We start from the raw sequence: 57671 nt of genomic DNA, 5'->3' as shown, positions 1-57671 counted from the left end.
CAGCAGAAATAAGTAATCAATATTCAGTAACAGTAAACAGTGCTTACTCAAGTGGAAATGATTAAAAAACAAACAATTTAACAACAAACAGTATTTACGCAATATTAGACATAGAAACCACAGGTGGCAAGTATAATGAAGAAGGCATAACAGAAATTGCAATTTATAAATTTGATGGTTTCGAGGTTATAGACCAATTTATAAGTTTAGTTAATCCGGAAAGAGACATTCAACCTTTTGTGGTCAATCTTACAGGTATTAACAGTAACATGTTAAAAAACGCACCCAAATTCTACGAGGTTGCAAAACGTATTGTAGAAATTACGGAAGGCTGCGTAGTTGTAGCACATAATGCGCAGTTCGATAATAGGATACTAACTACAGAATTTGAGCGTTTAGGCTTTGAATTTGATCGCGAAACACTCTGTACTGTAGAACTCGCAAAAACGCTTATTCCAGATTTACCGTCTTACAGTCTAGGTAAATTAGTCCGCTCTTTGGGCATACCTGTTACAGACAGACATCGTGCTTCTGGAGATGCATTAGCTACGGTAAAACTTTTTAAATTATTACTGAGTAAAGATGTTGAAAAAACAATTATTAAAGCGTTTTTACGGAAACATCCAAAACTGCAATTAGAACCAAAACTAACTGAGATTATTGCCCGAATGCCTTCGGAAACAGGAGTGTATTACATCCACAATAAAGAAGGGAACATTATCTATATTGGTAAAAGTAAAAATATAAAAAAACGAATAAACCAACATTTTACAGGTACTGATAGAAAGTCTAAAAAAATTCAACTTAAAGTTGCTACTGTGACTTATGATGTGACGGGAAGTGAACTCATTGCTTTACTAAAAGAGAGTCACGAAATAAAACAAAACAAACCTCTTTTTAATCGTGCGTTAAGAAAAACGTTGTTTTCGCATGCGTTATACAATACTACAGACGCTAATGGTTATATCAATTTCACGATTGACATTGCAGATGGTCGTAAAAAATCTATTACAACTTTTAGTAATAGACAAAGTGCGAAAGATTTTTTACATCGTGCTGTAGAAACCTACTCTTTATGTTTAAAACTTTCTGGGTTAGAAAAAACGCGTACTAGCTGTTTTAAATATGAATTAAAAGAATGTGAAGGTGCTTGTATAAGCAAAGAAGATACAGCACTTTACAACGAAAGAGTTCATCAGTTTATTGAAAAATATAGCTATAAAGATCAAAACATGATTATTATAGATAGAGGTCGAGTTATTGATGAACGTAGTGCTATTTTAATAGAAAACGGTGTCTTTAAAGGTTATGGATTTTACGAGTTAAACCACCAACTAAACAATATAGACATTCTAAAATCTATTATTATTCCAATGGAAAATAATAGACATACCCAGCATATAATACAAAGTTACTTGCGTAAAAATAAACGTCTCAAAAAATTAAAATTTTAAATGAAAAAAATCACATTGTTACTTTCCTTATTACTTTTTACCGTTATTAGTTTTGCGCAATCAAAATTTAATGCTTCTGGATATAATGTTACTGATAATGATTTAACAATAAACACTTATAGTAAAGACTCTACAGCAAATGCTTTGGTAATCTATGAATATGGGAATTCGTATTTTGACCAAGATGATTTTAGATTAAAAACCGAAATAAAGCGAAAAATTAAAATTCTTAATAGAGATGGTTTTGACAAAGCAAATGTTTCCATTTTATTATATAAAAATAGTGATAGTAAAGAAAAAATATCTAGAATAAGAGGAACAACTACTAATACAAATGCTAATGGCACTTTAGACATCCAGAAACTGGATAAAAGTCAAGTCTTTACCGAAAACTATAACGCTAATTATATTTTAGTAAAATTTACAATGCCTGATATAAAAGAAGGTTCTGTAATTAAATATAGCTACACACTAGACACTCCTTTTACTTTTAATTATAGGTCTTGGTATTTTCAAACTGATATTCCAACACTATACAGTGAGTATCACGCAAGTATTCCTGCTAATTACGAGTATAATATTAAGTTAGTTGGAGAGATTCCTTTGTCTGTAAACACTTCTGATATTGAAAGTGATTGTTTAAAAACATATTCTGGAGCTAAATCAGATTGTTTTAAATCTGTCTATGTAATGAAAAATATTCCAGCTTTTATTGATGAAAAATACATGACTACTAGAGAAAACTATATTGCAAAAGTAGAATACGAATTAAAAGTATATAAAAGTTTTGAAGGCGGAAAAGACAACATCACCAAATCTTGGAAAACGGTAGATAAAGAGTTTAAAACAGAAAAAAGTATTGGCAGACAATTAAATAAGGGCTCTGTTGTTAAAGATTTGCTTTCTAAAGAAATAACCAAAGAAAAAGACCAACTTAAAAAAGCTCAAGCCATCGTAGAATATGTACAAAGCAACTATAAATGGAATAATAAATTTAATATTTTTGGCACTGTTTCTTTAAAAGACTTGATAAAAAATAAAGTTGGAAGAGCTTCAGAAATCAACTTATTGTTATTCAATTTATTAAAAGAAAATGATATTGAAGTATTACCAATATTAATGTCTACAAGAGCTAATGGTTTACCAACGCGAATATTTCCTGTAATTTCAGAATTTAATTACATTATTATTCAAGCTAAAATTGCGGGTGAAACTTATTTCTTGGATGCTACAAGTCCATTCCTTTCATTTGGCCAATTACCATTTAGATGTTTAAACCAATATGGGAGACTACTTGATTTAGAAGATGGAAGCTATTGGGTGGATATTAAGTCAAAAGGTAATTTCTCAGTTAGCTACAAGGTTACTTCTAAAATTATTGAATCAGGAGCTATTAATGGCTCAATAAAATATCAAGCTACAGGTTATAATTCTACTGATCTAAAAGCTTCATATTTTAAAAACAAATCTGGCTACCTTACAAATTATCAAAACGAAAACACAAACATAACGGTTACAAATCATGACGTTAAGACTACGGCTAAGAATAGTGATACATTTATTGAAGTTATAGATTTTGAAATCCCTTCAGAAGTCATTGGGAATTCTATTTACATCAATCCTTTTATTACAACATTTTTCGACGAAAATCCTTTCAAATTACAAGAACGAACGTATCCTATTGATTTTGGATACAAGGATTCTTTCACGTACATCTATAAATTAGATTACGATGCTACTGTGTATGATGTTATTGAAATTCCTGCAATTAAAAAACACCAATTGCCTAATGGAACAGGATCATTGCTTTTAAATGTAACCAAAAGTGACTCCGAAATAATAATCTATTTTAAATTCAACTTTAAAGAAGCTATTTACAACCAAAATTATTATCCCTATTTAAAAGAGTATTTTAGTACTATTGTAGATTTGCAAAAAAACTCACTAATTGTTTTAAAGAAAAAATAGCTAATTAATATTTAGTATTTTTGATGTATGAGTAGCACAAAAAAATATAATTGGAAAGGTAAACTCCATGAGGTTATCTACGAAGCAGATACTCCTGCTGGGAAAATTTTTGATGTTATATTACTTGTCTTTATTCTTGCTAGTATTGTTTTGGTTATGTTAGAAAGCATAAATGATATTGATGCCAAATACCACAATGCGCTTTACATAGGAGAATGGATTGTTACCATTTTATTCTCTTTAGAATATGTTGCTCGTATAATTACAGTAAAAAAACCTAAGAAATATATTTTTAGCTTTTTTGGTATTATAGATTTTCTGTCTACTATACCCATGTATTTATCCTTCTTTATTATTGGTGGTCAAGCTCTAGTTGCATTACGAGCATTACGTTTACTACGAATTTTTAGGATTTTAAAATTAGCTAGATATCTTGGTGCTTCGAACCAATTGGCTGGAGCTATTAAATCAAGTCGCGCAAAAATATCTGTGTTTTTATTTGCAGTTATTATCGCATCCATAATTTTTGGAACTTTAATGTATTTAGTTGAAGGCGAAGAAAATGGATTTACAAACATTCCTAAAAGTGTTTATTGGTGTATTGTAACATTAACGACTGTTGGCTTTGGAGACATTGCGCCACAAACACCTTTAGGCCAGTTTATTGCTACAATTATTATGATCATGGGTTACGGTATTATAGCTGTACCAACAGGAATTGTTTCGGCAGAATATACCAGGAGCGCAAATAAAAAAGACGAAGAAAACAATGGAGAGCTAGAAAAAACACATCTTAACTCCCAAACTTGCCAAAATTGTTTATCAACCAATCATAAAGATGAAGCAGAATATTGCTATACTTGCGGCCATAACCTTCATCTAGATTAATTCAGCACATTGAATTCTAAAAACAAATATCTAATTTCCATTGTTGGACCAACAGCTATTGGAAAAACAAGTTTAAGTATTAAACTTGCGCAACACTTTAATACCGAAATACTCTCAGCAGATTCTAGGCAGTTTTACAAAGAAATGCAAATTGGTACTGCTGCTCCAACGGTTGAAGAGTTATTGGAAGCAAAGCATCATTTTATTCATCATAAATCTATAGAAGACCCTTATAATGTTGGTACTTTTGAAAAAGAAGCGATAGCTACATTAGACACTTTATTTAAAGCACATGATATTGTTATTATGGTTGGTGGTTCTGGGCTTTATGTAGATGCTGTTTCAAAAGGACTTGATTATTTTCCTGAAGTAGACAAAAGTATCAGGGCACGTTTGAATCTAGAATTAGTCGAAAATGGTCTAGAAACACTTCAGTTACAGCTAAAAACATTAGATATTGAAGCTTATAGCACTATAGCTATAGAAAATCCACAACGTGTTATTCGTGCCTTAGAGATTTGTATTGGAAGCGGAAAGCCTTATTCTTCATTTTTAAATAAAGATAAAAACAAGCGTAACTTTAAAACGATAACTATTGGTTTAACAGCGGAAAGAGACATTATATACAATCGTATTAACAAACGTGTAGATATTATGCTTACTGAAGGACAGCTAGAAGAAGCACAATCTCTAGTAGATAAGCAACATCTAAACGCTTTAAATACTGTTGGCTACAAAGAACTCTTTAATTATTTTAAAGGTGAATGGACGCTTGGTTTTGCAATGGAAGAAATGAAAAAAAATTCACGCCGCTTTGCAAAACGACAATTAACGTGGTTTAAACGTAATAAAGAAACCTATTGGTTTGATTATTTAGCAGATATAAATAGTATTATTGAAACTATAGAAAAACAAAAAAGCTTGTAATTTAATTACAAGCTTTTTTAATATCGTACAGTATTATACTTTTAATCTGGTGTAACGACTAGTCTAAAGCCTTCACCATGAATATTTAGTATTTCTACTTTATCGTCTACTTTTAAATACTTACGTAGTTTTGCAATATATACGTCCATACTTCGAGAAGTAAAATAATTATCGTCTCTCCATATTTTTGTTAATGCTAATTCTCTAGGCATTAAATCGTTTTCATGTAAAGCTAATAAGCGTAATAATTCATTTTCTTTTGGAGACAGTTTTGTAGCATCACCACCTTTATAAGTAAGAAATCTCAATTTAGAATTAAGGTCGAAATTTCCAATTTTAAACTCAAATTGTTTACTATCTGCAACAGTATCTGTTGCCTTTCTTGCTATAATAGCTTTAATTTTCATTAAAAGCACTTCGCTATCAAAAGGTTTATTAAGATAATCGTCTGCCCCTACTTTATAACCTTTAAGCACATCTTCTTTCATTGCTTTTGCAGTAAGGAAGATAATTGGCACATCGGCATTTTTCTCTCTAATTTCTTTAGCCAGTGTAAATCCGTCTTTATAAGGCATCATAACATCTAAGATACAAAGGTCGTAATCGTCCTTTTTAAACTTTTCGAAGCCTTCCATACCATTTTTTGCATGGACTACTGCATAGTCATTCATCATTAAATAATCTTTTAATACGGTTCCAAAATTTGGATCGTCCTCTACTAATAATATTTTCTTTTCTTGTTCGTCCATAATGTTATGATATTAACGGAAGTTTTATAGTAAAAGTACTTCCTTTTTCTTTTTCACTCGTTACTGATATGTGACCACTGTGGTCTTCTATAATTCTCTTTACATAAGCTAAACCTAAACCATGGCCTTTTACGTTATGTATATTTCCTGTATGTTCTCTATAAAATTTTTCAAACACACGTTTTACTGCGGCTTTACTCATTCCGCTACCTTCGTCTTTTATATTAACCAGAATATTATTTCCAACATTTACTGTTTCTATAGTAATTTCTGGAGCCTCTGGTGAATATTTAACAGCATTGTCTAAAATATTTACCAATACATTAATAAAATGCGTTTCATTCGCTAGTACAGAAGATTTGGTTGCTTTAAGGTCCGTTTCTATATGTCCTTGTCTATCTTCTACAATTAATTCTATATGAGAGATAGCGTCTTGTATTAAGTCGTGTAAATCGATACCTTCCTTACTAATGTTTAATTCGTTTTTTTCAAGTTTAGATATTCTTAATACATTTTCTACTTGCGCATGCATACGTTTATTTTCTTCACGTATCATTTGTAAATAGCGTTTCACCTTCTCTTTATCGTCTATTACTTTAGGATTTTTAATAGAATCTAAAGCTAAATTTATAGTTGCAATTGGTGTTTTAAACTCATGCGTCATGTTATTTATAAAATCAGTTTTGATTTCTGCAATCTGACGTTGCTTAATAATTTGTGATAAAGCTGTTACAAAAGCAATAAATATTATTGATGTAAACAAAATAGATAAGCCCAACATACCAATTACAGAAGACCAAATAAATTTATCGCGTTCTGGAAAATTAACTAACAAACGGTAATTATTTGTTCCATTGTCATCAGAAAAAATAGGCACTTCCATTGTGACTTGATTTTCCAACTCAAAATTATCTGTTTGCACTTTTGTTGCCAAATCGTTACTGTAAATAGCAAACTCATAATCAATGCCAATATCAAACTGTAATAATTTAAGATTAAGCAATCTGTCGATTTTTTCTTTTGAAGTTCGCTTATGTAATGGTCTTCTATGGGCAAAGTTTTTATAATGTGTTTCAAACATTATTTTTTCGGTTTTACCATATTCGCTAAAGACATCATTGTTATTAACATTACCATCGATCTCACTAGTCTTGTAGACTTTGGTCTCGCTTTCACTAATAACTTTTTTTATACTTGTAGTATCTAAACCTATGTCAAAGAGCGCAGAAGATAATTTATAATTTTCTTCTAATATTCCGTTTCTATAAACGAGTGTTTCGTTTTTAGCTTGATTATCTTGTTTAATATAAAGATTAATAATGGCTGTTGTATCCTTATCTACCTCAACACCTTGATCTATTAATCGTCTTACTTTATAAATATGATCTCTTAGTTCTTCGTTTTCAATATTTTTTGTAACCTGTATTAATGCTTGTTTAACATTAAAATTGAAATTATCTTCTTTGTTACTTATTGAATTAGAAATGTAATAGCCTTGTACAAATATGATCCCTATAAGAGACAAGCTCATTAGGATTGCTAGTACAAAAAACACTTTCTTACTCATCCATTCAAAATTAATATTTTAACATTTAGTAAGCCTAGCATTTAACCTTACATTAACAGAAATGTTAAAATTTAAGATTTTATGATATTATTTAAGAGTTTTTGATGTGTTTTTAACACCTCTTGTTGTGTAGATTCAAGATTGGTATTTACAATTACAAAGTCCGAAAGGCTAGCTTTAAGCTCATCTTTCCATTGGTTAGCAATAATTGCCTTCACCTTTTCTAGGCTGGCATTATCACGCTTTATTACACGTGCAATACGTGTTTTTTCTGGAGCAGTAACCGTAATTATATAATCGTAATTTTTATAGCTTCCGTTTTCAAAAAGAATAGCTGCTTCTTTTATAACGTAGGTTGCTTCTTGTTTGTTTTTCCATTTTATAAAATGCTTCCCAACTTTTGGGTGTACAATGGCATTCATTTTTTCTAATAAACCTTTATCATTAAAAATAGCTTTTGCTAAGTAAGGTCTATTTAATTTATTGTCTTTGTAAGCAACTTCTCCAAAAAGAGCTATAAGTTTTCGTTTAAGAACTTTTGATGTATTCATTAGCCTTTTAGCTTCATCATCCGCAATGTATATAGGTATTCCTAATGCTTCGAATGCTCTAGCAACTGTGGTTTTACCACTACCTATTCCTCCTGTAAGTCCTACGGTTATCATTCTGAAATTATATATTCAATTTTTTGTTCGTGCAAGCGAGAGGTTTTAATCGCTTTTGAAGATTTTACCAATTTTGGTGTTAAATAAGACAATTTATTAGTGTGCTCGTTAAAATCGCAAACCACTTCAAAATCATTAATAGTGATAGTGTTATAACTCTCTAAACTTGTGTAATAGGATAAATTAATAGTTTTTGGAAAATAATTAACCTCAATATTATTTGGAACATTAATTATATTTACTGGTAAACTAAGGGTTCCTTCGGTAAATTTCTCTGCATTTATATTGATACCAACTGTTTTTGTTTTTACATTTATTTGAGAATCTATAGCCTCTAATTTTAAAGCTAGCTGTGCACTAAAAGGTTTATTAACGTCGTTTTTGATTAGCATTTCTGTTTCAATAACTTCTAATTTAGAGAGCAGAGATTCTGGCCCAATGACTTTTACAGAATCTGGTACAGCAACAATAGCATTTAAAACATTGTATCCTGGACTATAATTAATCTCCAGGTTTGGTTTAACAGGTATCATTTTTACAGCATTAATATCTACTTTAAATAAAAGCGTGTCTGGGTTAATAGTTTTTACAACAATAGCTTTGTTAAACTGCTCATTAATTCCAGCAAAACCTCTAGATAATGACCAGACGTAAAGTGAATTGGATTTTTTTACGTCATTTTTAAAATCGATTGCTACAGATGGTGTGTTAATATAGTATTTCACCCACTCGAAACCATCGGTAGTCATGGTAAGTTTTAATGTGTTGGACGCGTCGTTAAGCACTATCATTTCATCTGGAATATTTTTTAACGCGACATTAAACTTAACAGTGTTTGTATAACTTGCCGAAAGTCTTGATAATATCAGAATAAAAAATGCAAGAATAAAGAAGATTAAAAACACATTAAGCTTTCTACTCCTTACAACGTTTTTAAATTTACTTGTAACCTCGGACATTATTTAGATTTAAAAAATAATTTTGGAAATTGAATTTCTGGATTTCGATTTAAAAGACCTATAAAAAAAGTAGCTTTTAAAAAGCCTATACCGTAACCAAAAAACTGTATTGTTATTGCTATTACAGATTGAAATGCGACTACACTATTTTTTGTTTGAAACAGTGCAACACTAAATACCAATACATAATACCCTAATATAAGATATAATGGTAGCATAATATTAATAAAAGCGACTAAAATTGAAAGTATTAAACCCAGCACAAATACAGTAGGAAACCAATAGGTTACTTTTTTTGTCGCCGGATGCCATTGGTTAAGAATTGGCCTTACCATTCCAAACTTATTGACTTGCGTATAAAACTTAGTCCAAGAAATTCTACGTTTATGATACACATAAGCCGTTTCAAAAAAAGCGGTATCAAAACCCAAATTCCATAAACGTATAGATAGATCTGGATCTTCTCCTGGATGAATGCGACCAAAACCTTGTGTGGTTTCAAATGCTTTTTTAGATAAACCCATATTAAAACTTCTAGGCTGAAATTTATCGACGCTATTTTTATTACCTCTTATACCTCCCGTTGTAATAAAAGAAGTCATACTAAAATTAATGGCCTTTTGAAGGTTTGAAAAGGAAGTATGAGCAGCATCTGGTCCTCCAAAACAGTCTACATATTTAGTGTTTAAATTTTTTTCTACTGCGTTTAAATACTGTTTAGGCAGAATACAATCACTATCAAGAATTATAAAATAATTACCATGTGCCTTTTGCATACCATAGTTTCTAGAATCTCCAGGCCCTGAATTTTCTTTAAAGTGATATGAAATATTTAATTGCGATTTATAGTTGTTTACAATAGACTCTGAAGATAAAGTAGAACCATCCTCAACAATAACAATTTCATAATCTATTGTAGATTCTAGTTTAGCAAAGCTTTGTAAAAGCTCTTCTATCTCGTTAGGACGATTGTAAACAGGAATAATAAATGAAAACGATAATTGCATAACACAAATGTACAGTAATACCTATTGAACTTCAAAATAACGGAATGCAATTGTACGTATCAAAATTGAAATTTTTAAAAGTGCTTCGTTTTTTTTAACAACTATTCGGTTTTTACTAAAGTAAAAAATATACGGTTCTTTAACTAAAGAAAGGAACACCTATATAAAACTTTAAAACTTGTATAAGTTTTTAGCTAGGTTAGAATTTACTCCATAAAAAAAGCCACTCTTTTCAGAGTGGCTTTTAAACTATTTATGTAATACTAAATTTTAGCAAAACATTGTATAAGTAATTATTAGTTTTTAATAACTCTTACTGTTTCTACTGCTGTTCCAACTGTTACTTGTACAAAGTAAGGACCAGATTGTAAGTTAGACATATCAACAGCGTTAGATACTGCATTTGGAGCAGTTCTAATAACTTCTTGACCTAACATGTTAAATACAGCTACATTAGTTATCGCTTGTTGCGCATTTAATGTTAATGTATTTTTTACTGGGTTTGGATAGTAAGAAAAAGCTAAACCATTACTAAAATCTGAAGTAGATAAAGTCGTAGTATCTTCTACTTTTAAAGTACTAGATCCTGGTGCTTTAGTTACTGTTCCATCGTCTGTAACAGAGATATAATAAGTAGCTCCACCTGTAAGACCTATGTTAGTAGACATATTACAGCTCACCTCATCTGCTGTAGTACAGCCAGAGAATAATGCATATTGAATACCAGCTGGAACTGTAATAGTTATTTCACCAGTTCCTCCAGCTCCTGTAGTAGGTACTACGAAAGAATACCATAAATCTGAAACTGTACCAGAATAACAAGATACTTGTCCAGAATCTGAAGCTCCTGTGTTATCGAAAGCTGTATCTGTTCCAAGAACTAGAGCTGTAGCTGCGCCACAATCATCGTTTGCTGGTGGTGCAGGAGTAACAGTTAATGCAATAGAATAATTACCTGAACCTGTATTATGTCCATCTACATAAAAATAATAGTCTACTGGTGTTGCACCTGTTGCTGTACTAGTAAAGCAAATAAAACCATCTGATCCAGGTGAAGAATCGTCATCACCACCAACACATACTAAACTACCACAAACACCTGAGAAAACTTGTATTTCTGAATCATAATCAGAATTTACTAAATCAACAGTTATTTGTTCTGCAGCAGCAGAGGTATAAGTGTACCATACACCGGCACCAAAATTAATGGTACCTGTTCCACCACCACAGTCACCTCCACCAGAACATGGTGTTAATGCTTCCACATTAGTGGCATAAGTAGAGTCTCCCATTAAAACATCGCCATCGTTAATTGTAATTGCATCTGCACAAGCATCATTTGCAGGAGGAACTCCTGTTGTTGTAAAAGAAATTGGTCCTTGAAGTGTTGTTCCTGTACCACCACAAGATCCCATTACATAAATATCATAACCTGTCAAAGGATCTAAACCTGTAACAGCCTGTGGAGATGTAGCAGCAGCATTAGTGTAAACTGGACTATTCATTCCAACAGCACTCTCTCCTGTTAAATACACTTCTACTAAAACACTATCGTTTCCTGTTCCAGCAGTGTATACAACATCTACCGTAGCAGCTGTAATATTATCTGCACTAACTCCAGAAACATCTGTACAACTTGCTGTTGTAGTAAATGATATAGGTCCAACTAAACCACTATTTGGAGTTGCACCACTACATGATGTTGTAATATAAGCATCGTATGCAATAGTTCCTGATAATCCAGTAGCTGTTAACGTAGTACCAGTTACAGCAGCATCACTAAACACAGCACTATTCATATTTGCAGCACTTTCTCCTGCTAAATATACTTCTACATAATAAGTTAATGCTTGTGTACCTATTTCTGTCCAAGATAAATCTGCACTTACATCTAAAATGTTTGCTACTGCAAAATTTGTAGCATCTGGACACGTAGGAGGCGCGAAAGCACACATGTTAAAATCTCCAGGTCCATTATCGTTACTACTATCCCAAGCTCTAATATATAAAGTCTCTCCAGGAGTTCTTCCTGTAAGTGCCATTTCGAAACCAGAAGGATCGTTTCCATTTGTAGCAGAACATTGAACACTTGTTAATGCTGTACAATCTGAACCTTCGTATACCTCATACCATAAATATGAACAACAATCTGGTGATGCATCTCCAGAAATAGTTACATTTCCTGAAGCAGGAACAACTAAACTAAACCAAATATCTCCACCATTAAAACTAGTACAAGTTGCAGCAGGAGTTGATGGGTCTAAATCTGAATTTGTAGATGCTGTACTATTACCAACTGCCATTGCTGCACAAACTCCGTTTGTACCTACTGTAATTGGTATAGCTCCTGAACAAATATCTTCTACTGGAGGAGCAGTAGCTGTAAAGCTAAAAGGTCCAGCCCAAGTACTTAACCCAACAGCATCGCAATTAGATTGTACATAAAAATCGTAACTACTACCAGCTGTTAAAGCTGTAGCTGTATCTGTTATCACTCCTACTGCTGTAGTTCCACTAGAAACAGGTGTATTAGTAATAACTGCTGGATCTTCACCACTTGTCATTACTGCCCAATTATAACCAACAGTAGCACTTGCTTCAACATTCCAAGCTACAGTTGCTGTTACATCTCCAGAAAGAGTTGTAGCGACTAAACCAGTAGCTTCTTGACACAAAGGTGCTGGTGTAAAGGTTAAAGACCAATCAAAAGAATTTCCAGCTGTCCATCTGTCATCCCACTCAATGTAGTAAGTAGTAGCACCTGTTACAGCAACACCTGTAAGTTCTGCTGCATAATTGTTCCCTGTTCCATCTGTAGCAAAAGCACAATTATCATCGGTACTTGCTATAGATGGACCTGCACAATCAGTGTGAACGAACAATCTTGTATCTGCTCCACCTAAGCAAGAAGAAATATCAATAGTTCCATCTCCTGCAGGAGTGTAAGAAAACCAAGCTGCATTGTAAACACCAGCTCCACCTCCTATACCACTAGAAGTAGCAACAGTAATTGCAGTAGCAGTAAATGCACCGGGTGTTATAACTGTTGCCGTAGCACAGTCGTCTTGAGCATAACTCTGCAATGAAAATGCGAGCATGGCAAATAAAATAAATGTAATTTTTTTCATTTTAAATTGTTTTAGTTATAAGTTAATAATATGCTAAATATAATAATATATTGTGTAACTTATTGTAAAGTATTAAAAATAAATAGAAGTTTATTGAGAGTATTGAAGTTCTTGGACATTAACTTCTGGGTCGAAGCCACTATAAACTATGAAGTCCAAGGTTTTTATAACTGAATAAATTTAATTGCGCAGCATCTTATTTACTTACCTCAAGAATAAGATTACTACTATTATTATCTAATTTTCGATGATGTTACAGGTATTTGATGTAATAAGCAAACATTCATTTTACCTTTTCATCATTAATATTACCTCTACTCAAACATCCAAATACTTTTGCACAAAAATACTTACACCAATACTTTTACGCAAAACGGTAAACTCTTTTTGAATCTTTTTTGATGTTCTTACTTTTAAGTCTTTAATGATTGTGCTTTTAAATCTTGTAGTTAGCGATACTCAATAGGCATCAATAAATGTGTTTTTGTTAAACAACTCCTTTTAAGATAATAATAATAATAATAATAATCACAAATCTCAATTAAAAGTGTTCTGTATCGTTTTTGAATATCTTCTTTTAGAACTGAATTGCGTTATTTGGTACTCCAATCTATATAAACTGTTATTCTTGAAACGGTATGACTCTTTACGCTTTGAATTGTCAAACTAAAAAGACAGGCGTTTTAAGAAGCGAAATGAACTAAAGTGCATGGTTATAACTACTTTTTAGGCTAATAAAAAGAAACAAAGCCTAACAAAATGCATAAGGAATAAGGAATAAGAGTTTTGTGATAAAAAAAAGTTAAGCGTAATAAACCTAGTCTACCACATTTAAAATTTAATCTTTTATTTCAAAAAATTGAACACGCTCTCTATTATTACTAACCATAAGGTGTTTCTTACCTTTTATTATTATAGTTTTAATATCTCGAGCATCTTTGTCATTAAACAGGCCAGATTGTTTTAGATTAATTGTTTTTAAAGCACTGTTAAAAACAGCACCTGTATGCGCATCATAACGACCCGTTTCTACTTCTACTGGATAGTGATTTCCTACGGTTATAATTTCGTCTAATCCATCGTTATTTATATCGTAAACTAAAATGCTATTTGTAGGCGCTACTTGTGTTTTATTAGGTAATGATTTGTATTCGAAACGCGTTCCTGTATTTTTTAAGTAGGCACTTTTAAAATATGTAGCTTGATGTTTTATAGCGTTACTAGTGTTGAAATTATTATAAATCTCTTCAAAAGTTTGTCTTCCAAATTCTGAGTATGAATTTACATTATATTTAATACTTGGTATTTGTTCGGCAGAACATTGTAATCCTCTTACAGGATACAGCTCATTATTATTATAATATCCTAATGCAATATCGTTTGTCCCATTCCCATCGAAATCTTTTGCCATGACAACAAACGGTTGCTCCTTGGTAGCCTTATGCTTAGTGTTTGTTCCTAAATTACCCACTAATAAATCTATTTTTCCATCTTTATCAATATCTGATGCAGTAATAGTATTCCACCATCCTACATTTTCTTTCGTTCCATACGCTTCACTTTTATTTGAGAATATGCCATTTTTGTTTAAATACACTTCAATAGCCATCCAATGGCCAACTACTATTAAATCTTTTTGGTCATCATTATTTATATCAACAAAAATAGCATCTTTAACCATACCTATGTTAATTAAGCCTTCTGCTCTACCTATAATTTCATTTTTATAAACGCCGTTATTATTTATTAAGAGTTGACTGTCTCCTGCTTTAGGATATTGGCCTGGCACTTGAAAGCCACCAATAAAAAGATCAAGATCGCCATCGTTATCGATATCATTCGCGATAACACAACTCCCACTTGCATTAACGGTAGGAATAACGCCTTTAGTTTTAGAAAACTGTCCGTTACCATTATTTACGTAGAGTCTATCATGCAATAAAGGGTTTTTTAATTCATACTCATTACTACCGCTAACTACGTATAGATCTTGGTCTCCATCGTTATCATAATCGAAAAACAAAACACCAATATCTTCACTCATTTTGTCTTTTTCAAAAGTGCCTTGTTTTGATTTTTTAAATTTACCTTTAGTATTTTGAATATATAAAACACCTGCGAAGCCAACTCCATTTCCTTGGTAATAATCATCTAATCCATCACCATTTACATCGGCAACAGCAATAAACGGTCCTTCTTGCGACAATTTATGAGGTAATAAAATTTCGTTTATATAATCGTCAAAATCTTCTTCTTTGTGTTTTTCTGAAACACCAATATTATTAGTAATATTAGTAAACAATGTCGTGTTAGCTTCTTTTTTGTTATTGTAGTTAACACCACCTTTGGCGGTTAGCTTATGGATTGTATTAATTTCTAAAGCCGTATATAGTTTTGTGCCATCTGAAGGCCAATGTATTACAATAGAATCTACTTTTTTAGCATTTCCAATACCAAAATGCACTCTTGAATCTGAATGCGATTGAAACCCACTTGTATTACCTAATTCCCAAAACTGTTCTTTACCATTGTCTAAAATGGATATTTTTGCTCCATAATAATTTTGAGACTTATTTTTAAGGTCTAAGGTAATATAGTTATTCTCTTCGCTGTTGTTTTTATATAAAACGGCTTTCTCTTCTAGATTATTTAATATTAAATCAAGATCGCCATCATTGTCTAAATCGGCATACGCTGCTCCATTTGTATTTAAAACAGCATCTTTTAGTCCCCATTCTAATGTATTATCTTTAAAAGTAAGATCACCATTATTACTAAAAATATAATTATACGTTTTAGAAACTGGTATTTCGTTTTGAAACACACCAAATATTTTAGCATGTTCTACGCCATTTTTTTCAACTTTTGAAATAAAATCTTTGTTCATTACATCTCTTTTGTTACCGTTTGAAACAAAAAGATCTTTATAGCCATCATTATCAAAATCTGCAAAGAGCGCACTCCAAGACCAATCTGTTTCTGCAACATTTGCCATCCAAGCTATTTCACTAAAAGTTCCATTTCCATTATTAAGTTGTAAACTATTGTGCATATCTTGATAATGTAATTTAGCCTCTACATACCCATGATAAAGTTTAGGGTTCATACCTGCCATATTTACTTTTTTAGAGTAATTATCATTACCTAGCATTTCAGAATTAAAAATATCTACGAGTCCATCATTATTAATGTCTGCAATATCAAGTCCCATACTAAATTTAGACATATGTTTTACGGCACTTAATAATTCATTTTTAAACGTACCGTTTTTTTGATTTATTAAGATATGATCTGGTTTTGAATAATCATTTGCTATATACAAATCTTGCCAACCATCATTATTAAGGTCTGCAGACATTACTCCTAAACTATGAGACACATTTTGAAGCCCTAAAGATTTTGTAATATCTATAAATTTACCTTTTCTGTTTTCATAGAGTTTGTCACTATCACTATATGTAGCACCTTTGTCGACGTATGATAATTTTCCAGTAGAAACAGATTGTTTAAAAGAGGCATGTTTTAAAGGATGGTTTATAAAATAAACGTCTAAATCTCCATCATTATCTTTGTCAAAAAAACAAGCCTGTGTTGATCTAGATTGGTCTGTAAAACCATACTCCTTAGCGCTTTCTGTAAATGTTAAGTCTCCATTATTAATAAACAATAGATTTGTGAGTTTACTTTTTTCGGTACCTTTAAACCATCCAGATCGTGAAATAAATATATCTTGAAAGCCATCATTATTTATATCAATAACATTGACTCCTGTACACCAGTCTTGCGTGTTAGAGTTTATACCTGCTGTAGTAGTAATATCTTCAAATTTAAAATTCCCTTTGTTTAAATAAAGCGTATTAAGCGCCATATTTGCTGTAAAAACAATATCTAAAAGTCCATCGTTATTAAAATCGGCTGTAGCAACACCTCCTCCATTGTAGAAATACTCGTAATTGTAATAGTTAAAATCCTTGTTTTCTTTATTATAATTAATAAAATTAATTCCTGATTCTGTAGCGACTACCTGACTAAATAGAGGTTTTTTTAATGCTGCGGTTTTTACTAAACGCTTTGTAGTGCTATTGTCGTTATTAGTTTCTTCTTTTTGTTTACACGAAATGGTACAAAAAAAAGTTAAAATAATAACTACAAAAGAGATACGAGTTAAAGATATATTGAGTTTCATTTAGTATACAATAAGTGTTAGATTATTTGTAACGCTCTTAATTAATTTAATTAATGTTGAAATATATCAAAATTGTTTTAAACATGTTTACTATATATTATAAATATTTAAGGAATGGTTTTTCCCAAATGATATTTTACCCATAAAAAAAGCCACTCTAAAATAGAGTGGCTTTTAATGTCAATTATTTTTATAATGTTTTATTTTTCTTCTCCTGCGACAAAAGCCTCCATAACCGCCTCGCTTACTCCCATGTTACTAAAACCACCATCGTTATATAGGTTTTGTAGGGTTACACGTTTGGTTAAATCGCTAAACATTGATACTGTGTAGTTTGCGCAGTCTAGTGCTGTTGCGTTTCCTAAAGGTGACATTTTTTCTGCGTACGCTAAAAAACCATCAAAACCTTTAACGCCACTTCCTGCGGTGGTTGGTGTTGGAGATTGCGAAATGGTATTAACTCTTACTTTTTTATCTCTCCCAAAGAAATAGCCAAAACTACGTGCAACACTTTCGAGATAAGCTTTATTATCTGCCATATCATTATAATCTGGAAATACGCGTTGTGCTGCCATATAGGTTAAGGCCACTATGCTTCCCCATTCGTTCATGGCATCTTGCTTATACAAGGTTTGCATTACTTTATGAAAAGATACGGCAGAAATATCTGTTCCTTTTTGGGTCCATGCATAATTTTGGTCTGTGTATACGTTTCCTTTTCTTACGTTAATAGACATACCAATAGAATGCAAAACGAAATCTATTTTACCACCTAAAATTTCCATAGATTGGGTTACTAGATTTTCTATGTCTTCCTCACTTGTGGCATCGGCTGGAATAATTTGCGAGCCTGTTTTTTTTGCTAATTCGCTAATTTGTCCCATGCGCATAGCAACTGGTGCATTTGTTAATACAAAAGTGCCGCCCTCTTCATGCACACGTTCGGCAGTTTTCCAGGCGATAGAGTTTGAGTCTAAGGCTCCAAATATGATTCCTTTTTTTCCTTTTAATAAATTGTATGACATGTTGTTAGTTGTTTGGCTGGTTGTTGTTTAGTTGTCTGGGTTCTGTGATTCAAAGATAATATAAATAAAAAGAGGTTTCGACTGCGCTCAACCAAACAGGAAGTTTAATTTAATAATTCTTTAGCGTGCGCTAATGCAGAGTTTGAAACTTCTACTCCACCAAGCATTTGTGCTATTTCTACAATACGCTCGTCATGATTAAGTTTTACAAGGTTTGTAGTAGTTACCTCATTTACATCCTCTTTGTAGACTTTAAAATGCGTATGCCCTTTGGCTGCTATTTGTGGCAAATGCGTGATACTAAACACCTGCATTGTTGTGCTCATTCCTGCCATAATATCTGCCATTTTATTAGAAATTTCTCCTGAAACTCCAGTATCTATTTCATCGAACATAATAGTTGGCAACTTTATATATTGCGTTAAAATTGATTTTATCGCTAACATTATCCGAGATAATTCTCCTCCGGAAGCTGCTTTTTTTAAGGCTTTAAAATCGCCTCCTTTATTAGCAGAAAACAGAAAGCTTAAGACTTCTTTTCCGTTTGAATAGTACGTGTCGCTTAACTGCAACTCTATATTAAACTGCGCATTTGGCATTCCTAATTGTACCAAAATGCTTTCTAATTTAACTTTTAATCCTGGAATTGCTTTTTTCCTTTTATTATAAATCACTAAAGCTATAGCATCAAGATCTTGCTTTACTTTTGTTATTTCTACTTTCTTTTTCTCTATATCTGCATCTACGCTTTCTGTAGCTAGCACTTTGTCTGCCAGTTGATTTTCAATAGAAATCAAAGCGCTTATTGAAGTCACCACATGTTTTTGAAACAAGTTATTAATAAGTGCTAGCCTTCCGTTTACCTCTGCTAATCTATTAGGATCTGCTTCTAAGTCTTCTTGAAAGTGTTCCAGAGCACTAAACACATCGTCCAACTCGATTAAGCTACTACTAGCACGATTGTAAAGGTCTTGGTATGTAATCGAAATTTCGGCTAATTGTTTAAGTGTGTTTTTTAAAGCCGTTAAGTTTGCTAAAACACCTACTTGCTCATCACTAAATAATTGATTTGAAGCTGTTAGTTTTTCTTCAATAGCATCGATATTACTTAATGTTACAAGTTCGGCTTCTAAAGCTTGAAGTTCTTCTTTTTTTAGATTGGCATCGGTTAATTCATTTAACAGAAACGAATTGTAATCGTGTACTTTTTTAGCTTCGGTTTGAAAAGCAATTAACTGTTCGAGCTCTTTATTGAGCACTCTATAATCTATACGTTTATGTGCGTATTTCTCTATATGTAAATGTGTATGTGCTAAAGCGTCTATTACCTGAAACTGAAAGGCATCGTCCACCAACTGCAGCGTTTCGTTTTGAGAGTGTATGTCTACTAATTTCTCACCTAATAGCTGTAAACTAGAAAGTTTTACTGGCGAATCGTTTACAAAGGCTCTCGATTTTCCACTTGGCAAAATCTCACGACGAATTATAGTATGAGGTTCAAAATCTAAATCTTCAACCTTAAAAAGGTTTTCTAGCTTATAATTGGTGATATCAAAATTAGCTTCTATAATGCATTTGGTTTCAGTATTACGAATACTGCTTAAATCTGCACGTTTTCCTAATATTAAAGACAATCCGCCTAATAGAATAGATTTCCCTGCACCAGTTTCACCTGTTATTATTGTGAATCCATTATTAAAATCGACTTGTAGATGGTCGATTAATGCATAGTTTTTAATGGATAACGAAGTTAGCATATTGGTTTTTATAAATTAGTCTAAAAATGGATTCCTACCGACTCAGGAATAACAGAAATTAAAACTTAATATTTCTCCATTTACTAGCATGCGTTGGTGCCACTCTATTTAATAAATCTATTAAATTGGTGACATCTACATTAGGACCTGAAGAAAAAACTTGCTCAATTTCTTCTGCTTTAGCATCAAAAAAAACACGCGACAAGTATGAGTTTGGTCTACTTGAATTCATTTTCTTAAAGGAAGCCAGAGACAGAGCTATTTGATTTTTACCTTCCTTCTTGTTTTCGCTCATAGTATCCATACCTTTTCTATGGTAATTGTACATTACGTTTCTAAAATCGCTAAAGGTTGGTGATAGAATATTATCTATAAGTGCAAACCTGCTTTGCAATCCATCTTCTAATTTCCAGCCTTTAAAATTCTCTTGTTGAGAGTAGTTTGAAATACGTTGTGCTTGCTTAAAATAGACATCACCTCCTTTATTTTCAAAAGAATCTGCATCCAACCCAAATATAATATTAATATGAAAAGCTAGTACAGAAATTAAGTTAGACTCGTACTGGTTTTCGTTATAAACCAAGTTTTGAAATTCTAAATATTTAAAGGAAAAATCCTTATCGTTTATATTGTAGATAGGTGATGTATATGTAGATCCAAAAACGGGTCTTGAAGATTGTACTTGAATAGAAGCATTAAAGTTTTCACCGGACTGCTCTGTTACATTAATAACAATATTACAGCTTATACGTTCTTGTGGTTTAAATTTTCTTTTAGTCCATCTTGTTGTATTAACAAACTCTTTTAGTTGTACTTCTAAGGTTTTAAAAACCTGAATATTATCGTTACCTGTTAATTGTGCGCTTACAACCACGTTGCAATTAAGCTCTTGAGAAAACCCGAAACTTGTTACAAAAAGGACTAAAAGTATAAGTAGATTACGCATTTAATTTTTGTTTTATGACGTTTAATATATCTATAGCTACTTCTGCTTTAGACTTTAACTCGTAAGCGTTAACGTTATTTTTATTATCGATAATAGTAACTTTATTGGTATCTGTTTTAAAACCTGCTCCTTTATCTTTTAACGAATTTAAAACAATTAAGTCTAAATTCTTCTTTTTTAGTTTGCCTTTTGCATATTCCAGTTCATTATCTGTTTCTAATGCAAAACCTACTAAAAGTTGTTTTGTTTTTATAGCTCCTAAAGACGCTAAAATATCTTTAGTTTTTTCTAACTCTAATGTTAACGTAGTATCTTTCTTTTTTATTTTACTTTGAGAAATTTCTTTTGGTCTATAATCTGCAACTGCTGCCGAAAGGATGGCAACATCTACAGTATTAAAATACTGGTGCGCTGCATCGTACATGTCTTGTGCACTAACAACAGGAATAACATGTATTAAATTATGGGATACTTTTTGATGTGTTGGTCCAGAAATTAAAATAACCTCAGCTCCTAAATTAGCTGATGCTTTAGCAATTTCGAAACCCATTTTACCACTAGAATGATTGCCAATAAATCGCACAGGATCTAAAGCTTCATAAGTTGGACCTGCAGTAATAAGTACTTTTTGGCCTTTTAAAGGTAAGGTTTTTAAAATATCGGCTTCCATAAAAGCTACAATATCTACTGGTTCTGCTAGACGACCTTGGCCTACTAATCCACTCGCTAACTCGCCAGAAGCAGCAGGAATTATTACATTTCCAAAACTCTTAAGTGTCTTAAATGTGTTTTTTGTTGAGGGATGCTTGTACATATCTAAATCCATTGCAGGCGCAAAATACACAGGACATTTTGCCGACAAATATGTTGCTAACAACAAATTATCGCAAGTTCCATTTGCCATTTTAGACAAGGTGTTTGCTGTTGCTGGAGCGACCAAAAAATAGTCTGCCCAAAGCCCTAATTCAACATGATTGTTCCATTCTGCATTTTTATCATCTTCATTATAAAAGGAAGAATGCACAGGATTTTTAGATAGTGTAGACAGCGTAAGTGGTGTTACAAAGTCTTTAGAAGCAGGTGTCATTACAACTTTCACGTTGGCACCTGCTTTTATAAGAGTTCTTACTAATGTAGCTGTTTTATAAGCAGCAATACCAGCACTAATGCCTAAAAGTATATTTTTGCCACTTAATATAGACATAGTAGTTAGTCTTGGTTTTCTTCTTCTTCTTCTGTGTTTCTGTGGTACACTTTACCGTCTAACCATTCTTTAACTGCTAAAGCATGTGGCTTAGGTAATTTTTCGTAAAATTTAGAGACTTCAATTTGTTCTTTGTTTTCAAAGATTTCCTCTAAAGAATCGTTATAAGTTGCAAATTCTTCCAACTTTTCAATTAATTCTTTTTTAATTTCAGAATTAATTTGCTCTGCTCTTTTTGCAATTATTGAAATTGCTTCGTAAATGTTTTCTGTTGGTGCATCAACTTCATTTCTATTGTAAGTTGTTGTACTTAAAGGAGCATCGATTTTTTTTAAATCCATAGTTGTTATATTAACTTTTTGTATTGTACTTTTTTAATTGTTCTAAAGTATTTTCGTACTTGGTAGTTGCATCTTCTAAAAATTCAGAATTGGGATTTACTTTTTTAAAAGCGTTATAGAATTTTACTGCAGCCTCTAAACGTGCTTTCTTTTTATATTCTACACTTCTAGAAGCTAATTGATATTCTGAATCGAATTTTATATACAAAGCTTCCTCACGAAACGCTGTACCAGGAAAATCGATAATAAAGTGATCTATAGAAGAAATAGAAGCCTTAAAATCTGAAATTCTATTATACTGTTTTGCTATTTCAAATGCCTTTTTCTCTAATTTAACGCTTAACTCTTTAACTAAAGCATTTGCTTCTGTTGCGTTTTTAGATTCTGGATAGACATTAATATATTCCTGCAATTTTTCTAAAGCAGTATTTGTATCTCCTTGATCTTTTGAATACACGGGAGACAATTGATAATAACTTTTTGCCGCTTTAAAAAGCGCTTCTTCTTTTTTAGTACTTTTTGGATAAGCAGAAACGAAACGCTCGAAATGATAACCAGAAACAAAATAATTCTCCATTTGGTACGAAGCATCTGCATTTAAGAACATTAATCTTTCGGCTTGAGGTTTCCCTCTATACTGAGGTATAGCTTGCTCGAATAAGCGATTTGCTTTAGAGAATTTCCCAGCATTATAAAGGTCTTCTCCTACTCTATATTTTGTTGCAATATTTTCAGATTTTAAGGCCTTTTGATATTCGCTACAAGAGCTAAACGCGAGTACTAATATTAGTATGTAAAAGCTGTTTTTCATCAGTTATTTTTATAGTTTTTTTGTTTATAAAATGAAATTTGCTATTATTCATCTCAAAGATTTTTAAACAAGATGCAAAAATACGCTATTTATATGGATTTTAAAAATATAATTTCACTGCTAAAATAAGAGTTGAAATTAAGCTATCACGTGCTTTAAGTAATATTTAACTATTAAACTGAGCTAAATATTTATTAATTTTTTGTTTTAAATCATCTGATGCCACAACAAGTGGCAAACGCACAGTATCATTACATAAGTCTAAAGCCTGTAAAACGGCTTTAATTCCTGCAGGATTATTTTCAGAAAAGATAAGACTTGTAATCTCCATGAATTCAAAATGAAGTTTATACGCTTGCTTTGCTTCTCCTGCCAGACCTAGTGCAATCATTTTTGAAAATGTTTTTGGTAATGCTTGACCAATTACAGAAATTACACCATCTCCTCCCGCTAATGCCACCGTAAGGGCTAAATCATCGTCTCCAGAAATGACACCAAAACCGTCTGGTTTATCTTTTAGTAAGTTTAAATATTGTGCTACATTATTCCCTGCTTCTTTTACTGCTACAATATTTTCAAAGTCCTTTGCTAACCTTAACGTTGTTTCTGGCGACATATTAGATGCCGTTCTACCCGGTACATTATACAATATAATAGCCACTGGACAGCTTTGAGAAACAGCTTTAAAATGTTGATAAATCCCTTCTTGTGTTGGTTTACTATAATATGGAGATACAGATAAAATTCCAGCAAATTTAGATAAATCTGTCGTTTGAATCTCATGTAGTACCTCAGCGGTATTATTACCACCTATTCCCAAAACTAATGGTAATCTTTCATTATTAGCTTTAATTATGGTTGCTATAATGTCTTGCTTTTCTTGTTTTGTAATCGTTACGCTCTCTCCTGTTGTTCCAGAAATTACAATATAATCTATACCATTATTTATATTGAATTCTACGATGCTAGTTAAGGCTTTATGATCTACATTTCCTTCAATAGTAAATGGTGTTACAATAGCGATTCCTGTTCCTAAAAAAGGGTTTTTCATTATTTAAATTTTATTTAGAATATTTAGATATTTTTTTAATTCTGAAGTAAAGGTTATAAAATCATCTATTCTGGTCTTAATTATTAAATCGTTAAGACGTTCATCTGCTTCCAAAACTCCTACTTTAAATTTTGCTTTTGATGTAACCGTTAACACCTTCAAAGGCGTAAAATCTTGCTTATAATAACTAATTAGAACATCGAATTCAGTATTTAAAAACTGTTGTAATACCTTATCTTTAATTGCGCCTTTTCGTCCTAAATGCTTTAAACTAAATGTAGGATTAAAAACGTGTTCTTCGTCTTTCACTTTAGTTTTAAACGCTATAATTTTAATATTATCTTCAATTATATTTAAAACTTCTGCTAAAACTTTAAAGTCTAGCTTATTTATTATTTCATCGGCATTAAAAATAACTCCTATATACTTTACTTTAGTATTGGAATTTGGAACTATTCTTTTTTTTAACTGAGAATTAATATACTTTTTATTAGAATTTTCTATAAATCCTTTTAAAATCATTTATATTTAGGCTTTCTACAAAAGTAGCAAAACCTAACTTAATCTTGACTTAAATTTCTAAGTATTACTTATGAAAAAACACCGCTTAATAATTACAATTTGCCTCCTTATTTTCATTTGTGCTTGCAAACAAAAACCAATGGTACTTTCTAAAATTGAAGGTAAACAGATTGGCATAAAAGACAGCCTTAAAATAGATCAAGATTTCGATTCCATAATTGCACCTTATAGAACACGTTTAGAAGAAGACATGAATACTGTCCTTTCTTATGCTCCTGAAACTTACAGTAAAAGAGATGGCCATTTAAACACGGCAATTGGTAATTTAATGGCAGAAATCGTGTTTAAAGAAGGTAATTATATATTTAACAAAAGAACAAATAAAAATATTGATGCTGTATTGTTAAACCATGGTGGCATTCGTTCGATAATTTCCAAAGGAAATATTACTACAGAAACTGCTTTTCAAGTGATGCCTTTTGAAAACAGTATTGTTGTTGTGGCTTTAAAAGGTCAACAAATGGACAGTATGATGACGTATTTAAGTTATGCGAAACGAGCACACCCAATAGAAGGCATTACTCTTACTTTAGATAAAAATTATAAAATATCTGAAGCTTTAATTCAAGGAAAACCTATAATAAAAGATAAAACGTATTATTTAGCTACTAACGATTATCTCTATAATGGTGGAGACAGAATGCGCTTTTTTAAACCTAACGATTCTGTTTACTATTTAGATTATAAAATTAGAAATGCTATGATTGACTACTTTAAAAAAGTAGACACCATAAACCCTAAGATTGATAACCGATTTACCCAAACCAAATAAGAGTACCGCTTTGCTGAAATAAATTCGGCATAAATCGTGAAAAAATAAATATGAAAAGAAAAACATTTATACAACAATCGACAGCTGGAATAGCATTGGTAACTCTTGGCGGATTTGGATTTCAATCGTGTAATGCAAATGTGAAAACTAAAAAAATAACCATTCTACATACAAACGATGTGCATAGTCATATCGATGCTTTTGGACCAGACGATGCTAGAAACGCTAATCAAGGTGGTGTTGCAAGACGGGCCACTTTAGTTGAAGCTATTAGAAACGAAAACCCAAATACTTTACTACTAGATGCAGGTGATATTTTTCAAGGTACACCATACTTTAATTATTATGGTGGAGAACTAGAATTTAAACTCATGTCTAAAATGAAATACGATGCTGCTACCATTGGTAATCATGATTTTGATAATGGTATCGATGGTTTATATGCACAGTTACCTCATGCAAGTTTTAAGTTCCTATCTGCTAATTACGATTTTAAAAACACAGTAATGGATACTCAAGTAAAACCTTATCATGTGTTTATAAAGGAAGGTTTGAAAATTGGTGTTTTTGGCCTTGGCATTAAATTAGAAGGCCTAGTAGGCAAAAAAATGTACAAAGAAACAGACTATCTCGATCCTATAGAGATTGCCACAGATATGTCCAGAATTCTTAAAGAAGATGAACAATGTGACCTTATCATATGCTTATCGCATTTAGGTTATCATTATTCAAAAAACCCAGACAGAGTATCCGATCTTGTATTAGCAAAATCTACTAAAAATATCGATTTAATAATTGGAGGACACACACATACTTTTTTACCAAAACCAACTGTTGCCCAAAATAACGAAGGCAAAAATGTATTAGTAAACCAAGTGGGTTGTTATGGTATTAATTTAGGTAAAATTGATTTCTATTTTGATTCAGAAAATAACAAAACTGCAGATGGCACTTCTATTATAGTATAATAACCAACTGAGTATTTCTTGCTTTTCAACTCTACTACACAGAAGATATTAGTGTTTACGAATACGTTTTAACACGCAATCGTTAAACACTAGGTTTTCGGAGAAATAGGACTAACAATATGCTCTGTCTTAACTTTATCAACTATAAATGTGTGAAATAACAACATAATAATTCCACAAATAAATAAGAAGCTAGACGCATAACTTATTCTAATATCTTCTACAATATAATAGTAACCTATTAACATTAATTCTGAAAACGTAATTAAGACACAAGACACAAATAGTAAAAAGTATTTTTTAACTGCATTTTGAACAAAGTTCAAAAAAGATAAAGACAAGACTATTATTATAATTAAATTATAAACCAACTCTATTAACTGCATAGACACAAGTTGATTAGACTCAAAATCAAGAGGTTTTATCATACTTATTAAGACATAAACCATATAAAGGTCAATTAAAATTAATACAACAAAATCTAATAGGAAATTTTTAAAAACTAATTTAAAACTCAAACTCTTAATAATATACAACATTAAAAAGAAGTACGCACCAATATAAAGCGTGTTGCACACAAAATAAGCCCAATCTGAAATGGCATTAAAATCTAAAATATTAATAATATCTGTTATCGAATAAAGAATAAAGAAGATTGAAAGACATTTACTTCTGTTTTTAACTAAAAGCAAGTATAACACAGTAACAACCGGCACTAATGCTAATTCTAAAGTTGAGGATATCAAGTCAAACTCAAAAACATCTAGTGTTATCACTAATAAAAATAGAGTGATAGCTGTAAAAACAAACCAAGTTGGTCTAGGCATTAAAAAACAGTAACGGTTGATCAAATAAACAACTTCAAAAATGAACTCGCAAATAAATTAGTTAAACGGTAACAATTTTAACTACAATTACTGCAACATTTCTAAAAACTGAACCTCAGAAATCAATGGTATCTTAAGTTTTTCTGCTTTTTCTTTTTTACTTGGTCCCATTTTATCTCCAGCAACTACAAAATCTGTTTTAGAAGATATTGAACTCACATTCTTTCCGCCATTATCTTCAATCATTTTTTTGAGTTCTGTTCTGGAAACTTTTGTAAATACGCCGGAAACCACAAAAGATTGACCTTCTAGTTTGTTGGTCTGATTTGCTAATTTTTCGGCTGAAATCTCAAGTTGCACACCATACTCTTTTAAACGCTGAATTGCACTTACATTGGCTTCCGAAGCAAAAAAAGCAACAACACTTTCAGCTATTCTAATTCCTATTTCATCTACTTTTTCTAAATCTTTTATTGAAGCACTTCCCAAAGCATCTATACTTTTATAATGCTTCGCTAGTTTTTTAGCTACTGTTTCTCCAACAAAACGAATACCTATTCCAAACAATACCCGTTCAAACGTAATCTGCTTTGAAGCTTCAATACCATTTACCAAATTCTCAGCACTTTTTTCTGCCATACGCTCTAAAGGCATGACTTGTTCTTTGGTGAGCGCATATAAATCTGAATAATTAGTAATTAAGCCTTCGGTTACCAAAAGCGCTACTGTTTCCCCTCCCAAACCTTCAATATCCATAGCTTTACGAGAGATATAATGCTGAATCCTCCCAACAATCTGTGGATGACATCCATTATAATTCGGACAAAAATGTTTTGCTTCACCTTCCAAACGTTCTAAAGTTGTTTGGCATTCTGGGCATGTTGTTATGTATTGTGTTGCCTGAGAATCTAAAGGTCTTTTAGATAAATCGACAGCTATAATTTTAGGGATTATCTCTCCTCCTTTTTCGACAAAAACTTCATCGTTTATTCTTATATCAAGTTTTTCAATTTGATCTGCATTATGCAAAGACGCTCGCTTTACAATAGTTCCTGCTAATTCTACAGGTTCTAAATTAGCGACCGGAGTAATTGCTCCTGTTCTACCAACTTGATAGGTAATCTCTTTTAATTGTGTAGAAACCTGCTCTGCTTTAAACTTATAAGCCATTGCCCAACGTGGTGCTTTAGATGTATAACCTAACTCTTCTTGCTGGTACAAATTGTTAACCTTTACCACAACACCATCAGTTTCGTAGGGTAAATTGTGTCTTGCTTTATCCCAATGGCTTATAAACTGAAAGACTTCATCAATAGTGCTGCAAAGTTGCGCTTCTTTTGGTACTTTAAAACCCATTTGTCTTGCTTTCTCTAGGCTCTCAAACTGATTTAGAACACCTAAATTTACACCTGTTAAATTATACAGCAAACATTCTAAAGGTCGTTTAGCAACCTCTGCACTGTCTTGTAATTTTAAACTTCCTGATGCTGTATTTCTTGGGTTTTTATAAGGCTCTTCATCGCTAGCAACGCGCTCTTCGTTCATTTTTATAAACCCATCGAAAGGCAATACAATTTCTCCTCGAATATCGAATTTTACAGGATAATCTCCTTTTAATTGTAAAGGCACTGACTTGATGGTTTTAATATTCGCAGTGACTTCGTCTCCTTGAAAACCATCGCCTCGCGTTACTGCCCGCTGCAAATTTCCGTTTTCGTAAGTAAGACTTATTGATGCGCCATCGTATTTTAACTCACAAGTATAGCTAATTTCTCCATCCACCATTTTTTTAACTCTCGTCTCCCAATCTTGTAAATCTTCAAGAGAATAAGAATTATCTAAAGAATACATTCTAAAATCGTGAACAACGGTATTAAAATTCTTTGTCACTTCTCCTCCAACACGCAAGGTTGGTGAATGTGCATCGTAAAATTCCGGATGCGCTTGTTCTAATACTTGAAGTTCATTTAATTTTACATCAAAATCGTAATCGCTAATGGTTGGATTATCGAGAACATAATAATTATAGTTGTGTTCTCTTAATTCGATACGAAGTGCTTCAATTTTATTTTTAGTATTATCCACTACTCTATTCTTTTAATTTTATTTTTAAATACTGAGGCTTCTTCACAGCACTACCATTCCAAATATTTTGATTCGCAATTTCTATTGCAAACGCAGTATTCGAAATCCATTTTACTTCATTTTTATACGTTTTCAACCAATGCACAAAGTAAAAAGCATTTTCTAAAACAATGGTCTTATCTTCATTTATTTTATAAATTTCAATAAAAAATTGTTCTTCATACACATCGAAAACAAAAGAAATAATTTTCTTTTTATCCGGTGAAATATAAGGATAATCAGCAAACATATATGTTTCCTTTCCTGTTGTTCTGTCTACAAAACTGTAGAATGCATCTTCAGCCTTTGGATACATATGATGCATTAAATACTGGCTTAAAAAAGCAACATCTCCATAATAACTATGCGACGAATTACTATAGCCTACTTTACTATTATACACTATTAAACTGTCTTTTACTGGAAGTGTAATATTTTGAGTCTTATCTGCATTATCTTTAACTATAACGGCCGGGTTAGGTTTAAGAAAATCATTTTTGATAGTTGTTAGTGCATTGAAATCTGTTTCAGAAATCAATTCAAAACCCAAGTACTTCGTTAAGCATTCTATATCTGCTTCATTTACATTGTATCTCGCTGCTTTATCAAGCTTAGAACCATCACAAATCTGGTCCTCATAAATAATAACATCTTCTAAAGCTCCTAAAAACCCTTCAAAAACAAAACGTTTTAATGTTGTTCCTCCAGCTCTCCATTGTACAATTGCCCAACGCCCTTTTACTATGTTCCCTTCGTCTTCGACTTCAATTAGATTGTCTGTATACCCAATAATATTAACTAAATCACCATTATTATATTTTCCATCTACAGTTCCATTTTCTTGCCTAATGTTTAATCCATTTCTTGAAATCACATATTTATGCGCAATTGGTTTCTCGAAACGCACAGTACTATAATAATCTCTAATTAAGCCATAATAAGCGGCATCTGTATATACATGAGAATAGATTGAGAAGTAATCGTTAAAAACTAAAAATGCAGAATAATGAATTGGATCTCGGCTAACCCTGGGTTTAGGACCCAATCTATCGACATAAGTAGTATCATGAGATTCTATAATACCAATAATACGTTTGCTAGTTGTCGTTATTTTATAAGTGGATTTTAAAGAATCTATTACTTTAGAAGTATACATTCCAAAGTCTGAATCTACTTCATAAATCCCTTCTTCATCTTTTAATATCTCAAATTCTTTCTCTGACGGTTTTGTGAAAATAATATACTTACCAGTAACAAACAAAGTATCCTTTGGTATAGACGAAAAATCGTAGGTTTTTAAAGGAATTGTATACTCAATTTTAGTTTTTACAGGAGTTTCAATATGAGGAAACTGCTTTTCTTTCTGTTTTTTACAACTTAAAAAGAGGAAGACTAAGACAAGAACAAAACCAAATCTTTTCATAACCTATAGTTTTGAAACATCTAGCCATTTTGGCGCAGGCAGTGGTACAAAATTATTCATTTTTTCAAGTAGACCATCAATAGTTTCATCCACAACAACAGCATCTAAGTTTTCTTGTTTTAAAAAACCTTTGTCAACCATTGTTTTACATTGTGCCATTAGCGCGTTGTAATATCCACTCGTATTTAAAACACCAATAGGCTTGGTATGCAAACCTAATTGTCCCCAAGTTGTAATCTCGAAAAACTCATCCATTGTGCCAAAACCTCCTGGGATTATTATAAAACCATCGCTTTTCTCGTACATTATTACTTTACGATCGTGCATATTATTGGTTACAATTAACTCTGTTAAGTCCTCACTAACAATTTCTTTCGTCTTTAAAAAACCTGGTATTATTCCAATTACTTTTCCATTATTTTCGAGTGAACCATTGGCTACTGTTCCCATAATACCAATTTTAGCTGCACCATAAACTAAAGTAATATTTTGTTGTGCTAAAGTTTTACCTAAAGCGTAAGCTTCTGTAATTATTGTGTTATCATTTCCCATGCTTGAGCCACAGAATACTGCTATACTTTTCATCAAATTTCAATTTTTAAATTCCAATTTACTCAATTCTTTTTTCACTCTTCACTTTTTACTTTTTACAAAAACAGCTTTTAACATTCTATCTTTACCGAACATATCTTTTATTATTTCTACACTTTTAAATTCTAAACTCTCCACTAGCGCTTTAGTTTCCTGACCTAAATACTCGTTGATTTCGAAGAATAATTGCCCGTTTTCCTTCAGTTTCTCTCTCGCGAATTTAGTAATTGCTCTATAGAAAATTAACGGGTTATCATCTTCTACAAACAAGGCCAAATGTGGCTCGTTGTTTAATACGTTATTTTGTATTTCGGTTTTTTCAAGATTTCTAACGTAAGGCGGATTGGATACGATGATGTCAAATTTTAAATCTTCAAACAACAAATTCCATTGTGTTTCTTCTAAAATACTGCCCTCTACAAAAGCAACTTCAGCGTCATTTAAAACTGTATTTTCTTTTGCTTTTTCTATCGCTTTCGCGGAAACATCCATAGCATAAACTTGTACGTTTTTAATATTTTTAGCCAATGAAATAGCAATACAACCACTTCCTGTGCCAATGTCTAATAATGAAAGTGGAGATTCATCACTTCGTTCTGAATGGCAATCAATTATTAATTGCACCAGTTCCTCCGTTTCCGGTCTTGGAATTAATGTATTTTCATTTACTTTAAAAGGCAAACCATAAAATTCGGTTTCGCCTAAAATGTATTGAATGGGTTTTTCGTTTTTTAAGGCTTCTAAAGCATCAAAAACAACTTGTTGCTCTGCTTTAGTAATCGCCAAATCTCTATTTAGTGCTAATTCAAAACGTGAAATATTATAGAAGGCATCTGTGCACAAAAAGAAAAAACTAGACACCTCTTCTTTACCATAGACAGCATCTAATACTTCATGAAATATATTCTCTAAATCTTTTATTAACACCTGTCTTCGTTATTATTTGTTGTTAAGTTCAAACGATATATCTATGCTCTTTCTACTAATCTTCCTTTCTCTAAAATTAAAGATCCTTTATCATCCAAACACCGCAATTATAATGTCCAGTCTCTCCAAAAGGCGATTTTAGATGCTTAAAACCATGAGATTCGTATATATGTATTGCTTCTTTTAATTCAGGAATTGTTTCTAAGTAACATTTTTTATAACCTAAGGCTTTTGCTTTTTCTAAACATTTTAAAAAAAGTTGTTTCCCAAAACCTTTGCCACGAACTCGGGAGGAAAAGTACATTTTTTGAATTTCACAAACATCGTTTCCCACTCCAATTAAAGATTTTAATCCACCTCCTCCTTCCACAACACCATCCATAGTAACAACATAATAAATTTCATTTGTTTCACTATAAGTCTCAAACATTTTTGGTGTTTCGCTATCTGCATAAGCCGTGCCTACCAAAGGCAACTTGTACTCTATAAAAACGCCACGTATTACGCTTTCAATCTGAGCATTATCTTCTTGCCTAATTTCTCTTATTACAATATTATTATTACTCACGATATTATAGTATTTTTACGCCATATTTAGAGGTTGAAGATACAGTAATACCAAACGAATTAAAAAATTTCAAGATGAAGAAACTCATAATCTTATTAACAATTATAGTTTGTTTTTTTAATTGTAAAGTGAAAGAAAAACCAGAGTTTTTACGCGTAGAAAACATAGAAGTTACAGACTCGAATTCTAAATTTATAGTATTAACTGCAGATGCTTTTTTTAACAACCCAAATAGCGTAGGTGGGAAATTAGAAACCGAAGGCATTACTATTACCGTAAACGATATTGAAGTTGCAACAGTATCTTCTGAAGCGTTTGATGTTCCTGCAAAAAAGGAATTTTCAATTCCGTTATCCGCTAATATTCCAACCAATAAAGTATTAAATCTTAATAACCTTAGTGGTCTTTTAAATAGCGTACTCAACAAGTCTATGAAAGTGCATTATAAAGGAATAATAAAGTATAAAGTATTTGGATTTTCTTACGAATACACAGTAGATGAAACCGAAAATGTAAAGATTAAAATCTAACATTGACCGTTCATCAAACATACATGCAACGTGCGATACAAATCGCTAAAAACGGAATGGGCACAACACGTCCAAACCCAATGGTTGGTGCAGTAATTGTATACAACAACAAAATTATTGGTGAAGGTTTCACTAGTAATTATGGCGGTAACCATGCCGAAGTTAACGCCATAAACGCAGTAATAGACAAATCGCTTTTAGAAAAAAGCACACTTTACGTTACATTAGAGCCTTGCTCACATTATGGTAAAACGCCTCCTTGTAGCGATTTAGTAATACACCACAACATACCAAATGTAGTTATTGGCTGCGTAGATGATAATCCTGAAGTTGCGGGAAAAGGCATAAAAAAATTAATGGATGCTGGTTGCAAAGTAACCGTTGGTATTTTAGAGCGTGAATGCAAAACACACCATAAACGCTTTTTTACATTTCATAATAAAAAGCGTCCTTATATTATATTAAAATGGGCTGAAACAAGCGATGGCTTTATCGCTCCTGTATCTAAAGATGAACAAAAACCAGTTTGGATAACAAACAGATTATCTAGACAATTGGTACATAAATGGAGAGCTGAAGAGCAAGCCATTTTGGTTGGCACAAACACTGTTTCACAGGATAACCCTAGCTTAACGGTTCGTGATTGGACTGGAGAAAACCCAATTCGTGTGGTTTTAGATAAAGATGAAACACTTTCTAAAGCACTTTCAATATTTAATTCTGAAGCTGAAACTATTCTATTAAAAGAAAAATCGGCCAAAAGTATTTGTGATAGATTATACGAACGCAATATCAATTCCATAATAATTGAAGGAGGCGCAAATACGCTTCAACTATTTATAAACGAGGAGCTTTGGGATGAAGCTAAAGTCTTTAAAGGCAAAATAGAATTTAACGGTGGTGTTAAAGCGCCAAAGATTTCAGGAACTTTAATTACTGAAGAAAACATATTAGACGATACACTAAGAATTTATAAAAACGCAAACCAATTGTCAACCTGAGCGCAGTCGAAGGCTCTGGAACGACAACCATTAATCCACTTCGACTGCGCTCAGTGTGACACTAGCACAATCAACTTATGACCAAAATAAAAACAATAATATTCGATTTCGGAGACGTATTCATTAACCTTGACAAAGAAGGCGCAATGGCAAATGCTTTAGAATTATTTGAAATGGAGGCACTTTCGGAAGAATTAATAGCTATAAACGCACTGTATGAGCAAGGCTTGCTCTCTACAGAAGAGTTTGTAGAATTTTATCAAGAAAACTTCCCAAAACTATCTAAAAAACAAATTATTGAAGCTTGGAATTATATAATCTGTGACTTTCCGCCTAAACGATTAGCATTTATTGAACAATTAGCTAAAGAGAAAAAATACAATCTCATCCTACTAAGTAACACAAACGAACTACACATAGAATCTATAAAAAAGCACATTCCATTTTACGATGATTTTAAGGCCGCTTTTAATACATTCTATTTGTCTCATGAAATCATGCTCAGAAAACCAAATGCAGATATTTTTGAATTTGTTTTAAAAGAAAACAATTTAAACGCTAAAGACTGCTTGTTTATAGATGATACTTTAGAGAACACTGAAACTGCTAAAAAACTTGGTTTTAACGTTTGGAATAATAATCCTAAAACTGAAGACATTATAGATTTATTAACCATTAAAAGTGAACTTTTTTGATCTACCTACTACTAAGCGTCCTTGCTTCCACTCTTATATTTGTTATTTTTACACTACTTGGAAAATACAAAATTAATACGCTTCAAGCCATTGTAGTAAACTATTTTACCGCTTTTGCTACAGGTGTTTTAAGCTCTAAAGAGTCGTTAAGTGTTACTGAAGTTATTAATAAAGATTGGTTTTACGGAGCTCTTTTTCTAGGCTTCCTATTTATTGCTATATTTAATGTCATGGCATTAACAGCGCAACGCAATGGACTCTCCGTTGCTTCTGTTGCTAGTAAAATGAGTGTTGTTATTCCAATAATTTTTGGTTTGTATGCGTATAATGAAAGTTTAAGTTTTATAAAAACAATAGGAATATTATTAGCCCTTTTCGCTGTATATCTAACTTCGGTAAAGGCAAACAGCGCTAAAATGAATTTTAAAAACTTATGGCTACCTGTGCTACTATTCTTTGGATCCGGTATTATTGACACCTCAATAAAATTCATTGAAACCACTTATGTTTCAGAAAACGGCATACCACTATTTTCTGCTACAATTTTTTCTATTGCTGGAACTATAGGTATCGTTATTCTTTCCGCGAAAGCGATAAAAGGCACATTAAAACTCGATTACAGAAGTCTTTTGGGAGGTGTTATTTTAGGAATTGTAAATTATTACTCCATATATATGTTATTAAAAGCGTTGCAAGTCGAGCGCTTTGAAAGTTCAAGTATTTTTACCATAAACAATGTAGCTATAGTCATGCTTTCTACATTAATAGGATTAGCCTTTTTTAAAGAAAAACTAAGTATTAAAAACTGGTTTGGAATAGCGACAGCCATACTATCGATTGTATTAGTAACTTTGGCATAATGGAAGCGCATTTTAACGACACCTATAAAACAATTTTAAAACCTTCGAAAGAAGTCCTCTTTAAAGACAAAAACTCTAAATTTTATGGCTATGCATATCCTATAACTTCAGAACAGGATGTAAAATTACACATTGAAGAATTAAAAAAACAGCACCATCAAGCCAGGCATTGGTGTTACGCCTATCAAATAGGGACCGAAACTGTGGCTTATCGCGCAAACGATGATGGCGAGCCTAACAACAGCGCAGGAATGCCCATCTATGGACAAATACAATCTTTTGAAGTCACCAATATACTCATTGTGATTGTACGCTATTTTGGAGGTGTAAAACTAGGTGTTGGAGGCTTAATAAATGCGTATAAAACCGGAGCGCAACTGGCTTTAGAAAATGCTAAAATAAAAGAGCTTACAATTAATATCGACTTTCTTATTAAATTCGAATATGAGTTAATGAATAAAGTAATGCGCGTTATTAAGGAAAAGAACTTAACAATCACTAATCAAAAATTAGAATTAAGTTGCGAGATTACAATTTCTGTTAGAAAAAAAGAAGCAAATACTATTTTCGAAATTTTTGAGTCAATATATAAGGTGTTAATTAAAAAGGTTGAAACTTAAAAATTCAAATTTATAGATCCAAAAAACTTAAATTTCATATTTATTTTATTTTCGGTTTTTTTTGTGCTTTTAAAATTTATTTTTTCAAAACTTCTAAAAAATACCCAGGAGGTCTTGATGGTTTATTTGTCTTTAAATCAACGAATACCAAAACGACATTTGCGGTTGATAAAATTTGGCCATAATCGTCGACAATTTCGTGGTCAAATTCAAGTTTAACAGAAGGCTCCTTTTTAAGCATTGTTTTAACGGTAATTACGTCATCATATTTAATAGGTTTCTTATATTTCACACTTAATGACACTACTGGCAGACCAACTCCTGTTTCTTCCATTTTTTTGTAAGAAATACCCAGTTTTCGCAACCACTCAATACGCGCAACTTCTAGATATAATGCATAGTTCCCATGATGAACGACTCCCATTTGATCAGTTTCTGCATAACGTACTCTAATATCAATTTTATCTGACTTCATATATACTATTGTGAATTATTTTTTGTAGTTTCGTTCCAGTTACTAGTATGCGAAAAAAAAACTAAATATTCAATAGCAAATCATTTTTTTTTTACGTTTTTTGTTCACATATTTGTCTCGCTGATATAAAAGAGAAAAATAACCTACTTTCACTTTTAAAAACTAACTAAAAACACAATTTTTCTACAATGAATATAACTGCGCAATCGGTATGGAATAACTGTCTTAATTTTATAAAAGACAATATTCAACCTCAAGCCTATAAAACCTGGTTCGAACCGATTATAGCAGTAAAGCTTTCAGACAATGCTTTAAGCATACAAGTACCCAGTAAATTCTTTTACGAATGGCTTGAAGAACATTATGTTAAAATTTTAAAAGTATCACTTACTAAAGAATTAGGGGAAACTGCCAAGCTTGTCTACATTATTAAAATGGAAAACACGTATGGTAATAAGCAACCATTTACAGAAAGAATTCCAAGTTCTAATCGTTCTTCGGTAAAAGCCCAAGATGTAGATGTGCCATTAAAACATAAAGACAGAGAATTACGTAATCCATTTGTTATTCCTGGAATTCGTAATGTAAAAATTGATTCTCAACTCAACCCTAACTATAATTTCGACAACTTTTTAGAAGGCGATTCTAACCGTTTAGCACGTAGTGCAGGTTTAGCTGTTTCTGCAAAACCAGGTGGCACTTCTTTTAATCCGTTATTAATTTTTGGTGGTGTTGGATTAGGAAAAACACATTTAGCCCATGCTATTGGTGTTGACATAAAAGATAAATACCCAGAAAAAACAGTTTTATATATTTCTGCTGAAAAATTTACGCAACAATATATAGACTCTGTAAAAAAGAATAATAGAAACGATTTTATTCACTTCTATCAATTAATAGATGTTTTAGTTATTGACGATGTACAATTCTTATCTGGTAAATCTGGAACTCAAGATGTATTCTTTCATATTTTTAACCATTTACATCAAAATGGAAAGCAAGTTATTTTAACAAGTGACAAAGCTCCCGTAGATATGCAAGATATAGAACAACGTTTACTATCTCGTTTTAAATGGGGATTAAGCGCAGAGCTACAAACACCAGATTTTGAAACACGTGTTTCTATTCTTAAAAATAAATTATATCGTGATGGTGTAGAAATGCCAGATGATATTATTGAATATGTTGCAAAACACATTAAATCGAACATTCGTGAATTGGAAGGTGCAATCATCTCTTTAATCGCACAATCGTCTTTCAATAAAAAAGAAATTAATATAGAACTTGCCAAACAAGTGGTAGAAAAATTTGTAAAAAACACAAAACGCGAAGTTTCTATAGATTATATACAAAAAGTAGTATCCGATTATTTCCAAATGGATGTCGATACGCTTCAGTCTAAAACAAGAAAACGTCATATTGTTCAGGCAAGACAATTAGCAATGTTTTTTGCTAAGAAACTTACAAAAGCCTCCTTAGCAAGTATTGGTTCTCAAATTGGGAAACGTGATCATGCTACTGTTTTGCACGCTTGTAAAACGGTAGACAACTTATCTTCTACAGATAAGCAGTTTAGAAAGTATGTAGAAGATTTGACAAAAAAGTTGTCTGTCTAAAAATCCTAATTATGATTAGAATTTTAATGGTTTGCCTCGGAAACATCTGTCGCTCACCACTAGCTCATGGAATTTTAGCTTCAAAATTGGATGCAGACTATTTTGAAGTAGACTCTGCCGGAACAAGTAATTATCATATTGGAAATTTACCAGACCAACGCTCGATTGCTGTAGCTAGAAAGAACGGTTTAGATATTTCAAACCAAACTGGAAGACAATTTATAGTTAACGATTTTGAAACGTATGATTATATCTATGTAATGGATAATTCTAACTTTAAGAACGTTGTGAAAATGGCTCGTAATGCAGCAGACATTACTAAGGTAAAACTCATTCTAAACGAAAGCAACCCAGATAAAGACCTAGAAGTTCCAGATCCATATTATGGTGGGCGTTCTGGTTTCGACGATGTTTACAAAATGTTAGATGAATCCTGTTCGGTTATTACTGAAAAACTTTCTAAATCATAAAAAAGTAATTTGTCATTTTTTGTATCTTACAAAAAAACTACTTGATATGAAATTTAAAAACTACACATTATTTCTTTTAATACTTCCTATATTCATTTTTTCTCAAGACGTGTCTTTACAATCCTTTGCAACAGGATTTTCAAGACCTGTAGACATTAAACACGCAAATGATTCTCGATTATTTATAGTAGAACAAGATGGTCTAATCAAAATTGTAAATTCGGCAGGAACTACAAATACGATACCTTTTTTAGATATTGATGCGCGCGTTCGCTCAACAGGAAATGAACAAGGTTTATTAGGCTTAGTTTTTGACCCCAATTACTCTACCAACAATCGATTTTATGTAAATTATATCAATCTCAGCGGAAACACCGTAATAGCAAGATTTACAACATCTGTAAATCCAGATATTGCTGATGATATGACTGAAGAAATTCTTCTTACCGTTAATCAACCCTATTCAAATCATAATGGTGGATCGTTAGCTTTTGGAAATGATGGCTACTTATATATTGCTTTGGGCGATGGCGGAAACGGTGGAGATCCACAAAATTTCGCACAGAATCTACAATCACATTTAGGAAAGATTTTACGAATAGACGTTAGCGGCTCAACTTCATACACAGTTCCTGCCTCCAATCCGTTTGTTGGAAATTCTGCTGGTTTAGACGAAATTTGGTCTTATGGACTAAGAAATCCTTGGAAAATGTCTTTTGATAGTGCTAATGGAGAACTATGGATTGGTGATGTTGGACAAAGTAATAAAGAAGAAATCAACAATGTACCTATTGTAGATGCTGGCTATAATTTTGGTTGGAAATGTTATGAAGGCAATAGCACTTTCAATACCGCAGGTTGCCCATCGGCTGCAACAATTACGTTTCCAGTTGCGCAATACAATTATGGAGGAAGCCCTTTTAGATGCTCAATTACTGGAGGTTATCGCTACAGAGGTGCTCAATTTCCAGACTTTCAAGGCTTATACTTTTTTGCAGACTATTGTACTAACGAAATTGGAACATTAGAATTATCAAACGGTTCTTGGAATATGACATTTAACGGTCCTTTTTCTGGAAACATTGCTGCTTTTGGAGAAGATTCAAGTAAAGAATTGTATGCGGCAGGTTTATCTAACGGAGTTATATACAAAATAATTGATACCACTTTAAGTGTAGAAGAAAATACACTTTCTAATGATCATAAACTGTATCCAAACCCAGCAAAAAATCATGTTACCATAAAATTCTCACCAAATACAACAAAAATTAAAACCATATCGATAAGTAACATTCAAGGCCAAATAGTAAAAAAAATAGTTCCAAACAACTCTGAAACGTTTCAAATATCAACTGAAACATTTTCTAAAGGTGTATATTTCGTGAAAATCAATACATTTACTGGACAAACATCAGTTAAGAAACTAGTAATCAATTAAATGAACGACACTTACGGGAAACTTTACCTTATCCCAACAACATTAGGCGACACAAATCCATTACACGTTTTACCAATAACAGTAAAGAATATAATTGACCAATTAGATATTTATATTGTTGAAAACGAAAAAACAGCAAGACGCGACATTAAGAAAATTTGCCCTACTAAAGAACAATCAAGTTTAACACTTTTCCCGTTAAATAAATTCACAGATACTAACGAGCTACCAACCTATTTGGAACCTTGTAAAAATGGTTTAAATGTTGGCTTACTTTCTGAAGCCGGCTGTCCAGGCGTTGCAGATCCTGGTGCAGATATTGTAAAATTAGCTCATGAAAATAATATTAAAGTAGTTCCATTAGTTGGACCGTCGTCTATATTAATGGCAATGATGAGCTCTGGAATGAATGGTCAAAGCTTTGCTTTTAACGGCTACTTACCTATAGATAAAGGCGAACGTAAGCAAGAAATTAAACGGTTAGAACGTCTATCATATGAACATAATCAGTCGCAATTATTCATAGAAACACCATACAGAAACAATAAGTTTTTAGAAGACTTATGTAATACTGTAAATGGTAATACAGATATTTGTGTAGCCTGTGATATTACATTGCCTTCAGAGTATATAAAAACAATGTCTGCAAATGATTGGAAAAAAAATAACGTTGACCTTCATAAAAGACCAACGTTATTTATTATTCATAAAAACTAAATGAATCTATAACTATGCGTTAATAGAAACTTTTGCTCTTTTGTTTGCTATAATTCTTGTTGTATCGTAACCTTGAAAACGTTTCATATAACTACCAATAGACGTTCCATAAGCATCTTTAAAGCCATTAGAACCGTAACTTCTTAAGTATTTCTTTACGCCTCCAGGACCTGCAAGATGTGCAGCTGCCAATATCCCAGATTCCGTTACTAGAATTCCATTAATACGTTTACCTACAAAACGTTTAATATCTCTTCTTAACACCCATTTGTTACGTTCTGCATTTGCAATAAATGCTTTTTCTTGTAATTCTGGAGTATTTAAAAAATGTTGTGTGTCATTAATACCAATAACCTCTAAAGTAGTTCTACCAAATTGGTATTTTCCTAAATAGCCTAAAGTATTAACTCTAAAATAATTGTTTTGAGATTCTTTAAAACCTAATTTTTCTTTAAATCCAGTAAAAGATTTACCTAATTCTGGTGAAAAACTATTTTCATACCAAACAGAAGATACACTAATGGTTTTACCGTGAACTATTGTGTTGTCTCCTTGACCAACTTCAATAGTGATGTCTTTTAACAAAGCATAATCTTTGTTACTAGAACTTGATTTAAGCGACACTACAATTAAAATACATATTGTAAGCGCTAATGAAACTAACTTTGCAATACTTTTTTTATTCATAACCTTTTGATTTTTCAAAGTAGCTATTAAAAAATAAGCATACCTAAAATTTCGAGTGCAAATATACAACCTTTTTTTTAATACTGTAAATCAAACGACTAATAGCGGTTAAACGCATACAGAGTGTAGCTTTACACCACATTTAGACGTGAATTCTATAATTAGGAATGATGCCTTTATAGCATTAAACATGATGAAAACAGTTTTTAGTAGCTCAAAATTTGTTTTAATCCTTGTTAAATCTACATCTAAACTTAAATAAAATTAACGACGTCTGTCTGTTTTACTAATACACTATTTACAATAAGCTCATTATTTCCAGACAACAAACCATCTGCACATAGCCAATAGCGAGATTTAGTTATTTAACTATTTTAGAAAAAGAATGCAGATTACAAGACAACCAATAGGTTTGAACATTATAGCCTTTTAAGGCTTCGTCATAGGTCACTACCTAGTTTAATTGGTCTTTGTGAAGCATAATTAGGAAAGCAAAAAGAGTATTTCATGACCATACGCTGTTCTTTCCAAAGGAACTCTTGGCCAATATAAAGTCCAGTTACTATAGTATTTGCAGTAAAATCTCTCAAATTAAAACACCCTTAACTAAAAAGCCTTCCAATACTTGTACGGCTGTGAGAAAGGAAAAACCTAAAGTTGTTCCATATAATAATTGATTTTATAACTTACACCACTACAAATTAATATTTTAGCACCAAAATTAACAAATTGGAAAGCAAAAAAAACATGACCCAATTTATCCAGTTGAAGCCACTCGCTATTATCACTTATAGTCTAAAATCTTGAACACTCCTAGTCTGGATAATAAAGCTGATCTGCACCTAAAAGAGTTAAACCTACAATAGCAGCTTTAGAAAAAGCTACCAAATTCCGCCTTTTCATATTTAAAATATCACTAAGCCTTAAGAAGTTACTATGCTAAGCAAATACAGATATTGAAACATTCGGACAAAACAGGTCTAGAAGAAAACACTTCATTATTATCTATTGACGCCCTGTTTGTTTATCCAACGCACATATTCTCGTTTATTCACATTATGTTGAGATAATGTTTTAGCAAATTTATGGTAACCAAAGTTTTTTACGTTTGCTACAAAATATATATAATTATGTTTTTCTGAATTTAAAATAGCATCTATTGCAGAAACATCAGGCATAAAAATAGGCCCTGGTGGAATACCTCTATGCTTATATGTATTATACTTCGAATCTATTTCTAAATCTTTATAAAGCACACGTTTAATAACACGATTAAAATCTCCTGATTCTCTTTTTAAAGCAAAGATTACAGTAGGATCTGCTTGTAATGGCATGCCCTTTCTTATTCTATTTAAATAAACTCCAGCAACTCTAGGACGCTCATCTACCTTTGCTGTTTCTTTATGGACAATAGCAGCTAAAGAGATCACTTCGTCTTGAGTTAAATTTAATTTTTTAGCTTTTTCTAGTCGACTTTGAGTCCAAAATCGATTATACTCTTTTAGCATTTTATCTCTAAAACCATCCGCCGACGTATTCCAGTAAAACTCATAACTATTAGGAATATACATTGCTAAGGCAGTTTCTTTAGTAAATCCGTTTTTTTCTAAAAACTCAGGATTCCTCATAGATTGTAACAAAGACAAACTATCTACTTCCAACTGAAACGCTATACGACCAGCTAAATTCTCAATACGCTCTTGATTATTAAAGGAAATTTTAAGTGGGATACCATTTTTGATTCTAATAGAATTAATAATATCATTATTACTCATACCCTTTTTTATTACAAAACGACCTGCTTTAATATGTATATTATATTTTTTCTGTTCTGCAAGTGCATCAAATTTATTGATGTCTATTAATAAAGGTTCTAATTGTTCTCTTACCTCAGCATACTTTGCATTGGTAGGCACAAAAATATAGGCTTCATCATTATTAAAAGCTGTATTAGGTTTTAACATTGCGCCATAAATAAAGTAAGCAAAGTAAGCCGCAACTGCTAATCCAATAATAGCGATCGCTCCAAGTATTTTTTTAATATACATTATTAATAAGTTGGTATAAATATTCGTTAGTATAATTTCCATTTTGGAAATTCCAGTCTTTTTTTAATCCTATTTTTTTAAAACCTTGATTTTCAAATAATTTAATACTTGCGTCATTCGTTTCAGAAATATTACAATATAATTGATGTAAATCTAAATGTGCAAAACAATAGTTAGATAATAAAGCTAATGCTTCCTTACCATGCCCTTTAGCTCTATTTTTATTACTATAAATTAAAATACCAATACCGGCGCGTCGGTTTTTAATATCGAAATCAAAAATATCTATTAATCCAATGGCACTATCGTTATCATCTGAAATCATTAAACGTAATTGTTTCACTTCGTAAATATCTTTGTGCGCATGTTCTAGATATTCATTAATTAAAAACTTAGAATAAGGGGTTACGGTACTACTTAACTCCCAAATAGATTCGTCGTTTTCAATAGTGTGAATAAAATCTAAGTCTTCAGGTTCTAAAGCACGTAAATAGATATGTTTACCTTTTAATGTTACCATGATATTTCGCCTTTAAAAACTAATGTAGCTGGACCTTGAAGCCATATGTTTTTGTACCCGCTTGATGATTTCTCGAAAGACACTTTTAGTTTTCCGCCTTCAACATTTAAAGCGACTTCTTCTGCATTGGTTTTTCCTGTGGCATACATTGCTAATGCCACAGCAGTAACTCCTGTTCCACAAGACAAAGTTTCATCTTCAACACCTCTTTCGTAAGTTCTAACGGCAAATGTCTCAGTATTTATTTGGGTTACAAAATTCACATTCGTTCCCGCTTCATTATAAGGAGAACCATAACGAATTTTTGAGCCTTCGGTTTTAACGTCCAACTGCTTTACATTTTCTACTAAAGCAACGTGGTGTGGAGAACCTGTATTCAAAAAAGTGTGATTATCAAAGATGTCTATAGTTTCTACATCTTGCATTTTTAGTTTTACAAAACCATTTACAATAGTAGCTTCATGTAAACCATCAATTGCATTAAATGTTGTTTTGCCATCGATAATGTTTAGCATTTCTGCGAACGCGACAATACAGCGTCCACCGTTTCCACACATGGTACTTTCGTTTCCATCAGCATTAAAATACACCATTCTAAAGTCTGACTTTCGATCATTCTCCAATAAAATCAAACCATCTGCACCAACACCAAAGCGTCTATCGCACAAATGTGCTATTAATTTGGTGTTATTTTTATTGAATAACTCTTGACGATTATCAACAAAAACGAAGTCGTTTCCAGTGCCTTGGTATTTATAAAAGATATGTGTCATTAAGTTGAATTTACTGCGACAAATATAGTGTATTGAAAATTTATTTGTGTTGTTAATGTCTCGTTAAAGTTCCTTTTACCAAGCAATAAAAAAAATAACTTTATAGTTATACTATTAATTTTAAACTAAATTTAGATTTCTGACTTTACTAAAAACGGTCAGTATAATCATTGAAACAAAAAAAAACAATTATATATGAAAAAGATAGCAACGCTAATTTTAGTATCTGTTTTAGGAGGTGCAATTACTCTAGGAGCATACAAAACGGTTTTTGAAAAAGAACAAACAATTGTACAAACAGAACATGTATTACAGCCTGTTTTTCAGCCTGTTTTTCAGCCTGTAAACTACAAGGTATCCAATACAAATTTGGCTGCTATAGAAGGTATAGATTTTACTACTGCGGCCGAAAAAACTCTAGGCGCTGTGGTTCATGTAAAAAATATCACCATTGGAACTTCAAAACCAACTTTTGAAGATTTTCTTAGAGGTAGAGTGCAACAACGTCCGCAGTTAGGCACTGGAAGTGGTGTTATTATTTCGCCAGACGGTTATATTATTACAAATAATCATGTAATTGATGCCTCAGAAAAATTAAGCGTTACACTTAATGATAACCGAACATTAGAGGCCATTATTGTTGGTACAGATCCAAAAACAGATATCGCTTTATTAAAAATTGAAAGCGATCAAATATTGCCTTATGCTACTTTTGGAGATAGTGATACTGCTAAAATTGGCGAATGGGTATTGGCAGTTGGTAATCCATTTAACTTAACATCTACCGTTACCGCAGGTATAATTAGTGCTAAATCGAGAGATTTATCTGGAGATAGCAGCCAGTCTTTTATACAAACAGATGCTGCTGTAAATCCAGGAAACTCTGGTGGTGCTTTGGTAAACACAAAAGGAGAGCTTATTGGAATTAATACTGCCATTTCCTCTCAAACTGGCTCTTACATTGGTTACTCTTTTGCTGTACCAAGTAATATTGCTAAGAAAGTAATACAGGATATTATGGAATTTGGTAATGTGCAAAATGGTATTATGGGTGTTCGTGGTGGCTCATTAAATAGTAATGCTGCCGAGAAACTTGGCGTAGGAGAAACTGAAGGTTTTTATATTGACAATGTAGATGAAGACACGGGCGCTGCTATTGCGGGTTTAAGGAGTGGTGATATCATTAAAAAAATTGATGCCATAAAAATTAATAAGTTTTCAGATTTAAGAGGTTATTTAGATACAAAGCGACCAAATGATGTTGTAAATGTTTATTATCTAAGAAATGGTGTCCAGCAACAAGTAGAAGTTACGCTACTTAAAAATAATACTATTACCATTCCTATTATTGGAGTATTAAAAGAAGCTAATCCAAAGGATCTAAAAAAAGTTGGAGCTAAAAATGGTGTAAAAATTCAACGTCTTACAAGTATTCAAAACTATGCAAGATATTGGAACACAAATGGTATTCAAGAAGGAGATATTGTTACAGCAATTAATGACATCAAAGTAAATAATGTAGATGATATTAAAAGTGTTATTAAAAATAGAATAGAAAATGAACCTTTCACAATTGAAATAACAAATTCTGATGGAGAAAACCAAAGTTATTTCTTCAGATAAAAAACAAATTAATCATAATTTAAAAAGCACTTTAGACCATTCTAAAGTGCTTTTATATTTTTAGTAAAAAACCTTTACGAAAACGTTTGAAATATATACTTTTGCAAAATATTAAGCGAAGCTAAATAGCTTAGCTATAAAAAATTAGTACAATTAATAATAATTTAACAACACACTAAAAACTAAAGCAAATGCCAGTTAAAGAAACCTACGAAAACGAATTAGCATTTCAGGCCGACAGACGTCGTGCTACTGTCGAATTCATTAAAATTGTTAGCGACCTTTGGTACGACAAATCTATTGAATTGGTAATTTTCAGAAACCAATTAATAGACAGAAACGTAAGCCAAATTTTAAACCTTCACGAATATGCAGGTGAATTTGTGGAAAAACCAATTTCGATTTTCGATTCTGTAGAAATCGCACAAGCCATTAAAACTTTAGATTTCCCACCTTCAAAACTAGATATTGGTAAATTAACTTACGAGTATCATTTAGAAGAGCAACAACATACAAATGCTTTAGCATTTGTTTCAACCAAATTAAAAGGTGCTGGAAAAGCTCAAGAAATAACACCTAAAGACGTTGTGCTTTATGGTTTTGGACGTATTGGTCGTTTAGTTGCTCGGGAATTAATGACAAGAACTGGAAAAGGAAGCCAATTACGTTTACGAGCTATTGTAACACGTGGTAAAAATGATGCCGTTGTTTTAGAAAAAAGAGCCTCTTTATTACGTAACGATTCTGTTCATGGAGATTTCTCTGGAACGGTTTCTGTTGATTTGGAAAATGAATCTTTAATAATTAATGGTACAACGGTTCGTGTTATTTCGGCAAACCAACCAGAAGATATTGACTATACAAAATACGATATTAATAATGCTTTAATTATTGATAACACAGGTGTTTTTAGAGATAAAGAAGCTTTAACTCGTTTAAAAAATTCTCCAGGTGCAGACAAAGTATTACTAACGGCTCCAGGAAAAGGGATTCCTAATATTGTTCATGGTGTAAACCATTTAGAAAATAATCCAGACGAAATTGATATTTTCTCTGCGGCATCTTGTACAACAAATGCAATTACTCCTGTTTTAAAAGCAATAGAAGACACTTATGGTGTAAAAAGCGGACATTTAGAAACTATTCATGCTTATACTAACGATCAGAATTTAGTAGACAACTTCCATAGTAAATACAGACGTGGACGTGCTGCTGCATTAAATATGGTTATTACAGAAACTGGTGCAGGAGCAGCTGTTTCTAAAGCATTACCAAGTTTTGAAGGCAAATTAACATCTAATGCTATTAGAGTTCCTGTTCCAAATGGCTCTTTAGCGATATTAAACTTAGAATTAGAATCTAAAACTAGTGTCGATAGCATAAATGCTACTATCAAAAAATACGCTTTGGAAGGTAATTTAGTGGAGCAAATTAAATACGAAATGAGCGACGAGTTGGTTTCTACCGATATTATAGGTAGCTCTGCTCCTTCTATTTACGATAGCAAAGCAACTATTGTTAGAAAAGATGGCAAAAACGCAATACTTTATGTGTGGTACGATAACGAATATGGTTACAGCCAGCAAGTTATTCGTTTAGCTAAGCATATTGCTAAAGTGAGACGTTTTACTTACTATTAATTAGTTTTTTTTCTTCGGAAAAACGTTATCATTAGAATCTAAAAAATCTCACAGCTACTGTGGGATTTTTTTGTTTGTTATTTAATTTTAACATAATCGCACGCAACCTTATACTAGCTTTCGCATCTAAAAATAAATATCAACCATGAAAAAAACAGCTTATAAAGTTCTTTTTCTTTTAATAACTTTATTACTAAATTCTTGTTTTTGGAATACTAATGACGATGATGTTATAAATCCAGGGTTCCAGCAACAACAATATGAAGCAGTAACCATCTTAAGAACAGAATTTGAAAATTCCAGCCAACTTTTGCCTCCAGAACCCATTACGGAAACCGGAAAAATTTATGCAAAGGGTGGTTTTCTTTTCATAAATCAGCCCAATAAAGGATTTCATATTTTCGATAACTCCTATCCTTCAGCACCTGTAAACTTAGCGTTTTTAAAGGTATTGGGTTCTTCAGATTTAAGTATTAAAAATAACGTGCTTTACATCAACAATGCTACAGATTTAATAGCAGTAAAACCAGATTTCACAAACAACACCATTGAAATCACAAAACGTATTAGTAATACATTTCCAGAGTTAGCAGCACCAAATAATTGTTGCTATACTAATACAGCAGAAAACGAAGTGGTTATTAATTGGACTTTAATAGAATAACAAGATGAAAAAATACAGCATAATTTTAGTTCTACTTTTAGTTTTGGGTTGCGATTCGGATTCTAGTGACAACAGCACAACAGCTTTCGATAATTCTACAGGGCAAAGTGGATCTCTAGCACGATTTACAACCTATAACGATTATCTATATACTGTAGATAATCAAGATTTAAACGTTTTTAGCATTCTTGATAACGAGCAACCTGTTCAAGTTAACGAAGTCCAAATTGGTTTTAATATAGAAACTCTTTTTAGTTATAAAGACTATCTTTTTATAGGCTCTCAAAATGGTATGTTTATTTATAGCGTTGCAAATCCTGAAACACCAGAATATTTATCTGAAGCACAACACTTTACAGCTTGCGATCCTGTAGTAGCGAATTTTACTCATGCTTATGTAACATTACATTCAGATATTGGTTGTGGTAATACATTAAATCAATTACAGATTTATAATGTTGAAGATTTACAGAATCCATTATTAATTTCTACACGAAATTTAACCAAACCAATAGGCTTAGGTCTGTATAACGATTATCTAATTGTTTGCGACAACGAAGTTAAAATTTTCGATGTATCAGACCCAGAAAATGCGCAATTGGTTCACAGTATTAATCGAGACGCTTTCGATGTCATTATTCAAGATAATTTACTAATTCTTGTTGGAGACTTTGGCGTGTATCAATACCGTTTAGACGAAACAAACATTCAAAACACAACTGAGTTAAGTACTATTAACATCTAAACCATATCTTTTTAACGTATATATAAAAGCCTTGCAATTTTGTAAGGCTTTTGCAGTATTATACAATCAAACTAAACATTATTCTTTACTTTTGCCGTGGATAATAATCAACATTAAAAAAATGAATCTTACCAAAGCGACCTTACTATTATTATTAGCGTTTTTTTCTATACAAATTCAAGCGCAAACTGAAACTACAGAAGTAGACAATATACTTTCGTTAGATAGTGGCTCAATAGAAAGCCAGTTCGAATACCTAACTAAAAAATCTAATGGTTGGAGAGATGAAAGAGGCCAACGTTACGAGGTTATTAGAATAGAATGGATAGCGAAAATAAAAAAGAACACCATAGATTCGCTTATAGCAGTTCATAAAACGCTTAACGAGACTAAAGCTGTAGTTAAAAAACAAGATAATGAAATCTCTAAATTAAAAACAAGTTTAAACACGACCCAAGGCACTTTAGAACTCACTAACACAGAAAAAGATAGCATGTCTCTTTTTGGAATACAACTGAGTAAAGGTCGTTACAATGGCCTAATGTGGTCTATTATAGCTGGATTATTAGCCTTAGCATTATTTTTCATGTATCGTTTTAAAAATAGCAATACGATTACTAAAGAAGCAAAAAAATCTTTAGTAGAAATAGATGAAGAGTTTGAAGACCACAGACGTATAGCCTTAGAACGCGAGCAAAAAGTACGTAGACAATTGCAAGATGAAATTAATAAGCATAAAAAGAGTTAAGCATTATAAGTAAAAAACGGATCGTTGCTTACGCTTATAAATAATGAATGTCATTGCAGGAACAAATGACGAGTAATCATTTAAAACAATAAATATAAAATCTGTAACTTCAGTTGCAGATTTTTTTTGTTTAACAATAATGACAATAATAAAACACATTGCCATACTGAGCCTGTTAAGTATCATGATACTAAATAAAGCCCAAATATCAATTATAACGTGGTTGCCTCTATCTAAACTTTACGGACTCATATAATTAAGTCCCCTTGCTTTTCCTAGTTTAACACTAATACGCGCATCCAAATCACTAGGACTGTAATGTGTTTTATTGCTCGTGTCTTTACTTCCTTTGTTTCCTGCTCCCGGATGCTGGTCTTGGTCTTTGTCCACTTTTTACTCCGGCGCTTTATAGCGCCTAATTCTTACTTAGTTGCGCTAATGCTCTGCTCTTCTTTACTTGCCTTGTTCTCTTTACTTTGTCGTAAAGGCGATGCCTTATCCATAGCACTTATGTGTTGTATTTTATGCAAATGAGAAGTCAAATCTGCTTCAGGAACCTTAAGTTCTAAACGGTCCATCGAGGCATTCCCTTTTATAGGTACCCAATCTATGGTTTGTGTATGACCTCTCACCATGCCTCTACCAATGCACATTTCTAAAACTTTTGTAAAGGCTGCCTCAAAAACTTCTTATGAAAAAAGTTGACGTGTGCTACTTATGGTAGCATGTTATGGAAGTTCTTCCTCCAAATTATAACCAATGAAAAACAGCATATCCAAACGCATACTGCAATGCTGCATTAACTTTCTGTTACTAATTATATTTTCTAAACACCCTACTAGACACTGTTTAAAAAATACAACAGTACCGATATTCTTCTGGCCGGTAACTCCATAAAAGCACCTAATAATTGGTATAAATAACTTAAATCTAAAACAGATTTTCGCTGACAATAGAAATTGTACTCGGGAACGCGTTCACTCAATAAGAAATTAGTTAATAACTTTTCTTGATATGCTTTTTTTTCCTTGCATAGCATTAAGTTACAAATGTATCTTGCACGTATCAACCTCTTGCACTAACTTTATAAACCGTGTTGTGAAACAGGCACACGGTATATAATTTATTACTAGTTCTAGTGCACTTACGAACTTTGAACTGCAAAAAAAACAAGACATTCTTGAGGGGGTTTTACAAAAATAAAAGTTGAGTATAATTCTGATTTTAAACTACGCTGCTTAGAACAAGTATTAAAACATAATGAAAAAGCACAAGCTGTACTAGACTTAAATGGTTTTCGTCATAAAACTATTTTTCACTAGATTCATATTTATGAGAAACATGGCAAGAACAGTTTAGTAACGAGAAAAGGTAGAAATTATAGTTTAAAATTCAAGCTCAAGGTTCTCGTATCTATAGAGGAAGATTTATTATCTTTAAGACAAGCCTGACTTATAATTTAATATTTTATCTGAAGAACTACAAATCGATAACTCAATTAAAAAAAGAGCTTAAAAACTATAAGGAATATTATTATAACGAAAGAATAAAACTAAATTTAAACAGAATAAGTCTGATTGAATATCGATCTCATTATTATCAAAATTAATTATAATTTCATCTAATCTTTTGAGCACTATCTAATTTCTGTATGAGATTTATTTACTAACTTTGCGAACTTTAATATGCAACAAACCATCTATAAAACCTTTTGGCAGCTGCCAAAAGGCATTTACATCAACAACGGATAAAACTCATTGAGTTGATAGTTTATTTGTTAAGGGTTTACAGTAATTTAAAATACTAAAGAACTCACTTTTAAAATTATATTTAACATTAAAATAAAAAAGCCATGGATTGGAAAAATAGCCTTTACACTTTAAAAACATCTAATAAATACATTCTGTTTTTTTTAGTACAAATCTTATTTACATATAATGTTCATTCACAATATTGTATATCGTCTCCTAACAACATATTAAATTCGCAATGTGATATTGTTCAACTAGTAGGTAATTCAATTACTTTAAATAAGAATACAGCTTCTATCTGTGCATCTTATTCTAATTTCACAACAGGCGAAAATATTCCAGATTTAGAGGTTAACTCTTTATATACAATTAATATAACACAAGGTACTTGTGGAGACACTGACAACAGAACCGCAAATGCATGGATAGATTACAATAACAATGGAGACTTTGGAGATGCTAATGAAATGTTAGGTGCTGGAACATTTATTTCTAATACCAATGGCTATGTTCATTCCTATACATTTACAGTTCCAGCAGGAGCATTAGTTGGAAATACTAGGATGAGAGTGATTGTAAAAAAAGGAGGTGCAAGTACTACAGATTCATGTATAAATAATTATTCCTCTGGTGAAACTGAAGATTATACAGTAGGAATTATTGGTAATGTACTCTCAACGCCTACTTTCAATAATCACATTGGAATTTACCCAAACCCTACCGAAAATCAAATTTCGATAAGTGGTGATAGTGGTGAATTAGAAATAGTTAATATCTATAATGTTCTTGGTGAAAACGTAACAAGTAATGTCCTATTTGTAGAAAATAATGAGCAGAAAAAGATTCTTGATCTATCTAAATTAAGTAGTGGTATGTATTTAGTGAGAACAAAAACAGCTACTAATAAAGTGTATAAAAAATAGTTAGCAAATTCTAAACCGAAAGGTTTACACCTATTTACAAAATCCACCAAATTTAAAAATTCGGCATTTTTTTAGACGAAAAACCATGATCTTTTTACACGCTACGTTTTATACATAAAACCTTATAACAACTGCTAAAAGGTATTTGCTATAGCAGAAATCAACTCAAACGAGAGCTTAAGGTGAAACGTATAATAAACATTAGAGCAAAACACCTAAGACAGTCAAAACAGAAATAGAGTTCAAATTGGAAATAGGAAAAAAAATAGAATTATTTTAATGCTATTAAGAGCGTATTCATTAGAAAAAGAGGAATAATCTGTTTGGTTTGCATTTTACATTGGAAACTCTGAAATAATTATTAGATATAAAATTAGTCATATTCATTACAGAAAACAATATGGTCAAGAAACATGAGAAGGGTTAAATAAGAGCCTTTTGTTTTTTTTACTAAAAAAATGAGAAGGACTAATTTCTAAAAGGAAAAGTGAATTTTAAGAATTTTTATAAAATTCAAGAACAAGTTGAATGTTTTTCTTATCTCAATGCTGGAAAACACGACTAAAAAAGCAGCTGAACATTCTGAATTTATTAAAGCTGAAAATATTATAAAATAACTTTAGTAATTAAGAGAATAAATAACACATACCAACAAAGTACGGTGTTAAAAAACAAGTGCATACTAGTTAATTTTTTACTAAAAATCTCTATAATTGTCTTCGTATATTAATCCCTCTTTTGCAATTGCAAATGCCTATTTTAATAGCTTATTAAAAACGACTATTGACGCTAGTTTTTCACTTTTTCCTTTGGTACTAATCGCTCATAAATTTCTCTACATCCTTTCTAATAGGAAAAATTCTCTTTCTTATAGGTCCTGTTTTATTGTCTCAAGGTGATGATTTTGTATCTGCTCAAGAACCTATTGATTTTGCACATTGGTTTTTAATAATTGGATTAGTTTTACTGATTTCGCAAGTTGTTTATTTTCCTAAAAAGATCTTTAGTTTAATTGTAATTCCTTTGACTTTAATAGGGATTACTTGTATTATTGGAATGTGCGTATTAGACTTTATTTGGTGGCGCTTTCCCTCCGAATAAATGCGGAATAACTTCACTAATCATATTTCACAAGTTCCATCAATTTAGAAAACTTTTTTGACTACAGGACCAAGCTCTAAAATATTTAATCTTGGTTTATTGATTTTAAGCTTGAATTACTTTAAAAGTAAAAAGGTGGGAATAGCTATTATTTTAATAGCCAATCTCATTTTGTGGTATATCATCCCATTGTCTTTTCGACTAATATTTGGGTATGCGCTAACTCTAATTGGTTTCAGTATAATTTTCGTTAGAAGTGGAAATAAAAAAGTGCTACAATAACGTGTATAATTAATTGCTTGGTTATAGCCTACTTGGAAATTCCTTCGGCATATTCTCTAACTCGTATTTGTTTGCTAATTTAGTTAACTAACCACGTAATACATAATATGAATTGTTAACAACAAGCTAAAAATAGAACTCAAATTAAATACCAGACAAACATTTATAAATATTTAGCCTCTTTATAGTTTGATAAACAAAGAATTAAACTAATACAGCTAGGCTATTCTTTCAATGATGTTTACTAGATCAACTATAATAAACCAAAAATATATCAAATTCTTAATATCATATTTGGAGCATTATTTATATTACCGAACATGATCGTAATTTCCGAATAAAAAAACCAGCGCTTAAATCCGCATAAAAATAATACCGTAATTAAGACCTCATAAAAGAGGAGTCGTTTTTTTAAAGTCTAATTTACCAAAAATAAGTCCTCACACACAAAATCAAAACAACCATATTAACGAACGTTAATTAAATTCTCAAACCTTTCTTAAAACAATTCTTATATATTTGCAATCCTATACAGAGCATAATGAGAATAGACATAATAACCGTTTTACCAGAATTACTTAAAAGTCCGTTTGAAGCTTCAATTTTAAAACGTGCTATAGACGCAAATTTGGTTTCGGTACACTTTCATAATCTAAGGGATTACACAACAGATAATTACAAATCTATAGACGACACACAATTTGGTGGTGGAGCCGGAATGGTAATGAGTTGTGAGCCAATAGATAAATGCATTTCTGGCTTGAAAACAGAACGCGATTACGACGAAGTAATATATATGACTCCCGATGGCAACACGCTAAACCAAGGCATGGCTAACCATTTATCTTTAAAGGAAAATATAATAATCCTCTGCGGTCATTATAAAGGTGTAGACCAACGCGTTCGTGATATGTTTGTAACCAAAGAAATTTCGATTGGAGATTACGTTTTATCTGGTGGCGAATTAGGAGCTGCTGTTTTATGCGATGCTTTAATTAGATTAATTCCAGGTGTTTTAGGAAATGAAACTTCTGCACTTACAGATAGTTTTCAAGACAATTTATTAGCACCTCCTATTTATACAAAACCTAGAGATTATAAAGGCTACAAAGTACCAGAAATTTTATTTAGTGGTCATAAAGCAAATATTGAAAAATGGCGTGAAGATCAAGCTTACAAAAGAACAGAAGAACGCAGACCAGATTTACTAGAAGATTAGATTATTTCTATTACTCATTTAGTTAAAGATCTAAAAATAATTAAATTGAAACTATCAGTTTGTATGAAATTGCTTTTTAATAATTTTGTATATAGAATAAATACATATGGATCAAACACCAAAAATAATAACACTAGAAAGCAAAAAATTGGTTGGCCATGCTATAAAAATGTCTTTAATTGATAATAAAACATTCGAACTGTTTTCTGGTTTTATGCCACAAAGAAAGCAGGTTCAAAATATTGTTAATACAGATATATATGAAGTATTAATTTACGATAGCAACTACCTCAAAAAATTTAGTCCAACGCATACCTTTACTAAATGGGCAACGGTTGAAGTAGAACATTACAATACTGTACCAGAAGGTATGGAAACTTTAAATCTAGATGCAGGTTTATACGCGGTATTTAATTACAAAGGCTTACCAAAAGATTTCGGTGTTTTTATGTCCTACATCTATAGCAATTGGTTACCAAAATCTAAATACCAATTAGACCAAAGACCACATTTTAATCTATTAGGTAAAAAATACAAACGTAACCATCCAGATTCTGAAGAAGCCGTTTGGATTCCTATACAATTGAAATAAAAGGAACGTTTTAAAAAAACTAAATAATCTATTGCAGATAAGTTATAAATACTTATTTTTGCAGCCAATTTCGGGTTAACCTCTGGCGATATACGTGAATGTTGTTCTGAATTAATATTAAAAACTAAATAAAGATGGAATCTTTAATTAAATTTGTACAAGACGAGTTTGTACCAAAAAAAGACTTTGCAGAATTTTCAGCTGGTGATACAATTACTGTATACTACGAAATTCGTGAAGGTGAAAAAAGTAGAACACAGTTTTTTAGAGGTGTTGTATTACAAAGAAGAGGTGCTGGTTTAACAGAAACCTTTACAATTAGAAAAATGTCTGGAACAATTGGTGTAGAACGTATCTTCCCAGTTAATTTACCTGCTTTACAGAAGATTGAAGTAAACAAAAGAGGTCAAGTTCGTAGAGCTAGAATCTTTTACTTTAGAGGTCTTACTGGTAAGAAAGCTAGAATTAAAGAAGCGAGAAGAAAATAATCTCCTCCTTTTAAATAATATTAAAAAAGC

Annotated in this window: 52 protein-coding genes and 1 pseudogene (1 of these 53 running past the window's edge); 26 read left to right on the top strand and 27 right to left on the bottom strand. The window is 31.8% G+C overall.

What is annotated here, in order from left to right; genetic code table 11:
• From RH82_RS02805 to miaA, 5 genes are all read left to right on the top strand, one after another.
• Positions 1–16, top strand: partial view of a YggS family pyridoxal phosphate-dependent enzyme gene (locus RH82_RS02805; RefSeq protein ID WP_034057884.1) — the final stretch only. It extends 650 nt beyond the left edge of the window; the window shows 16 of its 666 coding nt (coding positions 651–666); the start codon falls outside the window, past its left edge; the stop codon is at positions 14–16.
• A gap of 76 nt (positions 17–92) precedes the next feature.
• The gene (locus RH82_RS02800) at positions 93–1454 is read left to right on the top strand and encodes an exonuclease domain-containing protein (protein ID WP_034057882.1); all 1362 of its coding nucleotides are present in this window, start codon (positions 93–95) and stop codon (positions 1452–1454) included.
• Positions 1455–3422, top strand: coding sequence for a transglutaminase-like domain-containing protein (locus RH82_RS02795; RefSeq protein WP_034057881.1), 1968 nt, complete (start codon positions 1455–1457; stop codon positions 3420–3422).
• Between the two features lie 27 nt (positions 3423–3449).
• Positions 3450–4310, top strand: coding sequence for an ion transporter (locus tag RH82_RS02790; protein WP_034057880.1), 861 nt, complete (start codon positions 3450–3452; stop codon positions 4308–4310).
• 9 nt (positions 4311–4319) lie between these two features.
• Positions 4320–5237 carry a tRNA (adenosine(37)-N6)-dimethylallyltransferase MiaA gene (gene miaA / locus RH82_RS02785; RefSeq protein ID WP_034057878.1) on the top strand — a complete coding sequence of 306 codons (918 nt, stop codon included), beginning with the start codon at positions 4320–4322 and terminating at the stop codon, positions 5235–5237.
• 41 nt (positions 5238–5278) lie between these two features.
• On the opposite strand, the gene RH82_RS02780 is transcribed toward miaA, so the two are convergent.
• From RH82_RS02780 to RH82_RS02710, 15 genes are all read right to left on the bottom strand, one after another.
• Entirely contained in the window at positions 5279–5986 is a 708-nt protein-coding gene (locus RH82_RS02780) for a response regulator transcription factor (RefSeq protein ID WP_034057877.1), read from the bottom strand.
• A gap of 4 nt (positions 5987–5990) precedes the next feature.
• The gene (locus RH82_RS02775) at positions 5991–7553 is read right to left on the bottom strand and encodes a sensor histidine kinase (protein ID WP_034057876.1); all 1563 of its coding nucleotides are present in this window, start codon (positions 7551–7553) and stop codon (positions 5991–5993) included.
• A 71-nt stretch (positions 7554–7624) separates the two neighbouring features.
• Entirely contained in the window at positions 7625–8218 is a 594-nt protein-coding gene (gene coaE / locus RH82_RS02770) for a dephospho-CoA kinase (protein WP_034057874.1), read from the bottom strand.
• Positions 8215–9177 (bottom strand): YbbR-like domain-containing protein, encoded by a 963-nt coding sequence (locus tag RH82_RS02765; RefSeq protein ID WP_034057873.1) that lies wholly within the window; start codon positions 9175–9177, stop codon positions 8215–8217. Before RH82_RS02765 ends, coaE begins: the two co-directional genes overlap by 4 nt.
• Positions 9177–10184, bottom strand: coding sequence for a glycosyltransferase (locus RH82_RS02760; protein WP_034057872.1), 1008 nt, complete (start codon positions 10182–10184; stop codon positions 9177–9179). Before RH82_RS02760 ends, RH82_RS02765 begins: the two co-directional genes overlap by 1 nt.
• A gap of 296 nt (positions 10185–10480) precedes the next feature.
• Positions 10481–13312: a T9SS type A sorting domain-containing protein gene (locus tag RH82_RS02755; RefSeq protein ID WP_034057870.1), complete on the bottom strand. Its 2832-nt coding sequence runs from the start codon at positions 13310–13312 to the stop codon at positions 10481–10483.
• A gap of 838 nt (positions 13313–14150) precedes the next feature.
• Positions 14151–17498, bottom strand: coding sequence for a VCBS repeat-containing protein (locus RH82_RS02750; protein WP_034057868.1), 3348 nt, complete (start codon positions 17496–17498; stop codon positions 14151–14153).
• Positions 17499–17698: 200 nt separating this feature from the next.
• Positions 17699–18523 (bottom strand): enoyl-ACP reductase FabI, encoded by an 825-nt coding sequence (locus RH82_RS02745; RefSeq protein ID WP_034057866.1) that lies wholly within the window; start codon positions 18521–18523, stop codon positions 17699–17701.
• Between the two features lie 104 nt (positions 18524–18627).
• On the bottom strand, positions 18628–20280 hold the full coding sequence (gene recN / locus RH82_RS02740) for a DNA repair protein RecN (RefSeq protein ID WP_034057864.1): 1653 nt from the start codon (positions 20278–20280) through the stop codon (positions 18628–18630).
• Positions 20281–20338: 58 nt separating this feature from the next.
• On the bottom strand, positions 20339–21226 hold the full coding sequence (gene porD / locus RH82_RS02735; protein ID WP_034057863.1) for a type IX secretion system protein PorD: 888 nt from the start codon (positions 21224–21226) through the stop codon (positions 20339–20341).
• Positions 21219–22430, bottom strand: a complete 1212-nt coding sequence (gene coaBC / locus RH82_RS02730; protein WP_034057862.1) for a bifunctional phosphopantothenoylcysteine decarboxylase/phosphopantothenate--cysteine ligase CoaBC — start codon at positions 22428–22430, stop codon at positions 21219–21221. The genes porD and coaBC overlap by 8 nt, the downstream gene beginning before the upstream one ends.
• A 5-nt stretch (positions 22431–22435) precedes the next feature.
• Positions 22436–22771, bottom strand: coding sequence for a DNA-directed RNA polymerase subunit omega (locus tag RH82_RS02725; protein ID WP_034057861.1), 336 nt, complete (start codon positions 22769–22771; stop codon positions 22436–22438).
• A gap of 10 nt (positions 22772–22781) precedes the next feature.
• Positions 22782–23582 carry an outer membrane protein assembly factor BamD gene (locus RH82_RS02720; protein WP_034057860.1) on the bottom strand — a complete coding sequence of 267 codons (801 nt, stop codon included), beginning with the start codon at positions 23580–23582 and terminating at the stop codon, positions 22782–22784.
• A 166-nt stretch (positions 23583–23748) separates the two neighbouring features.
• Complete coding sequence (gene dapA, locus RH82_RS02715) at positions 23749–24633, bottom strand: 4-hydroxy-tetrahydrodipicolinate synthase (RefSeq protein ID WP_034057859.1); 885 nt, start codon at positions 24631–24633, stop codon at positions 23749–23751.
• A gap of 3 nt (positions 24634–24636) precedes the next feature.
• Positions 24637–25155, bottom strand: coding sequence for a DUF6913 domain-containing protein (locus RH82_RS02710; RefSeq protein WP_034057858.1), 519 nt, complete (start codon positions 25153–25155; stop codon positions 24637–24639).
• A 139-nt stretch (positions 25156–25294) separates the two neighbouring features.
• Between RH82_RS02710 and RH82_RS02705 the strand changes: the two genes are divergently transcribed.
• Both RH82_RS02705 and RH82_RS02700 read left to right on the top strand, forming a co-directional pair.
• Positions 25295–25987, top strand: coding sequence for a 5'-nucleotidase C-terminal domain-containing protein (locus tag RH82_RS02705; protein ID WP_241147994.1), 693 nt, complete (start codon positions 25295–25297; stop codon positions 25985–25987).
• Positions 25988–26037: 50 nt separating this feature from the next.
• Entirely contained in the window at positions 26038–26955 is a 918-nt protein-coding gene (locus RH82_RS02700; protein WP_034057856.1) for a metallophosphatase, read from the top strand.
• Between the two features lie 89 nt (positions 26956–27044).
• Here RH82_RS02700 and RH82_RS02695 read toward each other — a convergent pair whose 3' ends face one another.
• The 6 genes from RH82_RS02695 to RH82_RS02670 all read right to left on the bottom strand — a co-directional run bounded on the left by RH82_RS02695 (position 27045) and on the right by RH82_RS02670 (position 33415).
• Positions 27045–27782 carry a hypothetical protein gene (locus RH82_RS02695; protein ID WP_034057855.1) on the bottom strand — a complete coding sequence of 246 codons (738 nt, stop codon included), beginning with the start codon at positions 27780–27782 and terminating at the stop codon, positions 27045–27047.
• Between the two features lie 87 nt (positions 27783–27869).
• Complete coding sequence (ligA, locus tag RH82_RS02690) at positions 27870–29867, bottom strand: NAD-dependent DNA ligase LigA (protein ID WP_034057854.1); 1998 nt, start codon at positions 29865–29867, stop codon at positions 27870–27872.
• Positions 29868–29871: 4 nt separating this feature from the next.
• Positions 29872–31329, bottom strand: a complete 1458-nt coding sequence (locus tag RH82_RS02685) for a hypothetical protein (RefSeq protein ID WP_034057852.1) — start codon at positions 31327–31329, stop codon at positions 29872–29874.
• Positions 31330–31332: 3 nt separating this feature from the next.
• Positions 31333–31914: an LOG family protein gene (locus tag RH82_RS02680; protein ID WP_034057851.1), complete on the bottom strand. Its 582-nt coding sequence runs from the start codon at positions 31912–31914 to the stop codon at positions 31333–31335.
• A 48-nt stretch (positions 31915–31962) separates the two neighbouring features.
• The gene (prmC, locus tag RH82_RS02675) at positions 31963–32847 is read right to left on the bottom strand and encodes a peptide chain release factor N(5)-glutamine methyltransferase (RefSeq protein ID WP_034057850.1); all 885 of its coding nucleotides are present in this window, start codon (positions 32845–32847) and stop codon (positions 31963–31965) included.
• A 76-nt stretch (positions 32848–32923) separates the two neighbouring features.
• Positions 32924–33415 carry a GNAT family N-acetyltransferase gene (locus RH82_RS02670; RefSeq protein ID WP_034057848.1) on the bottom strand — a complete coding sequence of 164 codons (492 nt, stop codon included), beginning with the start codon at positions 33413–33415 and terminating at the stop codon, positions 32924–32926.
• 74 nt (positions 33416–33489) lie between these two features.
• On the opposite strand from RH82_RS02670, the gene RH82_RS02665 reads away from it, so the two are divergent.
• From RH82_RS02665 to RH82_RS02645, 5 genes are all read left to right on the top strand, one after another.
• Positions 33490–33945: an LEA type 2 family protein gene (locus tag RH82_RS02665; protein WP_034057846.1), complete on the top strand. Its 456-nt coding sequence runs from the start codon at positions 33490–33492 to the stop codon at positions 33943–33945.
• 2 nt (positions 33946–33947) lie between these two features.
• A complete protein-coding gene (gene ribD / locus RH82_RS02660) occupies positions 33948–34946 on the top strand; it encodes a bifunctional diaminohydroxyphosphoribosylaminopyrimidine deaminase/5-amino-6-(5-phosphoribosylamino)uracil reductase RibD (RefSeq protein ID WP_241147993.1) in 999 nt (332 codons plus the stop codon).
• Positions 34947–35023: 77 nt separating this feature from the next.
• Positions 35024–35641: an HAD family hydrolase gene (locus tag RH82_RS02655; protein WP_034057842.1), complete on the top strand. Its 618-nt coding sequence runs from the start codon at positions 35024–35026 to the stop codon at positions 35639–35641.
• Positions 35638–36501, top strand: coding sequence for a membrane protein (locus RH82_RS02650; RefSeq protein ID WP_034057840.1), 864 nt, complete (start codon positions 35638–35640; stop codon positions 36499–36501). The genes RH82_RS02655 and RH82_RS02650 overlap by 4 nt, the downstream gene beginning before the upstream one ends.
• Positions 36501–37121 (top strand): IMPACT family protein, encoded by a 621-nt coding sequence (locus RH82_RS02645; protein ID WP_034057838.1) that lies wholly within the window; start codon positions 36501–36503, stop codon positions 37119–37121. The genes RH82_RS02650 and RH82_RS02645 overlap by 1 nt, the downstream gene beginning before the upstream one ends.
• Positions 37122–37197: 76 nt before the next feature.
• Here the strand turns inward: RH82_RS02645 and RH82_RS02640 are convergent, their stop codons facing one another.
• Positions 37198–37596, bottom strand: a complete 399-nt coding sequence (locus RH82_RS02640; RefSeq protein WP_034057836.1) for an acyl-CoA thioesterase — start codon at positions 37594–37596, stop codon at positions 37198–37200.
• Between the two features lie 188 nt (positions 37597–37784).
• Here RH82_RS02640 and dnaA point away from each other — a divergent pair, with 188 nt between their 5' ends.
• The 4 genes from dnaA to RH82_RS02620 are packed head-to-tail and all read left to right on the top strand — an operon-like array spanning position 37785 to position 41837.
• Positions 37785–39212 carry a chromosomal replication initiator protein DnaA gene (gene dnaA, locus RH82_RS02635; protein ID WP_034057834.1) on the top strand — a complete coding sequence of 476 codons (1428 nt, stop codon included), beginning with the start codon at positions 37785–37787 and terminating at the stop codon, positions 39210–39212.
• An 11-nt stretch (positions 39213–39223) separates the two neighbouring features.
• Positions 39224–39682 carry a low molecular weight protein-tyrosine-phosphatase gene (locus tag RH82_RS02630; RefSeq protein WP_034057832.1) on the top strand — a complete coding sequence of 153 codons (459 nt, stop codon included), beginning with the start codon at positions 39224–39226 and terminating at the stop codon, positions 39680–39682.
• A gap of 46 nt (positions 39683–39728) precedes the next feature.
• Positions 39729–41120 (top strand): PQQ-dependent sugar dehydrogenase, encoded by a 1392-nt coding sequence (locus RH82_RS02625; RefSeq protein WP_034057830.1) that lies wholly within the window; start codon positions 39729–39731, stop codon positions 41118–41120.
• Positions 41121–41837 carry an SAM-dependent methyltransferase gene (locus RH82_RS02620; protein WP_034057828.1) on the top strand — a complete coding sequence of 239 codons (717 nt, stop codon included), beginning with the start codon at positions 41121–41123 and terminating at the stop codon, positions 41835–41837.
• Positions 41838–41849: 12 nt separating this feature from the next.
• Here RH82_RS02620 and RH82_RS02615 read toward each other — a convergent pair whose 3' ends face one another.
• The 4 genes from RH82_RS02615 to dapF all read right to left on the bottom strand — a co-directional run bounded on the left by RH82_RS02615 (position 41850) and on the right by dapF (position 45865).
• On the bottom strand, positions 41850–42524 hold the full coding sequence (locus RH82_RS02615; RefSeq protein ID WP_034057826.1) for a hypothetical protein: 675 nt from the start codon (positions 42522–42524) through the stop codon (positions 41850–41852).
• A 1001-nt stretch (positions 42525–43525) separates the two neighbouring features.
• Positions 43526–44572 carry an endolytic transglycosylase MltG gene (mltG, locus tag RH82_RS02605; RefSeq protein WP_034058017.1) on the bottom strand — a complete coding sequence of 349 codons (1047 nt, stop codon included), beginning with the start codon at positions 44570–44572 and terminating at the stop codon, positions 43526–43528.
• Positions 44562–45092, bottom strand: a complete 531-nt coding sequence (locus RH82_RS02600) for a GNAT family N-acetyltransferase (protein WP_034057824.1) — start codon at positions 45090–45092, stop codon at positions 44562–44564. The genes mltG and RH82_RS02600 overlap by 11 nt, the downstream gene beginning before the upstream one ends.
• On the bottom strand, positions 45086–45865 hold the full coding sequence (gene dapF / locus RH82_RS02595) for a diaminopimelate epimerase (protein WP_034057822.1): 780 nt from the start codon (positions 45863–45865) through the stop codon (positions 45086–45088). The genes RH82_RS02600 and dapF overlap by 7 nt, the downstream gene beginning before the upstream one ends.
• 195 nt (positions 45866–46060) lie before the next feature.
• Here dapF and RH82_RS02590 point away from each other — a divergent pair, with 195 nt between their 5' ends.
• From RH82_RS02590 to RH82_RS02570, 5 genes are all read left to right on the top strand, one after another.
• Positions 46061–47488 carry a trypsin-like peptidase domain-containing protein gene (locus RH82_RS02590; protein WP_034057820.1) on the top strand — a complete coding sequence of 476 codons (1428 nt, stop codon included), beginning with the start codon at positions 46061–46063 and terminating at the stop codon, positions 47486–47488.
• 191 nt (positions 47489–47679) lie between these two features.
• Complete coding sequence (locus tag RH82_RS02585; protein ID WP_034057818.1) at positions 47680–49128, top strand: glyceraldehyde-3-phosphate dehydrogenase; 1449 nt, start codon at positions 47680–47682, stop codon at positions 49126–49128.
• Between the two features lie 145 nt (positions 49129–49273).
• A complete protein-coding gene (locus RH82_RS02580; protein ID WP_052158178.1) occupies positions 49274–49792 on the top strand; it encodes a hypothetical protein in 519 nt (172 codons plus the stop codon).
• A gap of 4 nt (positions 49793–49796) precedes the next feature.
• Positions 49797–50537: an LVIVD repeat-containing protein gene (locus tag RH82_RS02575; protein WP_034057816.1), complete on the top strand. Its 741-nt coding sequence runs from the start codon at positions 49797–49799 to the stop codon at positions 50535–50537.
• 121 nt (positions 50538–50658) lie between these two features.
• Complete coding sequence (locus RH82_RS02570; RefSeq protein ID WP_034057814.1) at positions 50659–51285, top strand: hypothetical protein; 627 nt, start codon at positions 50659–50661, stop codon at positions 51283–51285.
• Between the two features lie 252 nt (positions 51286–51537).
• Here RH82_RS02570 and RH82_RS19315 read toward each other — a convergent pair.
• Positions 51538–52324 (bottom strand): annotated as a pseudogene (locus RH82_RS19315) (transposase); the annotation flags it as partial.
• Between the two features lie 351 nt (positions 52325–52675).
• On the opposite strand from RH82_RS19315, the gene RH82_RS19190 reads away from it, so the two are divergent.
• The 5 genes from RH82_RS19190 (at position 52676) to rplS (ending at position 57641) form a co-directional block, all read left to right on the top strand.
• The gene (locus RH82_RS19190; RefSeq protein ID WP_156112401.1) at positions 52676–52894 is read left to right on the top strand and encodes an IS3 family transposase; all 219 of its coding nucleotides are present in this window, start codon (positions 52676–52678) and stop codon (positions 52892–52894) included.
• Between the two features lie 243 nt (positions 52895–53137).
• Positions 53138–53959: a GEVED domain-containing protein gene (locus RH82_RS02560; RefSeq protein WP_034057812.1), complete on the top strand. Its 822-nt coding sequence runs from the start codon at positions 53138–53140 to the stop codon at positions 53957–53959.
• Positions 53960–55883: 1924 nt separating this feature from the next.
• Positions 55884–56561, top strand: coding sequence for a tRNA (guanosine(37)-N1)-methyltransferase TrmD (trmD, locus tag RH82_RS02550; protein ID WP_034057810.1), 678 nt, complete (start codon positions 55884–55886; stop codon positions 56559–56561).
• A 106-nt stretch (positions 56562–56667) separates the two neighbouring features.
• The gene (locus tag RH82_RS02545; protein ID WP_034057808.1) at positions 56668–57153 is read left to right on the top strand and encodes a GyrI-like domain-containing protein; all 486 of its coding nucleotides are present in this window, start codon (positions 56668–56670) and stop codon (positions 57151–57153) included.
• Between the two features lie 134 nt (positions 57154–57287).
• A complete protein-coding gene (gene rplS / locus RH82_RS02540) occupies positions 57288–57641 on the top strand; it encodes a 50S ribosomal protein L19 (RefSeq protein ID WP_034057806.1) in 354 nt (117 codons plus the stop codon).
• Positions 57642–57671: the final 30 nt, after the last annotated feature.

Origin of the sequence: Lacinutrix jangbogonensis (assembly GCF_000797445.1) — a bacterium.
GTDB classification, from domain to species: Bacteria; Bacteroidota; Bacteroidia; order Flavobacteriales; family Flavobacteriaceae; genus Lacinutrix; species Lacinutrix jangbogonensis.
This window is presented reverse-complemented; position numbering and strand designations above follow the sequence as displayed.

Coding starts and splice junctions, on each gene's coding strand:
- RH82_RS02795 (WP_034057881.1), top strand. CDS start 1,455: ATGAAAAAAATCACATTGTTACTTTCCTTATTACTTTTTACCGTTATT.
- RH82_RS02790 (WP_034057880.1), top strand. CDS start 3,450: ATGAGTAGCACAAAAAAATATAATTGGAAAGGTAAACTCCATGAGGTT.
- RH82_RS02780 (WP_034057877.1), bottom strand. CDS start 5,986: ATGGACGAACAAGAAAAGAAAATATTATTAGTAGAGGACGATCCAAAT.
- RH82_RS02775 (WP_034057876.1), bottom strand. CDS start 7,553: ATGAGTAAGAAAGTGTTTTTTGTACTAGCAATCCTAATGAGCTTGTCT.
- coaE (WP_034057874.1), bottom strand. CDS start 8,218: ATGATAACCGTAGGACTTACAGGAGGAATAGGTAGTGGTAAAACCACA.
- RH82_RS02765 (WP_034057873.1), bottom strand. CDS start 9,177: ATGTCCGAGGTTACAAGTAAATTTAAAAACGTTGTAAGGAGTAGAAAG.
- RH82_RS02760 (WP_034057872.1), bottom strand. CDS start 10,184: ATGCAATTATCGTTTTCATTTATTATTCCTGTTTACAATCGTCCTAAC.
- RH82_RS02755 (WP_034057870.1), bottom strand. CDS start 13,312: ATGAAAAAAATTACATTTATTTTATTTGCCATGCTCGCATTTTCATTG.
- RH82_RS02750 (WP_034057868.1), bottom strand. CDS start 17,498: ATGAAACTCAATATATCTTTAACTCGTATCTCTTTTGTAGTTATTATT.
- RH82_RS02745 (WP_034057866.1), bottom strand. CDS start 18,523: ATGTCATACAATTTATTAAAAGGAAAAAAAGGAATCATATTTGGAGCC.
- recN (WP_034057864.1), bottom strand. CDS start 20,280: ATGCTAACTTCGTTATCCATTAAAAACTATGCATTAATCGACCATCTA.
- porD (WP_034057863.1), bottom strand. CDS start 21,226: ATGCGTAATCTACTTATACTTTTAGTCCTTTTTGTAACAAGTTTCGGG.
- coaBC (WP_034057862.1), bottom strand. CDS start 22,430: ATGTCTATATTAAGTGGCAAAAATATACTTTTAGGCATTAGTGCTGGT.
- RH82_RS02725 (WP_034057861.1), bottom strand. CDS start 22,771: ATGGATTTAAAAAAAATCGATGCTCCTTTAAGTACAACAACTTACAAT.
- RH82_RS02720 (WP_034057860.1), bottom strand. CDS start 23,582: ATGAAAAACAGCTTTTACATACTAATATTAGTACTCGCGTTTAGCTCT.
- dapA (WP_034057859.1), bottom strand. CDS start 24,633: ATGAAAAACCCTTTTTTAGGAACAGGAATCGCTATTGTAACACCATTT.
- RH82_RS02710 (WP_034057858.1), bottom strand. CDS start 25,155: ATGATTTTAAAAGGATTTATAGAAAATTCTAATAAAAAGTATATTAAT.
- RH82_RS02705 (WP_241147994.1), top strand. CDS start 25,295: ATGGTACTTTCTAAAATTGAAGGTAAACAGATTGGCATAAAAGACAGC.
- RH82_RS02700 (WP_034057856.1), top strand. CDS start 26,038: ATGAAAAGAAAAACATTTATACAACAATCGACAGCTGGAATAGCATTG.
- RH82_RS02695 (WP_034057855.1), bottom strand. CDS start 27,782: ATGCCTAGACCAACTTGGTTTGTTTTTACAGCTATCACTCTATTTTTA.
- RH82_RS02685 (WP_034057852.1), bottom strand. CDS start 31,329: ATGAAAAGATTTGGTTTTGTTCTTGTCTTAGTCTTCCTCTTTTTAAGT.
- RH82_RS02680 (WP_034057851.1), bottom strand. CDS start 31,914: ATGAAAAGTATAGCAGTATTCTGTGGCTCAAGCATGGGAAATGATAAC.
- RH82_RS02665 (WP_034057846.1), top strand. CDS start 33,490: ATGAAGAAACTCATAATCTTATTAACAATTATAGTTTGTTTTTTTAAT.
- RH82_RS02655 (WP_034057842.1), top strand. CDS start 35,024: ATGACCAAAATAAAAACAATAATATTCGATTTCGGAGACGTATTCATT.
- RH82_RS02645 (WP_034057838.1), top strand. CDS start 36,501: ATGGAAGCGCATTTTAACGACACCTATAAAACAATTTTAAAACCTTCG.
- RH82_RS02640 (WP_034057836.1), bottom strand. CDS start 37,596: ATGAAGTCAGATAAAATTGATATTAGAGTACGTTATGCAGAAACTGAT.
- dnaA (WP_034057834.1), top strand. CDS start 37,785: ATGAATATAACTGCGCAATCGGTATGGAATAACTGTCTTAATTTTATA.
- RH82_RS02630 (WP_034057832.1), top strand. CDS start 39,224: ATGATTAGAATTTTAATGGTTTGCCTCGGAAACATCTGTCGCTCACCA.
- RH82_RS02625 (WP_034057830.1), top strand. CDS start 39,729: ATGAAATTTAAAAACTACACATTATTTCTTTTAATACTTCCTATATTC.
- RH82_RS02620 (WP_034057828.1), top strand. CDS start 41,121: ATGAACGACACTTACGGGAAACTTTACCTTATCCCAACAACATTAGGC.
- RH82_RS02615 (WP_034057826.1), bottom strand. CDS start 42,524: ATGAATAAAAAAAGTATTGCAAAGTTAGTTTCATTAGCGCTTACAATA.
- mltG (WP_034058017.1), bottom strand. CDS start 44,572: ATGTATATTAAAAAAATACTTGGAGCGATCGCTATTATTGGATTAGCA.
- RH82_RS02600 (WP_034057824.1), bottom strand. CDS start 45,092: ATGGTAACATTAAAAGGTAAACATATCTATTTACGTGCTTTAGAACCT.
- dapF (WP_034057822.1), bottom strand. CDS start 45,865: ATGACACATATCTTTTATAAATACCAAGGCACTGGAAACGACTTCGTT.
- RH82_RS02590 (WP_034057820.1), top strand. CDS start 46,061: ATGAAAAAGATAGCAACGCTAATTTTAGTATCTGTTTTAGGAGGTGCA.
- RH82_RS02585 (WP_034057818.1), top strand. CDS start 47,680: ATGCCAGTTAAAGAAACCTACGAAAACGAATTAGCATTTCAGGCCGAC.
- RH82_RS02580 (WP_052158178.1), top strand. CDS start 49,274: ATGAAAAAAACAGCTTATAAAGTTCTTTTTCTTTTAATAACTTTATTA.
- RH82_RS02575 (WP_034057816.1), top strand. CDS start 49,797: ATGAAAAAATACAGCATAATTTTAGTTCTACTTTTAGTTTTGGGTTGC.
- RH82_RS02570 (WP_034057814.1), top strand. CDS start 50,659: ATGAATCTTACCAAAGCGACCTTACTATTATTATTAGCGTTTTTTTCT.
- RH82_RS02560 (WP_034057812.1), top strand. CDS start 53,138: ATGGATTGGAAAAATAGCCTTTACACTTTAAAAACATCTAATAAATAC.
- trmD (WP_034057810.1), top strand. CDS start 55,884: ATGAGAATAGACATAATAACCGTTTTACCAGAATTACTTAAAAGTCCG.
- RH82_RS02545 (WP_034057808.1), top strand. CDS start 56,668: ATGGATCAAACACCAAAAATAATAACACTAGAAAGCAAAAAATTGGTT.
- rplS (WP_034057806.1), top strand. CDS start 57,288: ATGGAATCTTTAATTAAATTTGTACAAGACGAGTTTGTACCAAAAAAA.